Here is a 57,671-nt window from a genome sequence, read left to right as displayed (position 1 = left end):
TTCGGCTTCGTCTTCTCCGCGCTCTCGCTGGTGGGCGTGATCGGGACGGCGGGCCTGTCGCTCTTTCCCTTCGTCATGCCGTCGAGCACCAATCCCGGCTCGAGCCTGACGGTCTGGGACGCGGCTTCCAGCCACCTGACGCTGACGGTCATGTTCTGGGCGGTGGTAATCTTCCTGCCGATCGTTCTGCTCTACACGATCTGGTGCTACTACCAGATGTGGGGAAAGATCTCCGTCAAGCAGATCGAAGACAACCCCTACAACGCCTACTGATCGGGCAACAAGAGGAACGCTATCATGTGGTACTTTGCCTGGGTCCTTGGCGTGACAGCTGCCTTGTGCATCTCCGTGATCAATGTCATGTGGTTCGAATTCCAGGATGATTTCGAACGCAAGAATGGCAATGGCAACGGGTCCGATCAGGGCGCGTAAGACCTGAACCGACGGTCGGGAGAGATCGACATTACTACCGATCGCAAACGTCTGGGCGCCTTCCTGAAAGGCTTCAAGAAGACCGCGAAACGCGATCTTCGCCTGACGCTCACATCCGCGGTGACGACCGGACTGGCCGTCATCGCTCAGAGCTATCTTGTGGCGCGCATTCTGGACGAGTTGATCTTCCAGAAGCGCGCCTTCGCCGCCGTGACGACGGAACTCGTCCTGCTGGCCGCGGTCATCGTGGTCCGGGCCGGGGCCGTGTGGGCGACGGACCGCTTCGCCTTTTCCGCAGCCGCCGCCGTCATGCGGACCTTGCGCGCACATCTCGTGTCCCAGGTCGAGCGGATCGGACCGGTCGCGCTGGCCGATCTGAAGACGGGCGAGACGGTCGCGGCGATTGCCGACGGCGTGCGCGCCATCGAGCCCTACTATTCCCGTTACATTCCAGCCTCCGTCATGGCCGGCCTGCTGCCGCTGGCGATCTTCGCCGTGGTGCTGCCCTTCGACTGGATATCCGCCGTCGTCTTCGTGGTCACGGCGCCGCTCATTCCGGTTTTCATGATCCTGATCGGGGAGGGGGCGGAAAAGCTCAACCAGCGGCAATGGGGGCGGCTGCAGCGCATGTCGGGCCATCTGCTCGACGCGGTACAGGGCCTTGCGACGCTGAAGGCCTTCAATGCCGCGCGGCGGATGACGGAGCAGGTGGCGAAGGTCGCCGACGCCTATCGCCGCGACACAATGGCGGTGCTGAGGATCGCGTTCCTGTCGTCGCTGGTGTTGGAATTCTTCGCAACCGTCTCCATCGCCATCGTTGCCGTGCTGATCGGCTTCCGTCTGCTGTGGAGCGAGATCGGCTATTTCGAGGGGCTGTTCATTCTGCTGCTGGCGCCGGAATTCTATCTGCCGCTTCGCTCCATGGGCACGGCCTATCACGCGCGCATGGAGGCGATCGGCGCGGCGGAAGGCATCGTTGCGCTGGAGGACGTGCCGGCGCTGGCCGAGCCCGGTGGGGCCGAACCGGTGCCGCGGCCGGAGCGGATAGCGCTTTCGTTTGAGGACGTCACGCTGACGTTCGCCGATGGGCGGCGCGCGCTTGACGGAGTGTCGTTCCGTGTCGCGGCCGGCGAGGCGGTCGCGCTTGCGGGACCGTCAGGGGCGGGGAAATCGAGTCTTCTCAATCTGCTGCTGGGTTTCGTTCAACCGACGTCGGGGCGCGTTCTCGTCAACGGCGTGGCGCTCGGTTCGCTCGATATCGCTGAATGGCGCGGGATGATCGGTTATGTGCCGCAGGCCCCGCGCATTTTGTCAGGCACGCTTGCCGCCAACATCGCGCCGGGTGAGGCGTCGCCCGACCGCGCCCGGCTGGAGGAAGCCGTCCGGCAGGCGGATCTTGCCGACGTGATTGCCCGGCTTCCCCATGGTCTCGACAGTTTCGTCGGCGAGGGCGGGGCAGGGCTTTCGGGCGGAGAGGCGCACCGGCTGGCGCTTGCGCGCGCCTTCTACCGCGATGCGCCGGTGATTGTTCTCGATGAGCCGACCGCGCATCTGGATGCTGAGAGCGAGGCGCGGGTGCAGGCGGCGATCAAGCGCCTGCTGCCGGGCCGCACGGCGCTGATGGTGGCCCACCGCAAGGCGACAATCGAACAGGCCGACCGGGTGGTGGGTCTTCGCGCCGGCCGGATCGCGGATGCGCTGCGGATTGAGGAAGAGGAGGTCGCCCCGTGAAGGACTTCCTGCGCGTTCTCAGGCTGATGCGGCCGCAGGCCGGCTGGATGGCGCTTTCCATCGCCCTGTCGGCCATGGCGACGCTCGCCCATGTGGCGCTGATGGCGACGTCGGGCTGGTTCATCACCGCCATGGCGGCGGCGGGGCTTGCCGGCGTTTCCATGAACTATTTCACGCCCGCCGCGATGATCCGCGCCTTCGCCATCGCGCGCACGGGCGGGCGCTACGTGGAACGGCTGGTGGGTCACGAGGCGACGCTGAAATTCGTCGCAAGGCTCCGCCCCTGGCTCTTCGGGAGACTGGAGCCGCTGGCGCCGGCAGCCCTTGAGGATGCGCGCAGCGGCGATCTGATGACCCGGCTTCGCGGCGATATCGACCGGCTGGAATTCGCCTTCCTGCGGATCCTCCAGCCGATGGTTGCGGCTGTCATCGTTGTCGGCGTCGGCATCACATTCGCTGCCTTGCACGATATCGGCATCGCTATTGCGCTGGCCGTGCTGGCGATTGCTGCGGGCGTTGCGTTGCCGCTTGCCGTCGGCCGGCTCAGCGCCGCCCCGTCGCGCCGGGTGACGGCCAATTCCTCCGATCTCAACGCGCTGCTGGTGGAGCATCTGGAGGCACGCGCCGAACTCGATATCTACGATCCGCACCATCGCCACCGCGCGGCGGTGCTCGATACATCCGATGCGCTGATCGCGGACGAGCGCAGGGTGGCGAGCCTCGCCGGGTTCGCTTCCGCTGGCGTCGGTCTTGCCGCCAACCTCGCGCTTGTCGCCGTGATCGCGATCGGCGGGCCTGGACTTGCCACGGGAAGGCTTGCCGGGCCGGATCTCGTCATGCTGGCGCTGATGGGGTTGGCGCTGTTTGAGGCGGTGGGGCCGTTGCCGGTGGCTTTGCAGACGCTGCCGGGGTTCCTCGCCTCCGCACGCCGCATCTTCTCGCTCGCAGACCGCCCCCCACCGGTTGCCGAACCTGATGTGCCCGAAACGGTGCCGGAGACGGGCGAACTCGCCTTCTCACACGTCGGCTTCACCTATCCCGGCGCACTGGCGCCGGCCGTCGGCGACGTGAGCTTCACGCTTCGGCCGGGAAAGCGCATCGCCATTGTCGGGCCGAGCGGGTCGGGCAAGTCGAGCCTGGTTGCACTGGCCCTGCGCTATCGTGCCGCAAGCGAAGGGGAAATCCGGTTCGCAGGGCATCGCGTGGAGGCCTTTGCGGCCGCCGACCTGCGCCGCCGTATCGCCGTTCTGGCGCAGTCGGATCACCTGTTTTCCGCAACGATCGCGGACAATCTCCGTCTCGCGCAACCCGGAGTTTCGCAAGGCCGGATCGAGCAGGCCTGCGCTCTTGCGGGCATTCTGGAGTTCATCGAGGCGCAGCCCGAGGGCTTCGAGACGTATGTGGGCGCGCACGGGGCGAAGGTGTCCGGCGGGGAGGGCCGCCGGCTCGGACTTGCCCGCGCGCTTCTCAAGGATGCGCCCTTCCTCATTCTCGACGAGCCGACGGAAGGGCTGGACCCGGAGACCGAGGAAAGGGTACTTGAGAATGTGCTGGAGGCAACGCGCGAACGCGGGGTGCTTCTCATCACGCACAGTCACGCGTGTCTTGACCTGATGGATGAGGTCATCGTGCTGGAAGCGGGACGAATTGCCGGACGCGGCGCTCCCGACGAGGTCTTCCGGCGACAGTAGCAGGCGATACGCGGGCGGTCAGGCGGAGGGGGTTGCTTGGTGAAACGGGTGGAGGTCGGGGAAGCCTGGACGGGCGTGGCCGATTGCCGGCATTGCGTCGTGCGCAACGCCGTGCTGTTTGCCGGGCTGACGGAGGAGGATTTCTCCCATCTGCACCGGCCCATCGATCAGCTCTCCTATTCGGCCGGCGCGCGCATCTACGATGCGGGCGATCCGGCGCAGACGCTGTTCACGATCCGCAGCGGGCTCGTCAAGCTTACCCAGTATCTGCCGGACGGCACGGCGCGCATTGTCCGCCTTCTGCGCAAAACCGATCTGTTCGGTCTGGAAGCGATGATCGACGAGGAGTATCCGCACACCGCCACGGCGCTGCGCGATACCGAGGTCTGTCGCCTGCCAGTGGATGTGGTTCGCACGCTCTCGCACAACAACAGTCGGCTGTTCAACGAGTTGATGGCGCGCTGGCACAAGGCCGTGGGCACTGCCGATCGCTGGATCACGGAATTCTCCACCGGCTCGGCCCGCGACCGGGTGGCGCGACTGCTGCTGTGGCTGTCGGAAAAGGAAGAGGACGAGCGCTGCGAGCTGTTCAGCCGCGAGGATCTCGGCGCGCTGCTGGGGCTGACGACGGAGACCGCGAGCCGCACGATGGCGGAACTGAAGCGCAAGGGCTTCATTTCGGAGCCGCGTCCGAACCAGTTCCTCTGCGACACGCCGAACCTGCGTCGCCTCGTCGGTCTTTGAGGCACGTGTAACCCGCGTTCTACGCCCGCCCAGATAAAGTTCTCCCGCTCAAGTTGCTTCCCGCTCACCGGCGGAATTGACAATATTCAATGCGCTGTTCTGTCGCGCGTGCTTTGCTTTTCAAAAGTGCCGGGAAACCTTCCTCAAGGGAGGCAACTTCCCGCATGGTCGATCCGGGGAGGATGACACATGACCAGAAAAGCCGAGCATGAGACACGCAGTCCGGTCGATCCTGTAACGGTGTCGCGCGAAGTCGTCGTGCGCCGTACGACGGCGATCGTGCGGACCGAAGGCAACTCGGCCTGTGCCGTGACGAGGGAGCGCGTTGCGAACCTCGGACGGGCAGAGGCGCGTGCGCACGCGCAGGCAGGCCTCGACGAGGCGCTGCGCGAGAGCTTTCCGGCCAGCGATCCCGTTTCCCTTCTGGAGCCCACTCCGGGCGACTAGCCCTGCCTATCAGCGCCGGAACGCATCCCTGCAGAGCTCTGCAGAACGGTTGCGTCTGGCCGTTTTCGCAAGGCCTGCCTGGACATGGACGTGCGCGGTCGGCCTCAGGCCACGCGCCGCGCGCGGACGTCTGGCCGGCCGACAGGACGGTGTGATGCCAATGAACAACAAACTCCCGTTGCCACCGGCGCAGCCGAAACTGCCGAAGGTTCGGACCTGTGCCGCGCCGCAACCGCGAAACGGGACATTCGCGATCCTTGCGGCGGCGCTTGCCTTCACCCTGGCCATTCTGATGGCCGCGGCAGCCGGTGCGCAGGAGCCTTCAGCCGCCAAGCCACCCGTCAAGGCCTCTCAGAGCACGGCCGATCATTCGACCTTCGAGATCCTCAAACAGCCGTTCGCAAGCGGGCGTGAGGTCACGAAAGCCTGCCTGAAATGCCACACGGAAGCCTCCAAACAGGTGATGGGCTCGCTCCACTGGACCTGGGACTACACCCATTCCGGCACCGGCCCGAAGCTCGGCAAGCGCAATGTCATCAACGCGTTCTGCGGCAATGTCGCTGCCAACGAACCGCGCTGCACGAGCTGTCATGCAGGCTACGGCTGGGACAGCATGAAGACGCCGCCGCCCAACGACGAGACGGCGGTCGACTGCCTCGCCTGTCACGCGGACAAGGGCACCTACGCCAAACTCGACAATAAGGCGGGGGAGGCGGCGGTCGCTCCGCTGGAGGCGGGTGCAAAGACGATCACCGGGGCCACGGCGGTTCCGGTCGATCTCGCCGCAGCGGCACAAAGCGTCGGTCTGCCGGGGCGCGAGAATTGCGGCCAGTGCCATTTCTACGGCGGCGGCGGGGATAACGTGAAGCACGGCGATCTCTCCTCCGTGCTGGTCGATCCGGATCACTCCGTCGATGTTCACATGTCGAAGGAGGGGGGCGATTTCACCTGCGCCACCTGCCATGTCACTTACGGCCACCAGACGGCGGGCAGCCGCTACGACGTCGCGGCCAAGGACACCAAGGGTACGGGCGGGCGACCGGGCGCGCCGCGTGATGTGGCGACCTGCGAATCCTGCCACGGCATGGAGCCGCACAAGGGCGCGTCGCTGATCGCGGCGAAGCTCAACGATCACACAGACAGGGTCGCCTGCCAGACCTGCCACATTCCGGAATTCGCGCGCGGCGGCGTCGCCACGAAAACCTTCTGGGACTGGTCGACGGCTGGCAAGCTGAAGGACGGCAAGCCCTATCACGAGGACGCGTTCGTCCAGTCCGACGGCAAGCGGCTGCACACCTATCTGTCGACTAAGGGCGATTTTGCGTGGGGCGAGAATGTCGTGCCCCATTACGCCTGGTTCAATGGCGAGGTGCGCTACACCTCGGCCGCCGACACGATCGATCCGACGAAGACCGTGGAGATCAATTCCATCGCCGGTTCGGCCAGCGACCCGAATGCCCGCATCTGGCCTTTCAAGCGGATGGACGGGCGGCAGGCTTACGACGCGAAGCTCAACCACCTCGTCTACAACCACGTCTACGGGCCGGAGACGACGAGCGCTTTCTGGACGAACTTCGACTGGGCAAAGTCGATCAAGGCGGCGATGGACTATGTCGGTGAGCCATATTCAGGCGAGTTCGGCTTCGTCGACACGCACATGTACTGGCCGATCACGCACATGGTGGCGCCGGCCGACGACGCCGTGAAGTGCGGCGAGTGTCATTCGCCGGGCGGCCGGCTCGCAGGCATCAAGGGCATCTACATTCCCGGCTCGGAACCGATGTCGATGGCCAACAAGATCGGGCTCGCGATCCTGTTCCTCGCCGTCGTCGGCGTGCTTGGGCACATGGGCGTGAGGATGATCCGCTGCGGGAGGAGGACGAACCATGGCTGAGCGGCTGGTCAACATCTACACGCGCTTCGAGCGGTTCTGGCACTGGGCGCAGGCGCTTCTGATCTTCGTGCTGATGTTCACGGGGCTGGGGCTGCACGGGATGCATCACCTCCTCTATTTCGGGCAGGCGGTGACGCTTCACACCATCGCGGCAGTGGCGCTGATGGTGCTTTGGGTCTTCGCGATCTTCTGGCACCTGACGACGGGCACATGGAAGCACTACGTGCCCCGGCGGGACGGCCTTTGGCGGATGGTGCGGTTCTATGCCTGGGGCGTCTTCCGCTGCGAGCCGGCGCCCTATCACAAGGGATACTGGCGCAAGCACAATCCGTTGCAGGTGCTGGCTTACCTTTCGCTGAAGCTGGTGCTGTTCCCGCTCATGTGGGTGAGCGGGCTTGCCTATCTCACCTACAATCTCTGGCAGCCGGGCACGGCGGACGCTTCCTTGAAGCTGGAACTGATCGCCAATGCGCACCTGATTTCCGGCTACCTGATCGCGTCCTTCGTGGTGCTGCACGTGTACCTGCTCACCGTCGGCCACTTCTTCGAGCACCTGCGCCCGATGGTCACGGGCGTGGAGAAGGTGGACCTTTCGCCGGAAGAAGAGGCGTATCTGGAGGCCGACGAGCCGTATCGGCTGAAGGGATAGGGCCGGGGCCCGTTTACGCTGAGACGGCCCAGCGAGCACCAGATTACCTCTCCCGTGGGGAGAGGTCGGCGCGGATGCGCCGGGTGAGGGGTGTCGGAGCATCGTGGATACGGAGGATCCAACACCCCTCACCCTAACCCTCTCCCAAAGGGAGAGGGGACCTTTTCTCGCCGAGTCGTGATCGAAGTGCTTCCTACCGCCGTTTCAGCGCGAGGTCCGGTCGGTCCGTCGTCACCTGGCGCAACGGGCGGGACAGCCAGTCGGCGAGTTCGTCCTCGTCATTGGGCGTCCACACGCCGAGCCGGTCGGCGGGCACAAGCGCGGTGATCGTCGCCCAGTTGTCGGCAAGAAGCGTCTTCTCGATGGCGATGATGTCGGCGAGATCCAGGAGCGTCCTCAGCCCCGGCTCAAGGCCCAGCCGTTCGGCTTCTGGCAGGTGCATGGAGGCAAGGCGGCGCTGGTCGGGGCGCAGTTCCTTCAACTGGGCGAGCACGTCATGGGAAAAGCTCGTCACCACCGTGCGGGACGCGACGCCGTGTCGGTCGATAGCCTCAAGGACGCGCTCCTCGAGCCCGCCGGCATAGGGCAGGTGGTCGGCGTCGGTCTTCAGTTCCAGATGGATCTCATGGTCCGTCGTGGCGAAGATCTCCAGAACCTCGTCGAGGGTCGGGATCGTGTCACCGTCGGAGCCGTGTAAAGTCACCGAGCGATGGGCGCCGGGCGCGAGATCGGCCACGCGGCCGGTGCCGTCGGTGGTGCGCTCCAGCGTCGGGTCGTGGATCACGAGCACCTCGCCGGCCTTCGTCAGATGGACGTCGAACTCGACGCCCTCGACGGGAAACTCAAGCAGATTGCGAAAGCCCGTGAAGCTGTTCTCGGGCCAGAGATTGCGGGCGCCGCGATGGCCGATGATCATCGTCATGCCGCAGCCCCTTCCTTGCGCATTTCATTGCGGACGGCGATCGCGAGATCGGGCCGGTCGGTGGTGAAGACGGCGACCTCAAGCTCGAACATGCGGCGCATGACGGACGGATCGTTGCAGGCCCAGCAGCCGATATGGAAGCCGCGCGCGCGGCCTTTCGAGAGATCTGCTTCGGTGAGCATGTCCTGACGGATGCCAAGCCGGGTGATGCCGCGCGCTTCGGCCAGATCGAGGACGCCGTCGATGCCGCCGATATCGGTCATGACCTTCGGCGCTAGGATCCAAAGGCGATTGTCGCCGAGGCCCGCCCGGCCGAGCTCGATGACGGTGCCGAGCTGGAAGGAGGTGGCGACGGTGCGCTCCGTCATGCCGGTGCGCCGCAGCGTGTCGACCACCCTTTCCGGCAGGCCGGGATAGGGGGTGCCGTCGGCATCGACCTTGAGTTCGAGCCGCAGGTTGATGGCGGTCGGCGCGAAGATCTCGATGACCTCGTCGAGCAGCAGCATGCGTCCGCCGTCCGCGCCCTTGAGAACAAGCTGGCTGAGGTCGGCCCAGTCGTGGTCCGAAACGCGGCCCGAACCGGAGGTGGTGCGCTCGAGGGTGGGGTCGTGGATGACGACGAGCTTGCCGTCGCGGCTCGGGTGGACGTCGAATTCCACCTGCTCGACGTCGAGCTTCGTGGTGTTCTCGAAGGCGATCATGCTGTTTTCCGGCCAGAGCCAGGCGCCGCCGCGATGGGAGACGATTTCCGTCATTTGTTTCTTGCCTTTAGCGAAGGGAGTTCGGGTTGAGAGTCAGGTTGAGGACGGGGCTATGGGGGGCACTCGGCATCCTCCCTGTTGCAGCGTCGGGCCTATTGCAGCGTCGGGTCGAGGCGGTCGCGCAGCCAGTCGCCGATCATCGAGATCGACAGCGTCGTGAGCACGATGACGAGGGCCGGCGAGAGCATGATCCAGGCGGCGCGGGTGATATATTCGCGGCCGTAACCGACCATGTTGCCGAGCGAGGTCATCGGCGGCTGGACGCCCAAGCCCAAAAAAGACAGGCCGCTTTCCATCAGGATCGTTTCCGGAAACGACAGCGTCATGGAGACGATCAGCGTGGAGGCGATGTTGGGCAGGATGTGGTGGCCATAGGTGCGCCAGGGCGAGGCGCCGAGCTGGCGCACGGCCGACGCGTAGCCCTGCTCGTGGGCGGAGATCGTCAGACCGCGGGCGATGCGGGCGTAGCGCTCCCAGCCGTTGAACCCCATCAGAACGATGAAGAGCGGCAGCGAATTGCCGAAGAAGGCCAGCACCGCGAGCGCGATGATGAGGAACGGCATGGAGGCCTGAAAATCGATCAGCATCAGCACCAGCGCCTCGACCTTGCCGCGGAAATGGGCGGCGAGGAAGCCGAGCGAGGTACCGAGCGTCGCCGCGATGAGCGTGCCGAAGAAGGCGATCAACAGGCTCATGCGGATCGACTGGACAAGCCGGGAGAAGACGTCGCGGCCGAGTTCGTCCGTGCCGAGCAGGTGAGACCAGGATCCGCCCATGAAGACCGGTGGCGACAGGCGGGAGGTCAGATCCATTCCGGTGAAAGAATAGGGGGCGATGTGGTCGGCGCCGATGGCGATGACGAGCATCAGCGCCACCCAGCCGAGTGCCAGAAGAACGCTTGGCGGCCAGTTCTCGAAGAAGCGGGCAAGCGGGCTTCGCGCGGTCGGTTCGCCGTGAACATCGGCTTGGGGCAGGGGGGCGGTGGTGTCGGTCATCCGATGGTCCTCAATGGGCGGCGCTGAGGCGGACGCGCGGGTCGATCCAGCCATAAAGAAGATCGACGACGAGGTTGGCGCAGACCATGCAGGCGGCGATGAGCAGCAGGATCGACTGCACGACGGCAAGGTCGCGGTTGGCGACCGCCGATATCAGCAGGTAGCCGATGCCGGGCCACGAAAAGACGCTCTCCACCACCACTGCACCGGCGATCAGCGAACCGATCATGAAGCCGACGATGGTGATGGTGGGAATGGCGGCATTGGGCAGCGCGTGGCCGGTGACGACCTGACGCCAGACGAGACCCTTGGCGGAGGCCGCGCGGATATAGGACTGGCCAAGCACCTCCAGCATGGCGGAGCGGGTGAAGCGGGCGAGGATCGCCGCACCCGCCGTGCCAAGCGTGATGATGGGCAGGATCGCGTGCTTCCAGGTGGCGTTGCCGGTCGACGGCAGCCAGCCAAGGTGAACGGAGAAGATCAGCACAAGGACCAGCGCCAGCACGAAACTCGGCACCGTGAATCCCGCGACCGAGAGCATCATGGTGACCCGGTCGGCGAGCGAATTGCGATGAAGGGCTGCGTAGATACCGGCGGGAATGCCAATCAGGATCTTCAGGGCGAGAGCGGGCAGGGTGATCATCAACGTCGCGCCGACATGGTCGAGCACGATGTCCATCGCAGGGCGGCCTTCGCGCATGCTGTCGCCGAAATTGCCCCGAAGGACGTTGAGGAGATAGTCGAGGAACTGCTGCCAGATCGGCTGATTGAGGCCCCATTCGTTGCGAAACGCCTCGATCGCCTCGGGCGGCGCATCGACGGAGAGGATCTGCATCGCCGGGTCGCCGGAAAGCCTGAGCACGATGAAGGCGAAGGTGACGACCAGAAAAATTGTCACCAGGGCGCGCAGGCCGCGCGAGAGGATGAAGCGGATCATCGAGTGGGGGCCTCTGTTCTGTAAGGGAGGCACTCATGGCGCGGCACGGTGTGAGGGAGCCCCCTCTCCCATGGGGAGAGGGTTGGGGTGAGGGGACGGGATGTCAGAGGGATACGGAAAGTCCGGCACCCCTCACCCGGCGCATTCGCGCCGACCTCTCCCCCCGGGAGAGGTGATTGGGCCTGGCTTCGGAATGCGTCTTGAACGCCTGTATCGTTGAGCCTGCTCATGCCACCGCCTTCACGTCGGGGGCGTGTGCCAGATGGCAGGCGACGGTGCGGCCGTCGGTCGTCGGCGCGAGTTCCGGGCGCACAATGCGGCAGCGGTCGATGGCGTGGGTGCAGCGGGGGTGGAAGGGACAGCCCGACGGCGTGTCGATCGGGTTGGGCGGGTCGCCTGACAGGATGATGCGTTCGCGCGTCGTCGTCCTGATCGTCGGGATCGCGGAGACGAGCGCGCGGGTATAGGGGTGCGCCGGCGCGGTGAAGATCGTTTCCGGATCGCCATGTTCGACGATGCGGCCGAGATACATCACCGCGACCTCGTGGCTGATCTGGCGCACCACCTTCAGGTCATGGCTGATGAAGAGGTAGGCGACGCCAAGGCGTTCCTGAAGTTCCACCAGCAGGTTGATCACCTGCGCCTGGATGGAGACATCGAGAGCGGAGATCGGCTCGTCGAGAACCAGCAGCGAGGGCTCCAGCACGAGGGCGCGGGCGAGCACTGCGCGCTGGCGCTGGCCGCCGGAAAGCTCGTGCGGGTAGCTCGCGGCCTGATGCGGCTTGAGGCCGATCGCCTCCATGATGCGGGCGACCGTCGCGCGTCGTTCGGTCTTGTCGGCCGTGCCGTGGATATGGAGCGGTTCCTCGATCTGGCGGCCGATGGGCAAGCGGCGGTCGAGGGCTGCGAGCGGATCCTGAAAGACGAGCTGCATGTCCCGGCGCAAGCGCTGCCATGCGCGCGTGCCTTCCTTCGGCAAATCCTCGCCCTTGAAGCGCACGGTGCCGCCGGTTGCAGGCGTCAGGCCGAGCACGGCCTTGGCGGTGGTGGACTTGCCACAGCCGCTTTCGCCCACAAGCGCCAGGGTGCGGCCGGGGGCGAGGCTGAAGGAAACGCCGTCGACGGCCTTTAGCGGGACGGTTTTCGTAGGAAAGCCTCCGCCGCGCCGCACGGAGAAATGGCAAGCAAGGTCATTGGCTTGAAGCAGCGGGCTCATGCGTAGCTCCGGGCCGGCTCGGCTTCGGACAGGTCATCGCGCATGCGGCTCAACATATCGTCGGCGCGCAGGCAGGCGGCCAGATGATGCCCGTCGCGCCGGGCAAGTGCCGGCAGTTCGGAATGGCAGACGGAGTGGGCGTGATCGCAGCGCGGCGCGAAGGGGCAGCCGGCGGGATGGTTCCACGGTTCGGGCACGGAGCCGGGAATGGCTGTGAGCGCCTTGCGCGGGCCTTCGATATCCGGCAGCGCGTTGAGCAGGCCGCGGGTGTAGGGATGCAAGGGGCGATCGAACAGGCGCTCGCGGGGAGCCTGCTCGACGATGCGGCCGGCATACATGACGGCGACGCGGTCGGTGTTCTCGGCGACGACGCCGAGGTCGTGCGAGATCAGCACCATCGCCATGTTGCTGTCTTCCCGGATCTCGCGCAGCAGGTCGAGGATCTGGGCCTGGATGGTGGCGTCGAGCGCGGTCGTCGGCTCATCTGCGATGAGCAGATCGGGTTCGCCGGCGAGTGCCATGGCGATCATCACGCGCTGGTTCATGCCGCCGGAAAGCTGGTGAGGGTAGTCGTTCACGCGCTGGCGGGCGGCGGGGATGCCGACGCGGTCGAGAAGCCGCAGGGCCTCGGCTTTGGCGTCAGTGCCGGAGAGCCCGCGATGGAGCTTCAGCGCCTCGGTCAATTGCCGGCCGATGCGGTGGACCGGGTTCAGGCTGGAGGAGGGATCCTGAAAGATCAGCGCGATGCGCTTGCCGCGCACGCGTTCGAGTTCGCTGACGGGTGCGCCGACGAGGTTGCGGCCGTCGAGCCACGCTTCGCCATGAACCTTTGCCCGGCTGCTCAGAAGCCCAAGGATGCCGAGCCATGTGATGGACTTGCCGCAGCCGGACTCGCCCACGAGCCCCACCGCCTCGCCGCGCCCGATGGTGAGATCCACCCCGCGCAGCGCCCGAGACACGCGGCGGCCGAGATCGAAATCAACGGTGAGATTGCGGATAGAGACGAGGGGTTCCATGACGGCGTCCTTGTCTATGAGGTGTTAAGGGGGGATTGGTGTGGAGATCTCGCCTGTGTCCCATCCTTCGAGACGGCCTTGTCAGGCCTCCTCAGGATGACGTTCTCGTGTTGGTGCGCTTGAGAAAACCAACAACGGACACAACGTCATCCTGAGGAGGGCCGTCAGGCCCGTCTCGAAGGATGGGCCACCATCGCAGAACCCGGAAAACTCTCCCCGACACACAGTGCGGGGAGAGGCAGACCGCTTTGCTTTTGCTCAGATCGCGAAGTTGCCCTGCCGAAAATCCATGGCGAAGGACGGGGCCGCCTTCCACTGGATGTCCTTGCGCTTGCCGGTGAAGGTCGCGTTCTGGTGCAGCACGGTGTAGGCCGGGTCCTCGCGCTCGCAGATCTCCAGCATGCGCTTGAACTGCGCCTTGCGCTTGGCCATGTCGGTCTCGACTTCCATCATGCCCGACAGCTTGTTCATCTCCTCGTTGCTCCATTCGCCCGCCTGCTGCTGCTGGCCGTTGGGACCGTGCTGGTTGACGATGGAGGAGATGGGATCGTTGAAGGGGGCGGAGTTCGACCAGTCGCGCACGCCGCGCTGGGTGGACTGGTCGAAAATCTGCTGCCAGTTCTCCTTCATCTGGATCTCGACGTTGAGACCCGCCTGACGCCACATCTCGACGAGGATCTGACCGGTGGCGACCTGGTTGGTGTAGTAGTTGTTGAGCAGGCGGTAGGGGATCGGATCGCCCTTGTAGCCGGCGTCCTTGACGAGCTGGCGGGCCTTTTCGACGTCGTATTCGGGAACCGTCCAGCCCTCGATGAACATCGGGCCGTAGAACTCCCACTGCAGACCGGCGGGAACACGGGTGCGGCCGGACCAGATGCTGTCGACGATCAGCTGGCGGTCGATGGCATGCGTCATGGCCTGACGGATGCGCGGATCGACGAGCTGGGGGTGATGCTTGTCGAAGACGGTCAGGCGGTGGTTCGGGATAAGACCGCCCTGAACCTCGAAGGCGGCGTGGGATTCGATGCCGTCGATCTGGTCGGGCGGCATGTCGCAGATGAAGTCGAACTCGCCGGAATAGAGGCCGTTCACGCGCGAGGCGACTTCCGGAACCACGAGCATGGTGATGGTCTCGACCGGAGGACGGCCGCCCCAGTACTCGTCATGGGCGCGCAGCACCAGCTTCTGGTCGGGGATGAATTCCTCCACCATGTAGGGGCCGGTGCCGACGGGCTTGCGCGACCATTCCAGCCAGCTCTCGGCCTCAGAGAAGCCGCGCTGGGAGACGATCTCGGAACCCATGCGGGCCATGCGGCCTTCCATGGTGACGTCCGGGGTCTTGTTGACGAAGCGGACCTTGTATTTCGAAACGGACTCGACACGCTCGATGGAGGGCCAGTTGCGCTTGGCGACCGCGACGACTTCGGCCGGCAGCTCCTTGCCCTTCACGTTGTCGCGCACCAGCACGTTGGTGAAGAGGGTTGCGTTGGAATCGGCGACGTAACCCCCGCCGAACATGCGTTCCGCGCCGAAGGAGAAGACCACGTCGTCGGCGGTCAGCTCGTCGCCGTTGTGGAACTTCACGCCCTGGCGGAGGTTCAGTTCCACCGTGCGGTGGTCGATGCGCTCCCAGCTTTCCGCAAGGCCCGGCACCGTGTCGAGCGAGCGCGGCAGATCCTGGTTGATCAGCCGGTCGTAGATGGTGGCGAAGATACGGGTGCCGACGTTCGACTGCTCGCGCAAGGGCTCCAGTGAGGCGGAGTTGGAGACCTGCTGGACGGCGATGGTGATGGAGGGGCGCTTCGTCTGGCCGATGGCGAAACGGGGCAGGGCAAGCGCACCGCCCATCGCGGCTCCGCTCTTCAACAGATTGCGGCGGGTGAGAATCATGGTGAAGCAGCTCCTCTTGAGCGGTTCGAGCAACCGGCTCGACGTGACATCGCGCGCCCTCTGCGGAACGGGCGGGCGCGGGGCTTGGGAACGATCGCTTCCGGCAACGGGCCGGGAGCGGAAAAATCCGTGAGGCATCCCTCCCGCGAAGCCGTGTCGAGTGCGTCGACAGGCGGCGCGGAAGGACCGTCCCTGCTGGTAATGGAGCAATATTTCACACGTGTGACAGCGGGTGGAGTTTTATGCCAATCGCGGGATGTACAGTGGAATGCGGGCAGGATGGCGCCGTTGCATGGCAGGGTGATGAACGGGCAAAGGGGAATGCGCCGGAGAGACCGGAAAGGCGGTGCACCCAAAAGAAAAGGCCCCGGGGGTGCCCGGGGCCTCGATTTTTCAGCGTTGATCGGAAGGCGGCAGGCGCCGTCCGGTTGTGATCACACGCCGTCGTAGGCGGAGACCTTCGGGACCTCGCCCGTGTACTTCTCGACCTGCACGATGGCGGTTTCGGCAATCGTCGCCTGGCCGTAAGCGGACGAGAGCGGCAGGTCGCGCGTCAGGATATTGGGCGAACCTTCCTTGTCGAGCGAGCCGGTCTTGCCTGGTTCGGCCGGGTCGTACCATGCCCCCTCGTGCAACAAGATCGAGCCTGCCGAGATGTCGTCGGAGATGACGGCAGCCGCGAGCGTCTGGCCGCGACCGTTGAACACGCGCACCACATCGCCGTCCGCAATGCCGCGATCGGCGGCATCCTTGGAGTTGATCATCATCGGCTCGCGATCATCGATCTTGTACGGCGTGGTGTCGTGGGCGTTGTCCATCTGCGAGTGCAGGCGGTGCGGCGGGTGCGCGGAGACGAGCTGCAGCGGATAGTCGGCCGCTTCCTTGCTCCGGCGCCATTCCACCGGTTCCATCCAGGTCGGATGGGCGGGGCAGTCTGGGATGTTCATTTTCTTCACGTAAGGAGACGTGATCTCGATGAGGCCGGTGGCCGTGCCCATCGGGTTCAGCAGCGGATCCTCGCGGTAGTCGGCGAGCATGGTGAAGTCGCCTTTACCCTCCGGGAACTCGATGATGCCTTCGCCGTTCCAGAACGCGTCGAATTCCGGCATCTCGACCGTCTTGGAGCGGCCGCGAGCGTCCTCGTAGAGTTCCTTGGCCCAGTCGACGTCGGTCTTGCCGCCGTCGGTGTACTTGTCCTCGACGCCGAAGTGGCTGGCGAGCTCGGTGAAGATCTCGTAGTCGGGCCGCGACTTGTGCTGCGGCGCGACGACCTGGCGGCAGGCGAGGATGAGGTTTGCCACCTGACCGACGTCGTTGCGTTCCAGGTCGCTCGCCGCCGGCAGGACGATGTCGGCAAAGCGCGCCGTCGGGGTCCACCACGGATCCTGGACGATGACCGTCTCCAGCTTCCGGTAGGCCTCGATCAGCCGGTTCGTGTCCTGGTGGTGGGTATACTGGTTGCCACCGGAGGTGTAGGACAGCTTGAGTTCAGGGTACTTGAAGGTGCGGTCCTTGTAGGGCAGCTCCTTGCCCGGGTTCAGGAACACGTCCGCGAAGGCGGCGATCGGGAAGGTCACGTCGACCGGGTTCTTGCCCGGCGACATTCCGCCGATGACCGGCATGTCGGGCTTGGGATACCCGCCGTCGGCATAGTGCATGCCGAACGAAACGCCGCCGCCGGGAAGCCCGATCTGGCCGAGCATGCAGGCGAGCGCGATGAGCGCCCAGGGAGCCTGCTCGCCATGGTGCTGGCGCTGGGTCGACCAGCCGCTGGCGATGAAGGTGCGCTTGGAAGCCATCTTGCGGGCGAGATCCTCGATGGTCTCGGCCGGGATGCCGGTGATGTCGGCGGCCCAGGCGGCCGTCTTCTCGGTGCCGTCTTCCTTGCCCTTCAGATAGGCCGCGAAATCATCGAAGCCGTAGGCGTGGCTCTGGACGAATTCCTTGTCGTAGAGGTCTTCGGTGAGCAACGTGTGCATGATGCCCAGCGCGAGCGCGACGTCGGTGTTCGGCGCGATCGGGACCCACTGCGAGCCAAGATATTTCGCGGTGTCGTTGTGCAGCGGGTCGATGACGACGGTCTCGATGTCGGTGCCCTTCAGATCGAGCCAGCCCTTGGTGCTCTTGCGGGCGGACAGGATGCGGGTGGTCACCAGCGGATTGGCGCCCCAGGCGACGACCAGCTCGGCGTTCTCGTGGATGCCCGGCCAGTCGCTGGCGGTCATCGTGCCGCCCCAGGCGATGCCGGTGATGATCTCGTTGACGGCCTGGTTGGAGTAGTTGCCGAAGAACGAGGTGCAACCGCCGATCAGGTTGAAGAAGCGCTGGTTCATCGCTTCTGTTCTGTGCACGTGGGCATGGTTGGAGGCCCAGGAGCTCTTGCCGCGATGAAGACCCTCGTTGCCGTAGGTGTCCTTCACCCGCGTGATTTCTTCGACCACCAGTTTGATCGCGTCGTCCCAGGACACCTCGACGAAATCGCCGGCGCCGCGCAGGGTGCGGTCGCTCTTTTCCCGGTTCTTCAGGAAGTCGGCGCGGACCATCGGCGCCTTGATGCGGCTGCGCGAATAAAGCCGGTCGGGCATGGCCTCGAGCAACGGATCGGGCTGGCCGAGCTGCTTCAGCATTTCGACGCCAACGACCTTGCCGTCCTTCTTGACCAGCCACAACGGGCCCAGGCAGGTGTTGGCGATGACGCGGCCGTCGGTGACCCCTCCGGCGCCGGACGCGGCGCGGGCAAGATGCGGCAGCATCGTCGCGCTGATCGCTCCCGAGGCCATCAGGTTCACGAACTGTCTTCTGTTCAGCATGGCTCGACCTTTCTCGATGCACAGTTTTGTCTTGTCGGTCGGGCGTCATGGTAGAATTGGAGCCGGAAATTCAAATGATCCAAGTCAAAAAAATTATCAATGGACAGGAAAAATCGTGTTCTTCTGGCATGAATTAAAGGAATGTCTTTTTCGAATTGTTCGAGCTATGGAATTTCGAGGCAGAATAATTCTTGATCTAAAAGTTTAAAAGAACAAGTGACCATAAGTTTTGTCTTTAAATAAAGCGATAAGTTATAAGATTATCGTGAGAAGGTGTCGTAAGGGCAGGTTCGGCCGAAGCAATGCCGCAAGGGGGCTGCCCGTTTGAGCAGAGCGGGCGGGGCTTGCGGGCGGCGGCCGATCAACTGGCGCGGAGCTCCTGAATCGCTTCGGCCAGCGCTTCGACGAGGAAGATCTTGGCGATCGAGGCGCCGACCTCTCCGCCGGTGGGCGGCGGGGAGAGAGCTGCGGCATGGAGCACGATGTCGGCCTTGTTGGCGGCGGGGCTGTTGGGGCGCGCGGTCAAAAGGATCGTGAAGGCGCCGGCCGCTCGATGGCCGGCGAGGAAATTCACCGTGTCGCTGGTCAGGCCCGTCTCGCTGACGCCGATGGCGGTGGAGGTGGCATCCACGCCATTGGTGATCTCGTGCGCGAGGGTGGGATCCTGAAAGGCCTGGGCGACGAGGCCGAGCCGCAGCAGACGATAGGCGAGCATCTGCGCGACGATGCCGGAGACGCCTGCGCCGAAGATGTCGATCCGCCGGCTTGCCAGAAGCCGCTCGGCAGCGTGCCGCAGGCTCATGGGATCAAGCAGCTTGCGGGTGGAGGCGATCGAATCCGACAGGCGGGTCTCCAGAACGCCGAGTTCGCTCTGCGGATCGGCGCCGTGGGTGGCGCGGGCATGGTCCCGGTAGGCGATATCGGCGGCGAGCGCGAGCTTCAGATCGCGAAATCCGTCATAGCCCAGATGCCGGCAAAACCGCACCACGCTCGCCTCGCCGCTGGTCGAATGCAGCGCGAGTTCGGCAACGGAGGAGCGCACGGCCTTTTCCGGGTTATCGACGATGTACTTGCCGATGCGCGAAAGGGCCTCGGGCATGGCGTCGATTTCGGCACGCACGCGCAGGATCACATCCTTGCCAAAGGGCATGTGCGCCGTGTCGTCGTGTTGGCGATCCGTCGCGCGCGTGTCTGCCAAGGGCCATTCCTCCCCGGGAATCGCTGGGTTGCGTTTGCCGCGGAAGACTAGAACAAGCCGGCGCTGGGGGGAAAGGCCGATCGGCAGGGGAACGGGGGGAAAGGCGAGGGATGATCCCGATTTTCCCCTCGGTTCGTCCCGGATCGGATTGTGCCGATCCGGGACCTGTCACATGCCAAAGCCTATTCCGCCAGAGCGAACCGATCTGGTCGGTAATCGTCTAGCGACCGGCCATGGCCGGCACCTGTTCCTCCGCCGCCGGGTCGGCCGGGTGTGCGTAGACGCTTTCGCGATAGGGCAGGCCGAAATGATCGCGCAAGGTGGTGCCCTGCGTCTGCATGTCGTGATAGCCGCGCTCGGCCAGGATCGGCAGCACGAGGTCGACGAAATCGTCGAGCCCGCAGCCGAGCACCGGGAAGCCCAGCATGAAGCCGTCGGCGGCGCCTTCGTCGATCCAGCGGATCATCTCGCCGGCGATCCTCTCCGCCGACCCGGTGAAGGTTTCCGACGTGCCGATATGGGCCCGGAGCGTCGCCGTTTCCACCGCCACCTCGCGAAGGGTGAGGCCGCGTTCGCGCGCGATACGGGAAATCTCCTCCGATGTTGAGCGGAAGCCGTCCTTTCCGAGATCGCCGAGATCGGGGAAGGGGTCGTCCAGCGGATAGACCGTGAAGTCGTGCTGCTGGAAGAAGTGGCTGAGATAATTGAGCGCGTCCTCGATCGTGAGAAGCTGGCCGAATTCGCGAAGGCGTTCCTGGGCGGCTTCCTCGGTCGTGCCAATCACCGGGCCGGTGCCGGGGAAGATCTTGATGTGGTCCGGGTTGCGCCCGTGGGCGCGGGCCGCATCCTTCACCTTGCGGTAGAAGGTCTGCGCCTTTTCCAGCGTGCCGCCGTTGGTGAAGACACAGTCGGCGTACTTGGCGGCAAGCTCGATGCCCGCATCCGATGCGCCGGCCTGGAAGATCAGCGGCTGGCCCTGGGGCGAGCGGGCGATGTTGAGCGGACCCTCGACGTCGAAGAACGCACCGTGGTGATCAAGCCGGTGCATCTTCGCCGGATCCATGAAGCGGCCGGTTTCGACGTCGCGGATGAAGGCGTCATCGTCCCAGCTGTCCCACAGCTTCGTCACCACCTCCAGGTATTCGTCGGCGATCTTGTAGCGCAGCGCGTGATCGGGGTGGGCGCGCGAGTAGTTGCGGCCCGATCCCTCCAGCGGCGAGGTGACCGCGTTCCACGCCGCCCGGCCGCCGGAGATCATGTCGATGGATCCGAACTGGCGGGCGAGCGTGAAAGGATCGGAGTAGGAGGTCGACATGGTGCCGACCAGCCCGATCTTCGAGGTCATCGCCGCAAGCGCGGACAGGATCGCCACCGGCTCGAAACGGTTGAGAAAATGCGGAAAGGACTTTTCGTGGATGTAAAGCCCGTCCGCGATGAAGACGAAATCGAGCCCTGCGGCCTCGGCCTTGCGGGCGCGTTCGACGTAGAAATCGAAATTGATGCTGGCGTTGGGCGGCACGCTGGGGTGCCGCCACGCGTTCATGTTGACGCCGGCGCCCTGAAGCATGACGCCGAAGTGGATACGCTTGCTGCTCATAACGGCGCGCCCTCCCTCTCGCTTTCCATCATTTCGCAAATCGCTCGGATCTCCGCCTCGCTCACCGACTTCTGGTTGTCGGCCATGTCCTTGAAGCGGGTGAACGCGCGGTTGAGCTCGCCATCCTCCATCGCGAAGCCCAGCTCCTTCAGTTTGGCACGGAACGCGTTTCGACCGCTGTGCTTGCCGAGCACGAGGCCCGTCTGGTCGAGACCGAGCTCGCTTGCCTCCATGATCTCGTAGGTGGAGCGGTTTTTCAGGATGCCGTCCTGGTGGATGCCGGATTCGTGGGCGAAGGCATTGGCGCCGGTGATCGCCTTGTTCGCCTGAAGCGCCATGCCGGTCAGCGTGGAGACGAGCCGGCTGGTGGGGCCGATCTCGTGCCTGTCGATGCCGGTTTCCAGGCCGTAGAAGGGCTTGCGCGTGTGAAGCGCCATCACGGTTTCCAGGAGGCAGGCATTGCCCGCCCGCTCGCCGATGCCGTTGATGGTTACCTCCACCTGCCGCGCGCCGTTGGCGATCGCCGCCAACGTATTGGCGGTGGCGACGCCGAGATCGTCGTGGCAATGGCCAGAAATGACCACATCGCCGCGCGCGGCATAGCGTTCGCACAGGGCGCGGATCAGGTCGCCGTATTCCGCCGGCATGGCGTAGCCGACCGTGTCGGGGATGTTCAGCGTCCGCGCGCCCGCGTCCACCACCGCATCCAGCACCTCGAACAGGTAGTCGCGGTCGGTACGGGTGGAGTCCTCGGCGGAGAATTCCACGTCGTCGCAAAGCGAGCGGGCGTAGGAGACCATGTCCCGGGCGATCTGCAGAACCTGGCCGCGCGTCTTCTCCAGCTTGTATTTCAGATGAATGTCGCTGGTCGGCAGCACGATGTGGATGCGCGGGTACTTCGCCGCGCGCACGCCTTCCCAGGTCTTGTCGATGTCGTGGCGGTTGGCGCGGGAAAGGCCGGCGATGCCGGGGGGCTCGAGACGTCCGCCGCGCTGCGCATGACCCTGGCCGCGCCCGACAGTCTCCGCGATGCGCTGGACGGCGGCCAGCTCGCCGGCGCTGGAGGCGGGGAAACCGGCCTCGATGACATCGACACCGAGGCGCGCGAGTTGCTGGGCGATCTCCAGCTTCTCCGCGCCGGTCAGGCTCACACCGGGGCTCTGCTCTCCATCGCGAAGGGTTGTGTCCAGTATCGTGACCCGATCAGGTTCTTTCGAGCGGATCTCCCAAAAATCCTTTCCCATTGTCATTGTTCTTCTCCAAATGAATAAGGTGATTTTTTAAAATAATATGCAGCTTCGCGAGCACCTCCTGCTCGCTCTTCAGTAAGAAGAAGTGATTGCCCGAAAAACGGACATAGTTGACCGGCTCGCTCGAATGCACCTGCCAGCCGGCGAGCCCCTCTTTTGAGACGAGCCTGTCGTTGTCTCCGTGAAAAACGAGGATCGGGCAGGTGAAAGGCGGTTTTTCGAAATATTCGTACGTGGCTGAAATGGTGAGGTCGGCTCTGAGCCGCGGCAGCCAGAGTTCGCGCAGCGCCTCCTCGCGCAGCAGTTCCTCCGGCGTGCCATTGTAGTCGCGCACGGCAGTGACGAAATCCTCGTCGGGCAGCGTCTCCATGCCTTTATCGGTCCACATGAATTGCGGCGACGAGCGGCCGGAGGCGATGATCATCGATGGCTGCCGCCGGCCCCGTTCGCGCAAGGTTCGCGCCACGTTGAAGCCCACGAGAATGCCCATGGAGTGGCCGAAGAAGGCATAAGGCCGGTCGAGGTAGGGCTCCAGCGCATCCGCGATGGGCTTCTCCAGCTGTCGCACATTGGTTGCGAGCGGTTCGGAGAACCGGTATTCGCGGCCCGGCAGCTGAACGGCGATCACCTCCACGCCAGCCGGCAGCTGGTCGGGCCAGGAGTGGAACATGGAGGCTGCGGCACCTGCGTGGTGGAAGCAGAAGAGCCGCAGGCGGACCGCCTCGGGCTGCGACTTGCCGTGGAACACGAGCCAGGGCGTTTCCTCCCGGACCACGGCTGGCGTTCTTTCGGGACTGAGGACGTTCATACGGCGCGTCTTTCCTGCACGAGCGGTTCTATGCGAACCGGTTCCAGCCAGCCCCACTTGTCGGGCAGGGCTCCGGTGACGATGCCGAAGAACATCTGCTGGATAGCTCGGGTGACGGGCCCCATGCGGCCTTCACCGACGGTGATGCGGTCGACGGAGCGCACCGGGCAGACCTCCACCGCCGTGCCTGTGAAGAAGATTTCGTCGGCCTTGTAGAGCAGGTCTCTCGGGATGGCCACCTCGCGCACGGTGAGACCGAGGTCGGCGGCGATCGTGCGGATACAGTTTCGGGTGACGCCCTCCAGAATGCTGTCGCCGAGCCCGGGGGTGATCAGTTCCTCGCCGATAACGAGGAAGATGTTCTGGCCGCTGCCCTCTGTGACGTGGCCCATCTGGTCGAGCATGATGCCTTCGGCGAAGCCGTTGTCCTTGGCTTCCGCCAGAACCATCTGCGCCTCGGCGTAATGTCCGCCGATCTTGGCGAGCGCGCTGACGGCGCCTGCGCCGGGCCGGCGCCAGCTGGAGACCTGGGCATCGATCCCCCGCTCCAGCGCGTCCGCACCGAAATAGGTTGCCCACGGCACGGTCGCGACGATGGCCTCGATCGGGCCGCTGCGTCCGTCGAGGCCAAGGGTCTCGCCGAGACCACGGTAGACGAGGGGGCGGATATAGGCGGCGCGATGCTCGTTGGCGCGCAGCGTCGCCGCAGTGGCCTCCATCCATTCGTCCACGTCGAGCGGTGAGGGAGCGCGGGCGACCCGGCAACTGAAGAGCATGCGTTCGAAATGCTCGCGTCCGCGCAGGACGCAGGCATCCTCGCCGATCTCGTAAGCGCGCAAGCCCTCGAAGATGCTGGTGCCGTAATGAAGCGCGTGGGAGAGCACATGCACCTGCGCCTTTTCCCATTCGCAAAGCTCGCCATTCTTCCAGATATAGGGTGCCCACATGGTTCCGGTGCCTTCCTGTTTGGATTGATCTTCACATGACGGCGTATTTCGCGAACGCGTCGACCACGCTTTCGCCCGCCTCGATCGCCGTGCGGACCTTTGCTTCCAGGCGTGCCTTGGCGAGCGCCTTGGGGATGATGTCCCGCTCGCATTCCCTCGGCACGACGATGACGCCGTCGGCATCGCCGAAGACGAGATCGCCGGGCCTGACGAGCACGTGGCCGACCTTGATGGTGCAGCGGTAGTCGACGACGTTGTGCCGGCCCTGCAGGCCGTAGGCGTAGGTGCCGCGGCAGAAGACGGGGACATCAACGGCGCCGATGCCCTGCACGTCGCGCACGTTGCCGTTGATGACGAGCCCGGCGGCCCCCAGCGCATGGGCGCGGGTGATCAGCATGTCGCCGAGACGCGCGGCGTAGGTGGGGCCGCCGGAAGCGATGTAGACCTCGCCGGGCTTCAGGTCCTCAATCGATTCAAAAAGCAGGCCGAAGGGCTTGGAATCGTAGCGTTTCAGACCGCCATGCGGGATGGGAGCCTCGTCGCGTACGGGCATGGCGCGGCCGATCATCACCTTGGGCGAGCCGAGCGGCGCGATCTCGTGCGGCAGCATGGGATAGGCGAACCCCATGAGCTCCATCACGTCGGAGATCGGGCAGGTGGTCAGCTCCGCGCGAATGAGCGCGAAGAGTTCCTCATCGGTGTTCCATTCTACCGCCGTGCTATCCGTGGGCTGAACAAGCTGGTTCATAGAGAAGCCTCCCGAGTTCTTGGTTGATGTGACGGGCGAGCGCTTCCTCCTCCGCGTGCAGGAAGAAATGCCCGCCGGAAAGCGGTGCGTAGTGGTGGAAACCGCCTCTGGTCTCCTTGTGCCAGGCGGCGAGGCCCGGTTGCGTGACGAACCGGTCGTCGGTGCCTTCGAAGATCACGATGCGGGCATCGAGCGGCGGCTGCGGCTCGTAGTCATAGGTCTCGTAGATCGCCCCGTCGGAACGGATGCGCGGCAGAAGGATTTCCAGGAGATCCGGATTTTGCAGCACGGCGTCGGGCGTGCCCTTGCAGTTGCGCAGGATCTCGATGAACTCTGCGTCCGGAAGGGTGTGGCGGATCAGCGGCGGCTTTTCGCGCGGGCCGTCCTGGCCGGACAGGAACAGCAACTCCGGCTGCGGCAGGCCACGCTTGCGCAGCACCCGGGCCAGTTCGAAAGCGATCAGGGCGCCGGTGCTGTGGCCGTAGAAGGCGAAGGGGAGGTCCAGATGGGGGGCCATCTCTTCCGACAGCTCGTCGGTGAGCGGCCCCATCGAGAGCATCAACGGTTCGGCAAGCCGCGTCTCGCGGCCGGGAAGCTGGATGCCGACGGCCTCCACCTCCTCCGGCAGCCAATTCGCCCAGGAGCGGAAGATGGAGGCTCCGCCACCGGCATAGGGAAAGCAGAAGAGGCGGAACCGCGCCGCAACGGCACGCGGTGCGTCCTTATCTCCGCGCGGGGCGTCACTGGGGCTGCGCGGGGTGCCGGGAAACTCGAACCAGGGAGATGCCATGTCGCGACCTGTGCTTGTGTTGCGGAGCTGTCCCAAGCGCCTTGCGAACGACCCGCGGGAGGCCCGTACGGAAGACGCTCCGGCATGCCGGTTGCGCGGAAGGAAATCCGCATCCGGACGCGGCTGCCCGGATGCGGGCGATCCAGGCCGGAGCCTCCACCCGGGATTGGGTGGGAGGTGGAGGCTCCGGCAGTCCGATGCCGCTCGATTGCGGGGCCTTCGAACGGGGGCGATCGAAGGCCGCCTGATCGGCGCGCGCCTTATTCGGCGGGCGCGGCCTCGCGCATCGGCATGCGGACCCTGTTGTGGCCGTAGCGGTCCTCACCGGCGACCAGGACGGTCGAGTAGCGATCGAGCGGCAGGACCTCGCCGAAGTGGTGGAAGGAATCCTGGCCGTCATAGACCTTCACGTGCGTGGGCACGAAACGGGTCGCCCAGGCGAACCGGGTGTCGTCCGTCGTGGTGTTCGGGTTTGACCCGTGCATGCAGCGCGAGGTGAAGATGAAGAACTGGCCCGGCTCGATCTCCATGTGCACGGCCTTGGACTCGTCCGGCACCCAGTCGCGGTCGAGCTTCAGGTCGTCGTAGTCGTAGCCGTAGAAGCCGGACTTCTCGCCGCGCGAGTTGAGCTTGTTGATGTTGTTCGGATCGAACACGACATTGCGCTTCTCGTCGAAGTACCAGGTCCGGTGCGAGCCCGGCATCAGCTTCAGGCAGCCGTTGGCCTTGTTCGTCTTGGTCATCGCGATCCAGGCCGTCAGCTCCCAGGGCTGGCCTTCGACGGCGGCCGTCGGCTCCAGCTTCTCGGTGCCCTCGAACTCCACGAAGCTCTCCGCCTGGTGCCAGTCGGTGCCCTCGTCACCCGGGTATTTGGGGAACCACTCCGTGCGCCAGCTCAGAACGTCGGGGCCGAGGATCGAGGAGATCTTGTCGACGAGCCGCGGGTTGCTGATGATCTGGTTGAGATGGGGGATGTCGAGGTGCCGGTCGTAGTTGAGCCGGCTGTCGGGGAAGGGGGCGTTGCTGGTGTCGAGCAGGTCGAGCCGCACCTCGTTCCAGATCCGCGTCATTTCCTCCGGCTCGAAGAGCGTGAAGGGGCCGGCGAACCCGTTCTCATAAAAGAACTTCTTCTCGTCTTCGGAAAGATAGAAATGCTGAGCCATAATGAAAATCTCCCTTTGAAATAGATTTGTTTGCGCCGAACGCGGTCAGCCCGCGGTTTCGGCAAGCTCGCTCGTGTGAAGCTGGGCGTCGATGGCGGCGCTGATGGCCGCCACGGAAGAGGTCTGCTTGTCGAAGAAGATGCGCGGAGAAGGGGCGACGCCGGTCTTCGCGCGCAGCTGCTTCAGAACCTCGACCAGGTTCAACGAGTTTCCTCCGATGTCCAGGAACCGAGAATCCGCATTCAGATTCTTGGCGCCGACGACGTCTTCCAGGACCCGGATCACGGTTGCTTGCGTAGTAATGGCAGTGTCCTCCAGTCTAGCGTTCAGTCTAGCGTTACGCGTGATTGTGCTTTCCGTAAGCATGAGCACGCACTTCCCTGCTATCGCCGGACAGCGTCCGGAGATTTATTGTGGACTTTTCCTTTTGGTTCCGTTTTGTCCAGAATAATAAATATTAAAAATTATAACGTCATCATCCGCCATCGAGATGGCGGAACAAAATTGCTAAAATCGAAATAACTAAAGCATCATCATGATGCTTTCTGATTTTGATTTCTATGATGTCTTTTTGATGTTCGTTCGGAAACTTTTTGAATAATTCATTCAATACGATTTTCTGGAATTAGATATACATTAATGTCTTTACATAATTCAAAATTCGAAATTGCGCCGACAGTGGCGCGACGCCAAGCCGTCACGATCAAGTCTGGTGCGGGGGCCGGTTCGATTTGAGGCCGACGCGGGCCTGCAACTCTTCCGATCGCCGCAGAGGATCCGGTTTGGATCTGGTTTTCTTGGCCCCCCTCTTCTTGGGCCTCCTCAGGGCGCCAAGCAGACATCCGCCGTCGTCGGACAACGAACCAGAGTTGCCCGCCGTTTCAATCGGCGAACGATACCAGGTTGCATTGGGCTACCATTTTGCGCTCACAAGGCGCAGTCTCTCAAGCCGGGTTCAAGCAGATGGGTCAGCTCGTGTCTAAAAATTCAAAATCTATAATGTATTCCATGAAAGTAGCGGCATTCTTATCCAAAAAACAACGTATGTCAAATCATGAAGTTATTTAATGTATTAAGAAGATGATTCCACTTTGTTTGCTGTCGGTTGCCGGTGGCGCGGTATTGATCGCGGCAAAGGCGCGCATGCCAATTGCAGGCGGATGTTTCCGGCGCTTTGCAGGCGTTCTTGCGACCTCTCCCGGCAGGCCGGGGGTTGTTCTCTGTCAACGCTATCGAGGCATGCGTCTTGAGCATCGGAGGCCGTAAAGTCGCCGGCAGTGTGCGGACGCTCCTCAGTGCGGGGCAGGCGACGGTAGCGAGGCTGGGCAGGACCAGTCGCACACATGGTGCGGCGGCGATGCGGTGTCATCCGGCGTCTTGGGGATCTGGCTTGAGGGTCACGCCTGGAGCGGAGTTCCTTCGTGCACCCCCGCCGACTTTGCGTCATGTAAAATAGAGTGGCCTAATCCAATGAATGCATGATAAATTAAATATACGTATCGTGATGTCGTTGGGGCATTTACCAGAGGCGGCATGCCTGCTATCGTGTTTTCTTGATTTTGAATGTTTGTCTATTTTGATTTGATTGAAACAACGCTAAGTGCCGTAGAAATTCTGGATCCGTTGCGCCTCGCAGTCGGCCCTTTTCGTGATCTGAATGCGGGGCGTGGGCATGTGCGGCGGGAATGAGGCCGGTGTCTGGCTGCGCGGAATTCGGTCTGTGCCCTTCGGTCTTCAGCGATAGGTCGGAAGAAAAAGGTCTGCAGTGATCGGGCTGTCAGCGATCTGGCTCCTCAGGACGCCCCGCTCCGGATAGGGGGCTTTCCGTAGCGCAGCTGGCGCGATCTGTGTGCCGGGGGCGTCTGCCCCGGAACATCGCGAGCGAAGGCGTGGGTCGGGCAGGGGCGGTCACTTTCATGGCGCGGTGGATGGAGAACGCCGGGCATGCAATGGCAGGTCTGCGGCGGGAATTCTCGCAATGCGTTTCGGCAATCGGTGAATTGACCGGCCATTCGGGCCGGGATCGCCGGTTGCCTCCAGGCTCCCCGGTGGGGAGACGTCTCGTCACTCCAGAGAAGATAGAAAGGAGGTGAAAAAGAATGGCAGATGTGAAAGATCGCCGCGCAGCCGTTGCGCTGGCAGCTCAGGACATGTCCGAGGCCGCCAACAAGCCAGCGGAACAAGCCGCGAAGTTGTCGAAGTCGGACCCCGAGCCAGCGAAGATTCCAGCTGACGTTGCCGGTCCAGTCGCCAACTCGACTCCAAAACCAGCTACTGCGCTCGAAAATCCAGCCGCCTGACGGCTGAGATCCGTGTGCCAAGCAGGTCCTTTTGGATGGATGCCCTGACAATGATGCCCTGGAAAGATGCCCTGAAGAGATGCCCTGATGCGAAACGACGGCACTCGCCGGTTCGAGGTGAGTGCCGTTACACGTTCTTTCCTGTCGATAATGTCTGGAGCCGATGAGCGAGGCGGTTCGCTAAGCTGCGCAGCGGTTCGCGCGGGGCGCCCTTGCCTGCGAAGGCGGGGAGACGTTCCGGAAACGGGAATATCGAGCCGGAAACGGGAATATCGAGAAAGTGCGGCGCCTGCATATGCGGACAGGTCACCTTGCCGCCGCCGGGGAGGATATGCGGCAAGCCTTGCAGCGCGCCTTGCGGCGCTTGATTAGCCGAAGGCCTGAAGATCTGAAAAGACCAAATTTCTTTGCGCGAGGGTGGGCGAATTGAAAACGGAAACCTATTCCACGGGGGAGGCCTACAATCCGGCCGAGATGGCCGAGCGCTGGCAGAAGCGCTGGCTGGAGGAGCGCGTGTTCGTCGCTCCGCAGCCCTCGGAAAGGCCGCGCTTCTTCGCCTATGACTACCCGCCCTTTCCGAGCGGTTCGCTGCACATGGGGCATGTGCGCAACTACACGATCGGTGACACGCTGACCCGCTACAAGCGGCTGCGCGGCTACGATGCGCTCTATGTGCAGGCCTTCGATAGTCTCGGCCTGCCGGTCGAGGATGCGGCGGTCGCCAGCGGCAAGACGCCGGCCGCCTGGCTCGATCAGTGCATCGCCGACATGACGCGCGAATTGCTGCGGCTCGGCCTCAGCTACGATCCCACGCGGTTCTTTTCCTATCACGAGCCGTCCTATTACCGCTGGACCCAGTGGATCTTCCTGCAGCTTCACGCGGCGGGTGCGATCTATCAGGCACGAACATGGACCGACTGGTGCCCGAAATGCCGGACCGCACTCGCCCACGAGCAGGTCTATGACGGCTGCTGCTGGCGTTGCGGGGCGGAGGCCACGAAGGAGCAGCAGGCCAACTGGTTCGTCGACGTTCAGGCGATCGCCGGCGATCTGCTGCGCGGGCTCGACAAGTACGATTTTCCCGACAAGGCCAAGGTACTGCAGCGCAACTGGATCGGCCGGAGGTCGGGGCTCTTCGTGTCGGTTCCTGTCGAGGGGCGGGGAAGGGCCCTGGACGTGTTCACCACGCGCGTCGCGGTCATTCACGGCGCGACGTTCCTCGCGCTTGCGCCGGAGCATCCGGCGGTGGAGGAACTGCTGAGTGCGGAGGCGGATGTGGAGGCGAAGCGTAACCTCGTCCGCGAGATGTGCACGCTGCCGCGAGTGGAGCGGATGAAGGCGCCGGAGCGCGCGGGGGTCAGGCTCGCTTGCCATGCGATCCATCCGCTGACCGGGGAGAGGATACCGGTCGCCGTTGCCCCCTACATCCAGATCGACCTGGGCACGGGGGCGGTGCTCGGCTGCCCGGCCCACGACAAGAACGCCCACCGCTTCGCCGCGACGATGGGGCTTCCCGTCGTCGCCGTGGTGGAGCCGGAGGACGGGACGGAGGCCGAGGGAGTGCTGCCCTATACCGGCGAGGGTCGGCTGGTATCGAGCGGGGCTTTCGACGGAATGGAGACGCGGGCGGCCGAAGAGGCGATTGCCGCCGAACTGGTGCGCGCGGGGGCGGCGCGTCATGGCGAGACCTACCACGTGCGCGACTGGTGCATCTCGCGCCCGCGCTACTGGTCGGCGCCCATTCCCGTCATCCATTGCGAGACCTGCGGCGCGGTGCCGGTGCCGGAGGCGGATCTGCCCGTGGTTCTGCCGACCGAAGGCGTCGACATGAGTGTCGGCGGCAATCCGCTCGCCCAGCACGCGCCCTTTGTCGCGGCGTCCTGCCCGTCCTGCGGAGCGCAGGCCCGGCGGGAGACGGACACGCTCGACACGTTCTTCAATTCTGCCTGGTCCTACATGCGTTACTGCAATCCCGGGATCGAGGAGGCGATGTGCGATCGGGAAGCGGTGGCGCGCTGGGTGCCGTGCGACTTCGATATCGGCGGGACGGAGAACATCCTGGTCGCCAATTTCTATTTCCGGATCATCCTCAACTGGCTTCACAGGCTCGGGCTTTCGACGGAATCGGAACCGTTTAGAAGCTCGATCTTTCACGGCATGGTGCTGAAGGACGGGTTGAAGATGTCGAAATCGCTTGGCAATATCGTTCAGCCTGCCCAGCTCATCGAACGTTACGGCGTCGATGCGGTTCGTTTCCAGAGCATGTGGGCGGCGCGGCCGGTGAACGATTACAACTGGTCCGACGACAGGGCCTCCGCCTCCCGGCATTTTCTGGGGGGCGTATGGCACACCTCGCTGGAGATCCTGGAGGCGCTCGGCGGGGCGGCGGCGGATGATTTCGATGCCGCCGGAATGACGAATTTTGAGAAGAAGTTTGAGAGCAATCTGAATTTCGGAATTTCGAAGGTCGAGAAAGCCTACGAAACCCTGGAGCTGCAGGCGGCCTGCAACAATTTGATGTTGCTTTGGGAAAAGATCCGGAAGTTCTGGGATCGGGCGAAGAGCCGTCCGACCGCAGCCAACCGGGCGCTTATCCGACGCGCCGTCCTCGATTTTTTAGTCATGTTGAACCCGATTGCGCCGCATCTCACCGAGGAACTCTGGTCCCGTTTCGGGCAGGGCGCGATGCTGGCGCAGGCGGCCCATTGGACGGATTTGAGCCATGAGCATCACGAGCGATTTTCAGGACGAAACCATTTGCACCAGCCGACATCTTGCTGAGGCGATCGCCCATAACGCCCGGATCATGCCGAGGAAGAAGGCGCTGGCCGACAGTCGGCTGAGCCTCGACTACCGCACCCTTGACCGGTTCTCCACGCGCTTTGCGCTGTGGCTTGGCCAGCAAGGCTGCCGGCCGGGCGACCGGGTGGCGATGGTCGCGCCGCGCCAGGCCATCCTCGTCGCCGCGATCGTGGGAACCTTCAAGGCGGCCTGCGTCCATGTTCCGCTCGATCCCAAGATGCCGGCAGCAAGGCTCGACTACATCCTGAAGGAGATTACCCCGGCCGTCGTCATCACTGACGAGGCACATCGCGCAGAAGTTGCGGACATTCTGGAAGATGCAGGAAGGGCTGCACGGATAATGATGGTCGGCGAGCTGGAAGCGATGCTGAGCGAGGAACTTGCCTGCCCGAGCTGCCCGCTTTCGGCCGAGCTGTTGCCGCGCTTCGATGCCGAGCGGCCCGCCTACTGCATCTACACGTCGGGCTCGACCGGGCACCCGAAGGGCGTCGTCATCGCCCATCGCAGTCTCGCCCCGTTCTTCGAGGGGACGGCTGAGGTCTACGACGTCACGGCCTCGTCAGTCTGCGCGAGCTTCTCGCCGCTCAATTTCGATGTCTATCTCATGGACATGCTGTTTCCGCTGGCTCAAGGGGCGGAACTGCATGTGCATGACGACCTGGTGGTGCCCGATTTCCTGTTCGAGACGATCCGGGAGAACAAGGTCACGCATTTCTCCGCCTGGGGAATGATGCTGGGCCTCATCGCGCAGGCGGAGGATTTCGATGAGGCCCGCCTGCCGCATCTGCAGACCATCCTGACCGGCACCGATGTGCCGGACGTGAAGACGGTGCAGCGCTGGATGACCAAGAACGGCGGGGTGCGGGTCATCAACGCCTACGGTCCGACGGAGGTCACGTGCGCCTCCACCGCGCATGTGATCGACAGGATCGAGCCGGAAAGGACCGAACTCTATCCGATCGGCAAGCCGCTGAAGCATGTCGCGGGGCGGCTCGTCGACGATGATGGCGGCGAGATCACCGAACCGGGCGCGATGGGGGAGCTGCTGGTCGGCGGCGTCCAGGTGATGGACGCCTACTGGAACCGGGAGGAGGAAACCGCCAAACGCATCGCCATCTTCGACGGTATCCGGTTCTACCGAACGGGCGACGTCTGTTCCTATCTTGCCGACGGCGCCATCTACTATCATGGGCGGCGTGACAACGAAGTGAATATCGGCGGCTACCGGGTGCATCTGAACGAGATCCAGCGGGTGATCTGTTCGGTGCCCCATGTACACAGCGCGGAAGTGGTGGTGCTGGAGTCCGGTTACGGCGAGAAGCTGCTGGCGGCCGGGGTGCTGTTCGAGCGCGGCGAATATCCTCGCGCGGAGCGGCACGTGGAGGTGATCCGCCGGCGGTTGGTCGATGAATTACCCGGCTACATGGTGCCGCGACACGTGATCGGCTTTGCGGACTTCCCGCAGCTTTCTTCCGGAAAAGCCGACCGCAAAGCGCTTGCGGAGATTCTGAAAGGCCGGGTTCTGGAGCCGGAAGGCGCCGGCGCGGCCTGACGGAGCGGGCTGGACAGAACTGAGCGAATTGACCTTTGCGCGAGGCGGCTGGCGCTGGGCTGAAGAGGTTCGGCTAGGGCACGGTGCGTCGGCGGCTGAGCATTGCCGAATGCCAATCGGATCAACGGTTTGTGAGCGAGAAATCAAGATCTGATTCATGCGAAAGTGCGAGCATCGCGTTACGGAATGTGGTAGTCTTTTTCAGTGATTTTCGAGATGGCCCCGCGATGGTTTCGGGGCCGTTCACAGTTTGCACCTGTGGCTTAATGGGAGGAGGCGGCCCCGGCAGAAGGTTCAGAAACTCCGGCCGAGAAATCGATGGTTCTCAGGGCATCGCTATTGACGGATCGCTGGAGTGGAGGACTGGAGCCCAGGCGGCCCTAAAGCACCGGCATTGGGGGCCGGAGGATACGGGTTCGAGTCCCGTCGGGTGCGCCACTTTCTCTTTACCAGCGCCGCGGTATCGGAACCAGTTTCGCAGGAAGCGGAAAAAACGCGAAAGCGGGAGCCTATAGTTTCCCCCTACGCAGACATCGGAGCCCTTCGACGACGACATCGCGCAAGAAGCGGTGTGCAGGGGCTTTGTCGCTTGCCGCATGCCACATCAGCATCAGCTTTGCGGGTGCAAGGCCGAGTTCTTCCGGAAGCGGCCTGACGGACAGGTCGAAATGCTCGGCGAAACGTTCCGCCACCTGTGTGTGGACGGTGGCGATCATAGGCGCTTGGGAAACGATAGAAGGCACCGTCAGCAGATGGGGCGTTCGCAAAGCGATATGCGGGCACACATCCAGACGTCCCAACGCGTCGCGAATTGCGTCTCCGTCCGGTCCCTCGACCACTACCATAGGATAACGCCCGAAGTCATCAAGCGTCATCGCTTCACCGATGGCGACCAGGGCGGCATTGAAAACCGTATGATACCCTTCGTGATAGATCACGCGTTGCTTGTGGTAGCTTCTTCCCCCGGCGAAGGTGCCGATTGCGAGATCGAAGACGCCCATCTCCAGACTATCGGCGACATCGACCCCGTCTAAGGGGATCAACTTGAGCGTGACGCCGGGCGCCTTTTCAAGCAACAAGGCTGAGACCGCGGGAATGAGGATTGCTTCGGCGCTGTCGGTTACGCCCAGTCGAAAGGACATTTGCGCTGTTGAAGGGTCAAAAGGCATTTGCTCCTCAAACAGCATGCGTATCTTCCGCATGGTCGCGCGAAGTTCGACTTCGAGACTGATGGCCTTCGCCGTCGGCGCCATGCCGCCTGCGCTTCGTACCAGCAATTCGTCCCCCAGCAAGCGCCGAAGACGCGCCAGATTATGGCTCATGGCGGGCTGACCGAGAGAAAGGCGCCGCGCCGCGCGCGACACATTCTTTTCCTCCAGGAGGGCTTCCATCGAGATCAGCAAGTTGAGATCAATGTTTGAGATATCAGTCACATCGATTTCCATCATTCCCCAGATCGATTTGATCAATGAGGAGCATGGCGTAGTTTCAGGGTCAAGCATCGAATTTTCGCCAAGGAGTTCGCCATGACCCGTACGCTGTCCCGTCGCACGCTTTTAAAAAGCGCCCCAGCTGCAATCGTCGGAACCTCGTCTGCCGCTATCCTGTCCCATTCCGACCCGGCGCAGGCGACGTCCGCCGCCGACCCCACAGCGCATCGCGACGCCTACGGGGACTGGAGCGCTGTCACATACCTATCCCTGGAATGCCAGAAGCAGCGCACTGCCAATGAGCAGGCTGTGGGCGCGACCCCTTATGCGCCCTATCTCGACACGGATCTCTCTGTCCCCTCGGCGTCGGCGAAGGCCGTCCAGTACGGACCGCTCGACCCCGGCGAGGTGCCCACGCCGAGCGCGCAGAACCTCAACCGCCTGATCGACCCGTCCTTCAAGACCAAAGACAACGGCTATGCCGTTCTTGGTGGCCAGATGGCCTATGCGCAAAGCCGCATCGTCATGCCCGGCGTCACCACCGACATGTTCAAGTGGTGGTTCACCTGGCATCCCCTCGAAAAGGAGCGCTACATGCTCTGGTTCCCTCAGGCGCATATCGACACCAGCGTTGCCGACCCTGGTCGCCTGAAAGATACATCGCTTAGCTACGAGAAGCGGTTCTTCAATAATCCCAATCGCATCCAGGAATGGATCGGACCCAGCCGTCTCGACGCCATCATCCATTTCTCCGATCCGGCGACGCTCGGCTTCGACGCCCAGGCCCTGGCGCGAGAAGGCTTCACCGCCAGCGCCAGTGCCGTGTGCTATGCGACGCCGGCGCCCGATATACCCTTCACGCTGATGGTCCATATTGCCCGTGACACAAGTGCCGGCATGGAACTGCTGAGCCGATACTGGATCGGAGCCCATGCGGACATGGCGCGGTTCGCCAATGCGGAAAAGGCTCCGGCTATGCTGCAAAAGATTGGTTTCAACGAGCAGGTTGCAGAATCGACGGCCTATGAAATGTCGGTTCACGACATGACCGAGTTCAACCATCTCGCGCGGATTCTGCCCGGCATTCATCACGCATTCGGGTAATGAGGGGCGATAGCCAACCTCGGCCATCAGCGCCCGGATCAAAGGAGGGCTGTAGCGTAGATAGAGTTCTCATCATCACCCGTCGGGTGCGCCACCTTCCCATCGACCGGTCCGGTTTGCTTGGTTGATGGAAATCACACCAAAACAATATCGTGCGTGTGGGCCGGTTGGAAAGCCGGGCGGCGGGGCCGTCCGGGCAAGCGGGTCGCTTCCGTCGATCCATAGCCATTCGGTTGGTGCGGCGGTGGTGCCGTGCTTCCGGGACTTGGCCGGGACGAATTACATCAGATCATAAATTGATATGTTTTCGATGTCGCGGGTGAGCGGTCGCTGCGGCTTGTTCAGCGCGGCGCTCGCCCGGCGTCTTTCTCCGAAAATTGATGAATACTTTGAATTTACTCCTGCATGTCAGGTGAAGAACGGATTGTTTTCGTGTTTAGACGCGAAGAAGATATTCCGAGCGTATTAAGTGATTTTTTAATGGAGGATTTGACATGAATAGCGGGTTTTCTCGCCGTGAATTCTTGCGCGGTCTTTCGGTCATTGGGGGCGGGGTGGCTGCGCCCTCCCTGTTTTCGGGACTGAAGCCGGCGCATGCCGCCTACCAGACATCGCGACCCGATCTGCCGCCGGGCTTCGGCGCGGGGCGGTCCGTGGCCATCCTGGGAGCGGGTGTCGCCGGTCTGACCACGGCCTACGTGCTTGCCAATGCCGGCTTCAAGGTTGCCGTGTTCGAGGCCGATAGCCGGTACGGCGGCCGCAGTCTCACCGCACGGCCGGCGGACGACCGCTATCGAGACTGGTGGTTCGACAAATACAACCCCGATCGCCTGTTTCCTGCCATGTATGCCGACCGCTACCGGGAACGCGACGACAGTCCGGTGCCGGAAGAGCAGGTCTGCCGCTTCATGGACGATGCCTGGCAGGCGGGGAGCTACGACGGCGAGCCGGTGGAACTTTTCCTCAACGCCGGCCCCGGCCGCATTCCCTCCAACCATGTCAACCTGATAGCGCTTTGTCAGGAAATCGATGTGGCGCTGGAGCCCTATTTCTTCCAGTCCATGTCGAACCTGATGCAGAGCGACAGGTTCAATGGCGGGAAGCCTGTCGCGATGGGGCAGGTGACCTACAGCCTGTTTTCCGAGATGGCGGAGATGGCCGCGCGCATCAACATGGAAGCCTGCAAGCTCGGTGGCAACACGGCCAGGCAACTGGCCGAACTGCAGCAGGTTTTCGGTGATCTGAAGCGGCTGGACCCTGCCGATCCGTGCGTCCTGCGGATCGACGCGACCTCCTCGCGCATCGGTTACAGCGACATTCCCGGCGGCTGGCGCGATGCCGGAGCGTTGCGCGATCGCATCGGGATGCAGTCGATCCTCGATTCAGGGTTCATCGGCGATCCGGCGGCCAATCCGGAGCTGTCGCCCGGGTCGTTCCTCTTCAACGGCTACAATATCGACTGGCAACCCTCGCTGATGCAGCCGGTCGGCGGAATGGATCGGATCTGGCAGCAGCTTTTGTTGCAGGACATCGCAAGCGACGCGTTCATGTTCGATGTGCCCGATATCGGCGCCCGTGCGGCGAAGGTGGGCGACCTCGTCTACCTCAACACCACGGTCAAGGGCGTGGCCGCGAAGCCCGGGCAGGTCGCCGTGACGCTCGCGGGCGGGGGGCGGGGCATGAGCTGGAGCGATGACGCGGTTTCCTTTGACTTCTGTGTTTCGACCATGGCGCCGTCTCTCCTCAAGGAAGTTCTCGACCCCGCCAATCTGCCGAAGCCGTTTCTGGACGGGCTGGAGGCGTTCTCCGTCACCGGCCACTGGAAGAACGATCCGACCCCGGATCTGTGGACCCCGGCGATCAAGGTTGGCTGGCAGGGGAAGACCCGCTTCTGGGAGACGGAGGACGAAATCTACGGCGGAATCTCGTGGACCGACGATATCATCGGCCAGATCTGGTATCCCTCGGAAGACTTCACGGCGCATACGGGCGTGCTGACCGGGGCCTACAATCGCGGCGAGGGGGCTGTCACCTTCGCGGCTTTCGATCAGGCCAAGCGGCTCGGCACAGCCATCACCGGGCTCGGGCGTCTCCATCCCGGCCACGAGAAAGACATTTACGTCGATCGCGGCATGTCGATCGCGTGGCAGTACATGCCGCACCAGGTGGGCGGCTGGGCATCCGACACGGCGAAGGAGACGCCGGACGTCTACGAGCAGATCACCACCTTTTCGCTCGATCTGCCGTTTTTCTGTGCGGGCGATACCTGGAGCTATTGGCCCGGCTGGCAGGAGGGATCGGTGGCATCGGCCTACTGCGCCATCGCGGCCATCGCGCTGAGCATCGATCCGGGCAACGCATCCTTCCGGGCGAAGGCCTGCCATATCGGCGGGTAATCCGTTTCCGGCGGTGCCGCATCGATCACGTCACGATATCGCCGGGGGCGGAATTGCCGCCTCCGGCGCTTTCACATGCGGCAAACGGCGGGCTCTTGCCTCGGACTTCTGCTGCCAAACATGTGATGAATAATGCGTCAGTTGCATCTGGCAGCTCATCGCGAACGCGCTGTCCGTTCCGGCATGTGCCTAATTCCGCGACGGCAGTTTTTCGGCTGAAAGCGCTTTCCCAGGGTTTTCAAGCGCCACTGCAAATCCCCATTTGAGCACATTAAAATTAGATATTACAATCAGTTGTAATGGCAACTCCGTGCGAGTCTTTGGTCGGCATCTGCCCCATGGTCAGCCCAATGATAAGTCACGCTGACCAAATAGTAAGCAGGCTTAACTCTTCGTCCAAATCGCCTTGACACTCCCTAATATGTCTATACACAAAGTGGAGGCAGTATCTCAAGCTGTCCAATCCAGACCCGTGCAGAGGGAAGAGTTTCATGAAATCTGGAGTTCGCCTCATTGCCGGAGCCGCCGCTCTGGCAGTCGCGACGCTCAGCTCCGCAGCCTTCGCGGACGAGCCTGCAGAAACCGTCGGTTCCGGCATTCCGGCCCTCAAGGCAGACAAGACCCTCAATGCGCTCCTGCCGGAGAAGATCCAGAAGGCCGGCAAGATCGTCATCGTCACCGACGCGCACTATCCGCCGTGCCAGTACTTCGCCGCCGACAACGAGACCATCGTCGGCTACGAGCCGGACCTGTGGAAGGCGATGACCGAAAAGCTCGGTATCACCTATGACGTGAAATCGATCGATTTCGCGGGCCTCATCCCCGGCGTGGAAAGCGGCCGTTACGACATGGCGGCGGAGTGCATTTCCGACAATGCGGAGCGTCAGGAACGCGTCACCTTCATCGATGACGCCTATGCCTCGGGCGCGGTCTTCACGCTTGAGACGAACAAGACGATCACCTCCGATCCCGACAGCCTGTGCGGCCTGACGGTGGCGATCCAGCAAGGCTTCGACTTCGTGAACGTCGTCAACGACGTGATGACGCCGCACTGCACCTCCAAGGGGCTGAAGCCGATCACGGTCAACCAGTATCCCTCCGGCGACGCGACGCTGCTGGCGCTTTATTCCCATCGTGTTGACTTCGTGCTGAACGACATCGCCGCGTCCGAGGAAATCCGCAAGCGCGCACCGGAGCCGATCCGCATCGTCGAGAACCCCTACATGCCGAAGTACTACAACGGCATGGTCGTCAAGAAGGACAACGAGGCGCTGGCCAATGCTCTTCTTGCCGCGCTGAAGGCGGTTCACGAGGAAGGCGTCTACGACAAGATCATGGCCAAGTGGGACATTTCCCTCCTCGCGCTGAAGGAGCCGGGCATCAATCTGGCGACCAAGAAGCCGATCGAGGAGCCGAAGCCCTGACGCCTGCGACCCATCCTGCCTGAGCATGCGTTTCCGGGATCGCGGACAGCCGCGGTCCCGGAGATCTGCACCCGCCGGGACCGTCCCGTACGGTTCCGCCTGCAGCCATAATCAGAGACCCCACAGTGCAGACAGATCCCGCCAAAGACGTCGAGGGCCGGTCTGGCGCGTCCCCGGGAGTTCCCGCGGATGCGCCTTCCACCGCAGAGCATCTGGAGGTGGTGCCGCGCCGATCCGCATGGCGCTTCCTGCCGCCGCTGATCGTCATCCTGATCGCTCTGCAGATTCTGGAGAGCATCGTCTTCAACCCGCGCTTCGAGTGGGCCTTGGTTGGCAGTTACCTGTTTTCGCCCGTCATCCTGTCCGGCCTTGCGATGACGCTTGGCCTGACCGTGCTGTGCATGGTCACCGGCGTGGTGCTTGGCGTCGTCCTTGCCGTGATGCTGCGTTCGAACCTCTGGATCGTCTCCGGTTTCGCCAAGATCTACATCTGGTTCTTCCGGGGAACGCCGATCCTGGTGCAGCTCATCTTCTGGTACAATCTGGCAGCCCTTTTCCCCGATCTTTCCGTCGGCATCCCGTTCGGTCCGCGCTTCTTCGGCATCGATACGAACGTGCTCGTGACGCCCTTCGTGGCCGCCTTCCTCGGGCTCTCTCTCAACGAGGGGGCCTACATGGCCGAGATCGTGCGCGCGGGCATCTCCTCCGTCGACAGCGGCCAGGAGGAGGCGGCCCGCTCCATCGGCATGACGCACCTGCGCGCCATGCTCCGCATCGTGCTGCCTCAGGCCATGCCCTTCATCATTCCGCCGACCGGTAACGAAACCATCGGCATGCTGAAGATGACGTCGCTCGTCTCCGTCATTGCCCTGTCGGATCTGCTCTATTCGGCCCAGGCGATCTATTCGCGCAACTTCCAGGTCATCCCGCTGCTGCTGGTGTGCTGCTGCTGGTACTTGTTCATGACCAGCGTTCTCACCGTCATCCAGGGCCGCATCGAGCGCCACTATTCGCGGGGGCGCCACGGTGGCGGTCCGGTCGGGGGAGGTCACTGATGAGCGTTCACATGGTCGAGGCGCGCGGCGTCGAGAAGCGCATTCGCCAGCTCGATATCCTCAAGGGCATCGATTTTCACGTCGATCGCGGCGAGGTGGTCAGCCTGATCGGGCCTTCGGGCTCGGGCAAGTCGACGTTCCTGCGCTGCATAAACCACCTGACCAAGATCAGCGCCGGCTATCTCGCCGTGGACGGGGAGGCGGTCGGCTACCGGCGCGAGGGCAATAAGCTCTACGAACTGTCGGACGCGGAAATCGCCATCAACCGCGCCTCCATCGGCATGGTCTTTCAGCGGTTCAACCTGTTCGGTCACATGACCGCCCTGCAGAACATCATCGAGGGGCCCGTGCAGGTGAAGCGCGAGCCGGCGGCGCAGGCCAGGGAACGGGCGCGGCAGTTGCTCGATCGCGTCGGGCTTGCCGAAAAGGAAGGGGCCTATCCGTCGGAGCTTTCCGGCGGCCAGCAGCAGCGCGTGGCGATTGCCCGGGCGCTGGCGATGCAGCCCAAGCTGATGCTGTTCGACGAGCCGACATCGGCGCTCGATCCCGAGCTCGTCGGCGAGGTGCTGGACGTGATGAAGGGCTTGGCTGCCGACGGCATGACGATGATCGTCGTTACCCACGAGATGGGGTTCGCTCGGGAGATCTGCGACCGCGTCGCCTTCATGGACGATGGCCGCATGGTCGAGGTGGGGCCGCCGGCGGAAGTGTTCGGCAACCCGCAAAGCGAGCGGGCGCGCGCCTTCTTCGCGCGCATTCTGTGAGGGGAAAACGCGGCCGCTCGACAGGGATTTGACGCTGTCGCCGGCGTCTGGCGTCCCTCTCCTCTTTGTCGGGGAGCGCAAGCCAATTCAGGTTCTGCCGGGGGCGCACCCCGGTTTCGGTTTTGCTCCGGGGCGGCGGGAATTCTTCCGGCCCGCGCCCTCCGGGCAAGGGCGGTGCCGCCCCCGGTCAGGCCGGGCAGCCCGCATGTGTTTGGTTGAGAAAGGACATCTCATGACCGTTGATGAAGCTATCAAGGCGCTTGAAGCCGAGCGCGAGAAGATCTGGCTCGAACAGCCGGAAGAAATCCGCTTGCTGAGCGAGGGGTACGTTCCGCGCAATTCCGGCTCGCGCGGTCAGTATCTGTCGACGATGATCTTCGCCGAGGGCGAGGCCCGCACCTTCGCCGACGAATTCCTGTGGGGCATGATCCGCGTTCTGGAAGACGGTACGCCGGACCTGAAGACGCTTCAGGCCTACATCACCGAAGTCATCGGCTACAAGGCGTCGTTCTTCGACTTCGTCGGCCTGCCGCACGCCTGCGAGATGACGCGCATATATGTGGACGCGGCCAACGCCTGCACCACCAACGACGAGCTCCTGGCCCTTTCCAAGGCGGCGCTGAGCTACGCCAACCGACTGCACATGTGGTGCGACTTCATCCTGCCCTGGGGGCTGGGTGGCGGTTTCCGCAAGAAGCCGGTCAAGGCCGACTGAGCGCCCAGAGAAGAACAGGAGAAACGACATGCGTCTGGCAATGGAAGTTGAAGGCAAGGAAATCTGCAAGATCGAGGTCTTCGAGGACAAGTGCCCGATCATCGCGAAGGAGCTGCGCGAGAAGCTGCCGCTGAAGACGATGCTTCAGCACGGCAAGCTCAATGGCGATCTGATCTTCTTCACCCTGCCGATCGTCGCGCCGTGGGAGAACAAATACATCACCGGCGACCTCGGCAAGGAACGCATCAAGGAAAAGGGGACGGCGGCCGGCACGGTCTGTTTCTATGGTCCCCGCCAGCAGTTCTGCATCGTCTATGGCGACGACACCTCTGACGAGCCGCTCCCGATCTCCTATATCGGCGAGGTTGTGGAAGGCGAGATGCAGCTTCGCGTGACGGGCATGGAAACCTGGTTCGACCAGGGCCGCGTTCTGGAGCTGAAGGTCATCGACTGAAACGGGCGGCCGTTTCGTGAAATGGGAAAGGGCCGCCCTGCGGGTGGCCCTTTTTGCATGCGGGAACCGGCTTTGCGGTCCCCGGTCGGCCTCAGTGGCCGGGCGCGAAGCGGGCGGAGAGGTGGTAGACGTCGCCGCGGAAGATCTGACGCACGAAGGTGACCGTCAGACCGTTACGCCAGGTGCGGCGCTCCAGGCACAGGCAGGCCATCGAACGGGGGATCTCGAGCTCCTGCGCAACCTGTCGTGTGGGCGTGATGGCGTAGATGTTGTGCTCTGCTTCCGTCCAGGGAACGTTGTCGAGAAGCCAGGAACCCGGTGGTGTGGCCTCGAAACTTGTATCAGCGGCCGCCGGCACGGCGGCGACGTTGATGATGCGGGTTTCGCTGACGAAGGGAAGTTCGTCGGCGAAGTGTCGGGACCTTATCTCCACGATCTGCGATCCGGCATCGAGCTGGAAGGTCTTCGCGTCCGCCGCATCCGCCGTGCGCCCGGTGCGCGAGCGAAGCTCGTAGCGGTATTTCTTTCCGCGCTTCCTGATTTCCTCCGGCAGGTTCGGAATGGCCAGCACCGCCGATTCCATTCCCGGCTGGGCGACGAATGTGCCCGCGCGGCGTCGCCGCTCCACAAGCCCCGACTGCACCAGCGCCGAAATCGCGCGGTTCACGGTCATGCGCGCACAGCCGTACTGGGCCATGAGTTCGTGCTCGTAGGGAATACGGTGGCCCGGGGGCCAGTCGCCGGAGAGAATACGTTCTTCCAGATCGTTCCGTATGCGCTTGTGCAACGCAATGTCGCCGGAGGCAGAACTGGTTTGTCCGTTGGAATAAGTCACTGAAGTACCCGGTTTAAAAAAATCCTTGTAGCGCTCTTCGGCTGCGTCTCGCAAATGATGCCGGCCCTTTTTCACCAGCTTGACGCCGCGTCGCCGGGTGCAGCCCACCATTGTCGAATTTGCCGAGAAGATCCAGACGTCAATGAGCGCGCTCGCGTGACCGGGTAGTTGGTGCCGGATGGCCCGTGGCGAGACTGACGATATCGGCTGGCGCACCGAACGGGATGCCGGTAACGGCAACGCCGAGCGCCGGCGCACCGCCGCGATGGGCGCCTTCGAAGAGCGCGCGGCCGGTTGATCCACCTTTGCCTGATGCCAGAACGTTGCGCGCATGTTCGGCAAGGCGTTGCAAATATTTGAGCTGGCACAGCTCGCCTGCGACCGTCACCTCGATCTCGCCCCCAGATGTATCCACACGCACCTTTTCCGCCCGGCTGCCTGGCGGGAATGCTCGCTCGAACCAGAGGCTGTGCATGGTTTTTTCTCTCTTTAGAAAAGCACGCTGGACAATCGGATCTGAAATATGTCTATACATAGTACATGGAAAATGCCAGCTTGAATTCCGACCTTTCTCCGCCTGATGCGCCGCGTGAGCGCGTGTGGACGAATGCCCGTATCGCCACGATGGTACCCGGCACGGGCGGCAATGATGCTCTTGGTCGCATCGAGGATGCGGTCGTGGCCGTTCGGGGCGGACGCATCGTTCATGTCGGGCCGCGCGCCGACGCGCCGGACCTTTCCGGCTTCGAACCCGTCGATTGCGAGGGGCGCTGGATCACCCCGGGCCTGATCGACTGCCACACGCATCTGGTTCATGCGGGCAACCGCGCGAAGGAGTTCGCGATGCGGCTCGCCGGTGCGTCCTACGAGGAAATCGCGCGGGCCGGCGGCGGTATCGCATCGACGGTGCGCGACACGCGGGCGGCGGACGGGAACCGCCTGCTTGCGGAGAGCCTGCCGCGACTCGATGCGCTGCTGGCGGAGGGGGTGACCACGATCGAGGTGAAGTCGGGTTACGGCCTCAACCTTGAGGATGAATTGAAGACGCTGAAGGCAGCTCGCCGGCTCGGCGAGCTGCGGCCCGTGTCGGTCGCGAGGACGTTCCTTGGCGCCCACGCCATTCCGCCGGAATTTGCGGACGATCGTGACGGGTACCTGCGGCTGGTGATCGAGGAGATCCTTCCCGCCGTGGCGAAGGCCGGACTTGCTGATGCGGTCGATGCCTTCTGCGAGGGGATCGCGTTCTCGCCGGAAGAGGTCGCGCGGCTGTTTGCGGCGGCCAAGGCGCTCGGCCTACCGGTGAAGCTTCACGCCGACCAGCTTACCAACGGCCACGGCGGCGCGCTTGCCGCCCGTTTCAATGCCCTTTCGGCCGATCACATGGAATACGCCGACGAGGCGGCAGCGGTCGCCATGAGCGGGGCGGGGACGGTGGCGGTGCTGCTGCCCGGCGCGTTCTATTTCCTGCGCGAGACGCAGAAGCCGCCGGTCGACCTGTTTCGCAAGCACGGCGTGGCGATGGCGCTTGCCACCGACTGCAATCCCGGCACTTCGCCGCTGACCTCGCTTCTCCTCACCATGAACCTGGCCGCCACGCTCTTCCGCATGCCGGTCGACGAATGTCTGGCAGGCGTCACCCGCCATGCGGCGAGGGCGCTGGGGCGGCAGAACGAGGTGGGCACGCTGGAGGCGGGCAAGTGGGCCGATCTGGCGATCTGGGAGGTCGAGGACCTGGCCGAGCTCGTCTATCGGCTGGGCTTCAATCCCTTGGCCCGCCGCGTATGGCACGGACGGTAAGAACATCCTGACGTTGTGATGGGCCGCAGGAGCTTCGTCCGGAGGGGAGGGAGCAAGAGGGTCCCTTTTGTGAAAGAGGCAAATGGCGATGGTTCTGACATTGGAGCCGGGACACGTATCCCTGGCCACTCTTGCGGAGATCTATTTCTCGGGCACACCTGCGGTGCTGGGCGAAAGCGCCTTCCCGGGGCTGAAAAGGGCTGCGGAGCATGTTGCCGGCCTCGCCAATTCGGACGAGCCGACCTACGGCATCAACACCGGTTTCGGAAAGCTCGCGAGCGTGCGTGTTTCGCCGGCGGACCTGGCGACGCTGCAGCGCAATCTGGTGTTGTCGCACTGTTGTGGAATGGGTGATCCGTTGCCTGAGGCGATCGTGCGGCTGATGATGTCGCTGAAGCTGATCTCGGTCGGTTGCGGCGCCTCGGGTGTGCGGGTGGAACTGGTACGCCTCATCGAGGCGATGCTTGCGCGCGGTGTCATCCCGGTGATCCCTGAAAAGGGCTCCGTCGGCGCTTCGGGCGACCTCGCCCCGCTTGCGCATTTCGCGGCCGTACTGATGGGCGAGGGCGAGGCCTTTGTCGACGGCGACCGTTTGCCCGGCCGTGCCGCGCTGGAGCGGGTGGGACTTGAGCCCGTGCCGCTGGCCGCCAAGGAGGGCCTTGCGCTCATCAACGGCACGCAGACCTCGACCGCGCTGGCGCTGGCCGGCCTCTTCCGCGCTCACCGGGCGCTTCAGGCCGCCATCGTCTCTGGCGCGCTGTCCACCGATGCGGCGATGGGCTCGTCCGCGCCGTTCATCGAAGAAATCCATACGCTGCGTGGCCATCAGGGCCAGATCGACGCGGCCGCTTCGCTGCGCGCGTTGCTCGATGGTTCCGCGATCCGCGAAAGCCACCTGACCGGCGACAGCCGCGTGCAGGATCCCTATTGCATCCGCTGTCAGCCGCAGGTGATCGGCGCCTGCCTCGACCTGTTGCGCCAGGCTGGCCGTACGCTTGAGATAGAGGCGAATGCCGCAACGGACAATCCGCTGATCCTGGAAGACGGCACGGCGGTTTCCGGCGGCAACTTCCACGCCGAGCCGGTGGCCTTCGCCGCCGACCAGATCGCGATCGCGGTCTCCGAGATCGGGGCGATCACCCAGCGCCGCATCGCGCTGCTGGTCGACCCGGCGCTGAGCTTCGGTCTGCCGGCATTCCTGGCGGCCAATCCGGGGCTGAATTCCGGCTTCATGATCGCGGAAGTCACCTCTGCCGCGCTGATGTCCGAAAACAAGCAGATGACGCATCCGGCTTCGGTCGATTCCACGCCGACCTCGGCGAACCAGGAAGATCACGTCTCCATGGCCTGCCACGGCGCGCGTCGGTTGCTCGCCATGACGGAGAACCTTTTCTCCATCGTCGCCATCGAGGCGTTGGCGGGAACCGCGGGCATCGAGTTCCGCGCTCCAGTGGAGACGAGCGCGCAACTTGCCGGCGTAATCCACGGGGTCCGGGGCATCGTGACGAGGCTGGAGGAGGACCGCTACATGGCGAACGATTTGGCGTCCGCGTACGGGTTCGTCGCCTCCGGTGCCTTTGTCGAGCCGGTTGCGAACCTTCTGCCGACGCTGGAGGAAAAATGATGTCCTTTATCGTTGAACACGGCACTCCCTGTCATGAGGTCATCGAAGGCGAGATCGTGCGGGTGAAGGCGACACACGGCATCGCGGTCCTGTTTGACTGCCATTCCATCCGCTCACGTATTCCGTTCCTCCGCAAGGGCATGTTGACGGACGTCAACATCGGTACGAACGAGGGTGCCACATGTGCGCCGGAGATCGAGGCGGCACCCGCCGAAACTGCTGCTGATGTAGAGGGTTACGCCCATGTCCTGAATGGTCGATTCAAGGGCGGCTGGAAGACGCGCCACTACGGTCAGCCGCGCGACGGCGTTGATGCGATCCAGCTTGAACTCACCCAGTCGGCCTGTCTCGCCACAGAGATCCTTCCCTTCGACCACGACGCGGACAAGGCGGAACGCCTGCGCGTCCATCTGAAAAATGCCCTCCGGCGCATCGAGGCGTTCGCCTCGGAAGCTGCGGCAGCAGGAAAGACGAAATGAGCAATCCCCGTCACAACACCCGCGAAGTCCGCGCTCTGCGCGGCGCCGAGCTGAATGCCAAGTCGTGGCTGACCGAAGCTCCGATGCGCATGCTGATGAACAACCTCGATCCGGATGTCGCCGAGCGCCCGAACGAGTTGGTCGTCTATGGTGGCATCGGTCGCGCCGCGCGCACGTGGAACGACTTCGACAAGATCGTCGAGACGCTGAAGACGCTCGAGAACGACGAGACGCTGCTGGTGCAGTCCGGCAAGCCGGTGGGCGTCTTCAAAACCCACGCCGATGCGCCGCGCGTTCTCATCGCCAATTCCAATCTGGTGCCGCGCTGGGCGAACTGGGAGCACTTCAACGAGCTCGATCGCAAGGGCCTGATGATGTACGGCCAGATGACGGCGGGCTCGTGGATCTATATTGGCGCGCAGGGCATCGTGCAGGGAACTTACGAGACCTTCGCGGAGGCCGGCCGCCAGCACTATAGCGGGGATCTCAAGGGCCGCTGGATCCTGACCGGCGGGCTTGGCGGTATGGGCGGCGCGCAGCCGCTCGCCGCCGTCATGGCCGGCGCCTGCTGCCTGGCGGTCGAATGTGACGAAAGCCGCGTCGATTTCCGCATGCGCACCCGCTACGTCGATGAAAAGACGCACAGCCTCGACGAGGCGCTCGCCATGATCGAGCGCTGGACCGCCGCAGGCGAGGCGAAGTCAGTGGCGCTGATCGGCAACGCGGCGGAAATCTTCCCGACGCTGCATCGTCGTGGCGTGAAGCCGGATATCGTCACCGACCAGACCTCCTCGCACGATCCGATCCACGGCTACCTTCCGCTCGGCTGGTCGGTCGCGGAATGGCGCGAGCGTCAGGAAACCGAGCCCAACGCCGTCAACAAGGCGGCGCGTGCATCCATCAGGAAGCATGTCGAGGCGATGGTGGCCTTCGCCAAGGACGGCATCCCGACTGTCGACTACGGCAACAACATCCGCCAGATCGCCTTCGACGAGGGCCTGAAGGACGCGTTCATCTTCCCGGGCTTCGTGCCGGCCTACATCCGCCCGCAGTTCTGTAAAGGAATCGGTCCGTTCCGCTGGGCGGCGCTGTCGGGCGATCCGGAAGACATTTACCGCACCGACGAGAAGGTGAAGGAGCTGCTGCCGAACGACACGCATCTCCACAATTGGCTCGACATGGCGCGCGAGCGCATCGCCTTCCAGGGGCTGCCGTCGCGCATCTGCTGGGTCGGCCTCGGCGATCGTCACCGTCTCGGTCTCGCCTTCAACGAGCTCGTCGCGAAGGGCGAGGTCAAGGCGCCGATCGTCATCGGCCGGGACCACCTCGATTCCGGTTCCGTTGCCTCGCCCAACCGCGAGACCGAATCCATGCGTGACGGGTCCGACGCCGTGTCCGACTGGCCGCTGCTGAACGCCATGCTGAACGTCGCTTCTGGCGCCACGTGGGTGTCGATCCACCACGGCGGCGGCGTCGGGATGGGCTTCTCGCAGCATGCGGGCATGGTCATCTGCTGCGACGGCTCGGAAGATGCCGCCCGCCGCATCGGCCGCGTGCTGTGGAACGATCCGGCCACCGGCGTCATGCGACATGCGGATGCGGGCTACGAAAGCGCCCTCGAATGTGCGAAGGAGCATCAACTTCGGCTCCCCGGCATACTGGGTAATTGAGATGCGTCATTTGAAGGCAACTGGTCACTTCCGCATGCCCTGGAAGAACGGCAAGGGGGAGACGGCGGAAATCGCCGTCTTTCCGGAAGGCGCCGGGCTCAATGACTTCAGCTGGCGGCTCTCAATGGCGACGGTCGCGGAACCAGGACCGTTTTCGTCGTTTCCCGGTGTCGACCGGGTACTGGCGGTTGTCGAGGGCGAGGGGCTGCGGCTCTACATCGAAGGCGATATGGAGACCGTTACCCCGATCAGCGATGCGGTCTCCTTTCCGGGCGATGCCGCGGTCGCGTCAGACCTGCTTGGCGGGCCGGTTACCGATCTCAACCTGATGACCAGGCGCGGCATTTGCCATGGTCGGATCGACCGCGTGCGCGGCCCGCAGCACATGGAGATCGAGGCGGATGGACTGGCGACGCTTGTCGTCGCGCTTTCTCAGTGCGTCTTGACGGGGAGCCGGGTGAGGGATGACGCAGCGGATGGTGAGCTGCTCGAACTGGGCAGGCTCGATGCTGTTGCGCTGGAAACGGGAGACAGGGCAATGCTCAGCAGTGTGTCTGGCGGGCTGGATCTTCTGACGGTCCGGATCTTCGGCGAGGCGCCGCATTCGCGCTGAGACGGCACGGGTTTCTTGCGGCCGGGACGGACGGTGTCACCGTCGTCCCCGGCCGATCGGGCTGGCTGGACGCTATGCATCGGCAAAAATCGGCAGACGTCCCATCTTGAAATATTCAGCATGACGCAGGGGGAGGGTATAGCCGTGTCGGCGCTATTGACGGAGATAATGGGCTGAGATAAGGTTTAATTCGTTTTTATATTAGTATTTTCGGTTTTTATATATGCTTTTGGATTCTGTTAGGCAGCTAACGCCCCACATGCGTGCGTATTCGGAGGAATTCGCAGATAGCGGCAACATAAACTGGTTGCCCTATACCATGTACTTCCATCCCTACGGCTACCGCTCCGAGGTCGTGAACACCGACGATATCGGCTTTCGCTATTCGCAGAGCCGCGGCCGGGATTATTCCGTTGCCGACCATGACGGTATCGACGCGGTACGGGTGATCGCCGGGAGTTCGACGGTCTTCGGGATCGGGGCGAGCGGCGACCGGCATACGCTGGCCTCGCGGCTCAGCGAGATCGATCCGCGCGGCTTGCCTTGGATTAATTTCGGTGGGCGCAGCTTCAACTCCACGCAGGAGATGATCCTGTTCGCCCTCAACCGCCATCATCTGCCCAAGGTGAAGGAAATCGTGCTCTTCTCGGGTTTCAACGACCTGGGCCTTGCGCGGCTGCCGAAGCGGCTGCGTCAGGAGCATGGTGCGTTTTTCATGTGCAACGACTTTTTCGACGCCATGGGCGCGCGAAAGCAGTCGCGCTTCTCGTCTTGGTTCCAGAACGCGCGCAAGGCGGCCGCTGCGGCGGACGAAGTGCCGACGCTGGAGGAGCAGATCGACCAAGCCGCCCGGCTGGTGCTTCGCAATCTCGCGAACTGGCGGGCTATGGCGCGAGATGTTGGGGCGGAGCTGACTTTCGTCCTGCAACCTCTCGCCAACTGGGTGCGCAAGACGGGCACCCGCGAAGAAGAGGCCCTCTTCACCGAGCTGGAGAGGAAGGGCCGGTTCGCCGAAACATACGGTGACATTCTGGAGGAAGACGCCTACCGCGATTATCGGGACCGGCTTGCCAGCGGGGCAAAAGACCTCGGCGTGCCGTTCATCGATATCGTGCCGTTCATTCGGGAAAGCTTGCCGGACGACTTCTGGCTTTTCGTCGACCGGATTCATTTTACCGACCGGGGCCATGACTGGATGGCCAATCTTTTGCTGAAAAAGCTTTTGCACGAGAAGGGATAATGTCGATGTCACGTTTCATCCGGTTCATCAGGGCGCTTTTTGGTTTCAAGTCCGCACAGCAGGCCAAGAAGAAAGACGCCACCATCTATCCCATGTTCTGAGCAAGCCGGCGGACCGGAGCTGGAGAGCCCGCTGGCCGCAACCGACCGGGTGCGCCTTCCGGACGAGGTCTTGGGCCGCTTGTCCAGGTCGGTGCGCGGTTGCGTGCGCCGTCACCGGGAGGCGTGCGTTTTTGCTTGTTTTGATTGAGGTATTTCATGTGGCGTCGTGTCTTTGCGTATGCGGTGAACCCTGAGGTCTATCTCGACGCGGACAATATCCGATCGCTGCTACCGAAGGTGGCGGTGAGCGACGGGCTGCTTTCCGAGCGGCTGGCGCGCCTGCGCAGCCGTGCCGACGAGCTGGCCGCGCGGTGGAGCGATCTCGTCGAGACGGTGGGCGGCGGTCGCGGCAAGGGCTGCGGCAAGGGCTGCGATGGTGAAGCCGAGCTAGCCATCTTGCAGCAGAGCGCGCCGCTAGCGTCCGCTTTTGGAGCCGCGTTGCAAGGCCTGAGCGCTCCCTGTGTCTTTGAGGATCCGGTCAACCTGCGAGTGATGGCGCTGCTTGCCGATGATGTGGGCGCAGGCGCACCGGAGCGGGGGCGTTTCGACCGTTTTCGCGAAATGTGCCGCGCCTGCGAATTGCCGTGGGTGGCGGGCGGCGTTGCGGAACTGGCCGATCGGCGCGAAATTCGCGACGGAATGTTCCGGCTGCCAGCGACGATCTACGCGATGAGCCGGCGATCCGACGAGTTCGATTGCGAGCTGATCGGGCTCGATCTGGCGTGGCGTCATGTCGGCTTGCTGCCCGCCTGGCGGGCCCTGCTGCTCGATGCGAAGCGGCGGCGTGCGCTGGACGTGTCGACGGCGGCGACTATCGATCTTCCGGAAGGGGCGAGCCCAAAGGCGCATGCGCTGGCGATTGCCGGAGAAATCGCGCGCGATCCGGGCCGCGCGGCGCGGCTTTGTCACGGCGTCGCGCTCTTTGCGGCGCTGCTCGACGAGATGGACGCGCTGCTGCACGCGATCGTGCGTTCGCTCGCCGATCCCCGGCTTGCCATGGCCATTCTGGTACAAGACCGGGCGCGGGAGGCGCGCATCTATCACGGCGATTTCAGGCTGGAGGGGCGACCGCTCGGCGACTGGTTCGCGCAGGCCCAGAGTGATCCGATTCCGCTGGTCGATGCGCTCGGCCGCAGCCGGCTGGTCCGGCCGGGCGAACCGGAACGAAGCCGGCTGATCTCCGGGCTGATCCGCGAGGATGGGGCGATGTTCCGCATCTTCTCCGCAGCCGACATCGAAATCATCCGGCGCTGGATCGTCTGGCTGGGGACCGCGGCTGCTGCGCCGGGACGCGTCGGCGAAGCAAAGCTGTGGGGAGAACAGGCGACCATCCTGCCGCGCGCGGTCTTTCTCAGTCACGACCATCGTCCGATTTCGGGCGGAAATCTTGCGATCGGCGCTTGGCCGGGCGACATCCGGGCCGCCTATTTTCTGCTCCAGGGGCGGGCGCTCGCTCCACGTACACGGGAATTCGCTGGGGCTTATTGCGCGTTCTGGCTCGATCTGGCCCGCCGGTCCATTGATCGCAGCGATCGTTCGCTTCCGCCGGAGTGGCAGCCGGGGGAGTTGCGCGAATGGCTGCTCGCCTCCCACGATGCCCACGACCGGGCCTTCCTGGAAGGACGGAACCGGGAGATGCCCGGTCGGGAGGAGGTGGTTGACCAGACGGTGCAGCTTGCGCCGCTGACGCTCATCGACGGGGCATGGCTTCAGGGCTTCACCGAGGCTTCGCTTGCGTCCAGCCGGGTCGGCGCACCGCTTTTCGAGACCTATTGGGACGAGCTCGGAAACGGGGTGTGGGCGATCAACCATCCCAAGATCTACCGCGACGTGCTGGCCGCGATGGACGTGGTGCTGCCGCCGACGGGATCGCGTGCCTTCGCGCAGGATCCGCGGATCAAAGACGCCTCGTTCCGGCTGCCGGTCTATTGGCTTTCCATTGGCAAGTTTCCGGTCAGCTACCGGCCCGAGATCCTGGGTCTCAATCTGGCGATGGAGCTTTCCGGCGTCGGCGGCAGCTACCGCAATGCCCGCGAGTTCCTGAAGCACTACGGTTTCCCGACGATCTTCGTGGACCTCCACAACACGATCGACAACGTGTCGACCGGCCATTCCGCCTGGGCGGCGGATGCGATCGACGCCTATGTGCAGGCGACCAGAGACACGGTGCCGGCTTCGGAAAGCTGGGCGCGGATCCGTGCCGGATACGAGTCGCTCGCCCCGATTGCAGACGATGCCGCTGAGCTCGATTTCTTCGCGCTCAAGGAGACAAGAGCGTCGGGGCAGGCGGGCACTCCGCTCGGCACGATCGGGCCGTTCCTGCATCACTCGCTCCACGAGACGGAGATTGCAGCATGACGTTGTATCACCTTGGAATTTCCGCCTTCTATCACGACAGTGCCGCGGCTCTGGTCGCGGATTCCAGGATCGTCGCAGCGGCGCAGCAGGAGCGGTTCAGCCGCATCCGCCACGACAACGGCTTTCCCGAGGACGCGATCCGCTACTGTCTGGCGAGCGCGGGTATCCGGCTCTCCGATCTTGCCTCGGTGAGCTACTACGAGGATCCGAAGCTGAAGTTCCGCCGCACGCTGTCCTCATTCGCGAGCGCAGGGCCCGGCGGCCTGCCGGCCTTCCGGCACATCCTGCCGGAATGGATCCGCTGGAAGGGCAAGGCCGCGCAGGTGGTGGAGAACCGGCTGGCGGCGATGAACAACGGCGTGCCGGTGAAGGTGGAAACCGGCGAGCATCACCGCTCGCACGCGGCCTCCGCCTTCTATCCCTCTCCCTTCGAGAGTGCCGCGGTGCTGTGCGTGGACGGGGTGGGGGAGTGGCACACGACGACAGTGTGGCACGGCCGGGGGCGCCGGCTGAGGCTCGCCAACTCGATCTCCTATCCGCACTCGCTGGGGCTTCTCTATTCGGCCTTCACCTACTTCTGCGGCTTCAAGGTCGATTCCGGCGAATACAAGCTGATGGGGCTCGCGCCCTACGGTCGGCCGATCTATGCCGACAGGATCCGCGACCATCTGATCGAGATCCGGAAGGACGGTTCGTTCTCGCTCAACATGGCGTATTTCTCGTTCCTGCAAGGTCAGCGGATGGTGGGCGAGGAATTCGCGAGGCTTTTCGGTCGCCCACGGCGCGAAGCCGAAAGCGAGCTGACGCAGGACGAATGCGACCTCGCGGCCTCCGTCCAGCAGGTCACGACGGAGGCGGTCATCGGCCTTGCACGCGCGGCCAAGGCGATGACCGGCGAGGCGCGGCTCTGCCTTGCCGGCGGCGTGGCGCTCAACTGCGTCGCCAACGGGGAGCTTTCGCGCTCAGGGTTGTTTTCGGAAATCTGGATCCAGCCGGCGGCAGGTGACGCCGGTTGCGCGCTCGGGGTGGCGCTCGATCAGGACGTGCGGCGTACCGGGCGGCGACCGCAGGTCAAGTCGGGCCAACAAGACGCCATGCAGGGATCGTTGCTCGGGCCGTCATACGATGACGATGACATCGCCAGCTTTCTGGAAGGTCGAGGCGCGCCTTATCACCGCTACGATGAGAAGCGGATGCTGGAAGCGACCGCCGAGCATCTCGCCAGGGGGCGGGTCGTCGGCTGGTTCCAGGGGCGGATGGAATTCGGCCCTCGTGCGCTCGGCGCGCGCTCGATCCTCGGCGATCCGCGCAATGTCGAGATGCAGAAGACGATGAATCTCAAGATCAAGTTCCGCGAGTCCTTCCGCCCCTTCGCGCCGGCCGTTCCGGCGGAGGCGGCGGACGACTATTTCGATGTGCGCCAGGACAGCCCGTATATGCTGATCGTCTCGCCGGTTCTGGAGAAATGGCGGCGCGAGAGCGGGGAGCGCGGTCTCGGATCCATCAACGAAGTGCGTTCGGACTTGCCGGCGATCACTCATGTCGACAACTCGGCACGGGTTCAGACGGTCCACGAGGAGACGAACCCGCAATTCCACCGGCTGCTCCGCCACTTTGCGGACAAGACCGGTTGTCCGGTGCTTGTGAACACCTCCTTCAACGTGCGCGGCGAGCCGATCGTCTGCACCCCAGAGGAGGCCTACACCTGCTTCATGCGGACGAACATGGATGTCCTCGTTCTGGGAAATTGCGTGCTGATCAAGAACGACCAGCCGCCGCTTGAAAACGATGTCGACTGGCGCAGCGAAATCGCGCTCGACTGATATTGTGCTGCCGAACAGGAGCGTATTATGCTCTCTTTTCTAAGTTCAATTGTTTACGTTCTTTTCTTTCTCCCGATTTGGGCTGTTCGCCGGATTTTCGGCCTGAGCCGTTTCGAGCGCCGCTTTCATGCGCGCAGGAGCACCTGGGACAGTTCTGTTTCGTCCCAAGAATGACCCCGCCGCGACCGATTTGACGAAGTGCGATTTGATGACAAGTGATTTGGATGACGTGAAAAAATGTCGGCAACCATCTACAAGAAGCTGAGCGATATGCCGCTGCGCCTGACGGGCGGGGAGGGCGTCTGGCTGCACGCAGAAGGGCGTGCGCCGATCCTGGACACATGCGGCGGGGTGGTGGTTTCAAGCCTCGGCCATCGGCATCCGCGCATTCGGGCCGCCATGGCGCGGGCGGCGGACGATGTCGCCTGGGCGCATGCGGGCAGTTTCACCTGCGACGCGGCCGAAGAGCTGGCGGAGCTTTTGATCGACGAGGCCGGGCCGGGGCTTTCCCATGTCCAGTTCCTCTCCGGCGGGTCGGAAGCGATGGAACTGGCGGTAAAAGTCGCCTACCAGTACCACTGCGAGCGTGGCGAGCCCGCCCGCAAGCGCTTCATCTCGCGTCGCCAGAGCTATCATGGCAGCACGCTCGGCACGCTGGCGCTGTCGCACAATCCCGCCCGCCGCGGCGTTTTCGAGCCGCTTTTGGCCAAGGCCTCTTTCGTTTCCGCCTGTAACGCCTATCGCGGCCGCAAGTCCCGAGAAAGCGATGCGGACTATGTGGCCAGGCTTGCGCGTGAACTCGATGCCCGAATTTCGGCGCTTGGGGCCGAGACTGTTGCCGCCTTCGTCGCGGAGCCAGTCGTGGGGTCCACCAACGGGGCGGTGCCCGCGGTTCCGGGCTATTTCCGGGCGATACGCGAGGTCTGCGACCGTCACGGCCTGCTGCTCATTCTCGATGATGTGATGTCGGGGATGGGGCGCACAGGGCATCTCTATTCGCATATCGAGGATGACGTGGCCCCTGACATCGTCGCCATCGGCAAGGGGCTGGCGGCAGGCTACCAGCCGATTTCGGGCTACGTCGTGGCCCCTCACGTCTACGAGGCACTGCGCGCCGGCTCCGGCATCCTTCAGAACGGTCAGACCCATGTGAACCACCCGTTCGCCTGCGCGGTGGCGCTTGAGGTGCAGAAGACCATCCGTGACGAGGGGCTCATCAATGCGGTGCGCCGGCAGGGCGGGCGGCTTCGCTCCGGGCTGGAGGCGCTCGCGCGGGACCATCCCTTCATCGGCGACGTGCGTGGGCGCGGGCTCTTCCTCGGGATCGAGTTCGTCGCCGACAAGGAGACGCGAGAACCTTTGCCGGAAGGGGCAGCCATCGCGGCGAAGCTGAAGAGGACGGGTTTCGACAATGGGCTGCTGCTCTATCCCGGCTCCGGCACGGCGGACGGTCGGGAGGGGGCTCACATCCTGTTTGGCCCGCCTTTCATCGCAAGGGATGACGAGATCGATGAACTCCTAGCCCGTCTGGAGCGTGTGCTCTGGACCGTCCTGCCGGACATGCAACGGGTTGCAGGCCATGCACGGTCCGTGGCGGATCCGGTTGGTTAGGGTGCGGTCCGACAAATGAGACGGGATCATTTTTTACGGCAAGCGATTGACTATCGAGGGAAAATTTCATGGTTATACCGAATTCCGCACCGGCGCCCACCCCTTTGAAGAACACCGACAAGGTGTTGCTCTCCGTCGTGGATATGGACTGGTGCGATCTGGGCGTCACCTATGCACGCCAAGTTTTTACCAATCTGGAGGTGCTGTGCTGGGACACGGGCGATCCCGAGCCCGAGCACATCAGGAATTGGGAGGGTGACTGGATCATCTCCTATCGCGGCGATTACATCTTCCCGCCGGAAATCTTCCAGCGTGCGCGCAAGGGGGCGATCAACTTCCACCCCGCGCCGCCGAAATATCGCGGGCTGGGCAGCCAGCACTATGCCATCTACCAGGGCGACGAGACCTACGGCTCCACCTGCCACCATCTGGCGGCCTCCGTCGACACTGGCGACATCGTCGACGTGCAGCGTTTCCGTATTTCGCCGGGCGAGACGGCGTCCTCATTGCGATACCAGGTCGGCGTGCATTGCCTGTCGCAGTTCGTGAGGCTCCTGTCCGACTACATCCTGCCAGGCAATCCGCTGCCGCGTTCGCCGGAGCGCTGGGGCGATCGTCTCTACCGCCAGCGGGAGATCGACGCCTGGCTCGCCAAGACCAAAGCGGACATGCCCGAACACCGGAGCGTCGTATGATGGGCGAGGGCCTTGCCATTTTCCTGCCCAACCTGGCGATGGCCTACGGCACCTATGTCGTGGGCACCTCGAGCCCCGGCCCGGCGAACATGGCGATCATGCGCAATGCCCTGTCGCACGGCCGGGCCGGAGGCCTCGCGACGGCCTTTGGTGTCATTTCCGGTTCGCTGATCTGGGGCATCCTGTGTGCCGT

Annotated in this window: 48 protein-coding genes and 1 pseudogene (2 of these 49 running past the window's edge); 29 read left to right on the top strand and 20 right to left on the bottom strand. The window is 63.7% G+C overall.

Annotation, left to right across the window (positions count from 1 at the left end; translation table 11 throughout):
• From cydB to V2L18_RS20575, 8 genes are all read left to right on the top strand, one after another.
• Positions 1 to 273, top strand: partial view of a cytochrome d ubiquinol oxidase subunit II gene (cydB, locus tag V2L18_RS20610; protein ID WP_336180220.1) — the end only. The gene continues 882 nt to the left of window position 1, outside the view; the window shows 273 of its 1,155 coding nt (coding positions 883-1,155); the start codon falls outside the window, past its left edge; the stop codon is at positions 271 to 273.
• A gap of 24 nt (positions 274 to 297) precedes the next feature.
• The gene (gene cydX / locus V2L18_RS20605) at positions 298 to 432 is read left to right on the top strand and encodes a cytochrome bd-I oxidase subunit CydX (RefSeq protein ID WP_336180219.1); all 135 of its coding nucleotides are present in this window, start codon (positions 298 to 300) and stop codon (positions 430 to 432) included.
• A 3-nt stretch (positions 433 to 435) separates the two neighbouring features.
• Positions 436 to 2,163: a thiol reductant ABC exporter subunit CydD gene (cydD, locus tag V2L18_RS20600; protein ID WP_336180249.1), complete on the top strand. Its 1,728-nt coding sequence runs from the start codon at positions 436 to 438 to the stop codon at positions 2,161 to 2,163.
• Positions 2,160 to 3,854: a thiol reductant ABC exporter subunit CydC gene (cydC, locus tag V2L18_RS20595; protein ID WP_336180218.1), complete on the top strand. Its 1,695-nt coding sequence runs from the start codon at positions 2,160 to 2,162 to the stop codon at positions 3,852 to 3,854. Before cydD ends, cydC begins: the two co-directional genes overlap by 4 nt.
• Before the next feature lie 39 nt (positions 3,855 to 3,893).
• Positions 3,894 to 4,598 carry a Crp/Fnr family transcriptional regulator gene (locus V2L18_RS20590; RefSeq protein ID WP_336180217.1) on the top strand — a complete coding sequence of 235 codons (705 nt, stop codon included), beginning with the start codon at positions 3,894 to 3,896 and terminating at the stop codon, positions 4,596 to 4,598.
• Between the two features lie 189 nt (positions 4,599 to 4,787).
• Positions 4,788 to 5,045: a hypothetical protein gene (locus V2L18_RS20585; protein ID WP_336180216.1), complete on the top strand. Its 258-nt coding sequence runs from the start codon at positions 4,788 to 4,790 to the stop codon at positions 5,043 to 5,045.
• 160 nt (positions 5,046 to 5,205) lie between these two features.
• Positions 5,206 to 6,939, top strand: coding sequence for a tetrathionate reductase family octaheme c-type cytochrome (locus V2L18_RS20580; protein WP_336180215.1), 1,734 nt, complete (start codon positions 5,206 to 5,208; stop codon positions 6,937 to 6,939).
• Positions 6,932 to 7,588, top strand: a complete 657-nt coding sequence (locus V2L18_RS20575) for a cytochrome b/b6 domain-containing protein (RefSeq protein WP_336180214.1) — start codon at positions 6,932 to 6,934, stop codon at positions 7,586 to 7,588. The genes V2L18_RS20580 and V2L18_RS20575 overlap by 8 nt, the downstream gene beginning before the upstream one ends.
• A gap of 193 nt (positions 7,589 to 7,781) precedes the next feature.
• Here the strand turns inward: V2L18_RS20575 and V2L18_RS20570 are convergent, their stop codons facing one another.
• From V2L18_RS20570 to V2L18_RS20490, 17 genes are all read right to left on the bottom strand, one after another.
• Positions 7,782 to 8,510, bottom strand: a complete 729-nt coding sequence (locus V2L18_RS20570; RefSeq protein ID WP_336180213.1) for a glycerophosphodiester phosphodiesterase family protein — start codon at positions 8,508 to 8,510, stop codon at positions 7,782 to 7,784.
• Positions 8,507 to 9,265, bottom strand: coding sequence for a glycerophosphodiester phosphodiesterase family protein (locus tag V2L18_RS20565; protein WP_336180212.1), 759 nt, complete (start codon positions 9,263 to 9,265; stop codon positions 8,507 to 8,509). The genes V2L18_RS20570 and V2L18_RS20565 overlap by 4 nt, the downstream gene beginning before the upstream one ends.
• Before the next feature lie 98 nt (positions 9,266 to 9,363).
• Entirely contained in the window at positions 9,364 to 10,266 is a 903-nt protein-coding gene (locus tag V2L18_RS20560; protein WP_336180211.1) for an ABC transporter permease, read from the bottom strand.
• Between the two features lie 10 nt (positions 10,267 to 10,276).
• Positions 10,277 to 11,203, bottom strand: a complete 927-nt coding sequence (locus V2L18_RS20555) for an ABC transporter permease (RefSeq protein ID WP_336180210.1) — start codon at positions 11,201 to 11,203, stop codon at positions 10,277 to 10,279.
• A 226-nt stretch (positions 11,204 to 11,429) separates the two neighbouring features.
• A complete protein-coding gene (locus V2L18_RS20550) occupies positions 11,430 to 12,419 on the bottom strand; it encodes an oligopeptide/dipeptide ABC transporter ATP-binding protein (RefSeq protein ID WP_336180209.1) in 990 nt (329 codons plus the stop codon).
• Positions 12,416 to 13,435 (bottom strand): ABC transporter ATP-binding protein, encoded by a 1,020-nt coding sequence (locus tag V2L18_RS20545; protein WP_336180208.1) that lies wholly within the window; start codon positions 13,433 to 13,435, stop codon positions 12,416 to 12,418. The genes V2L18_RS20550 and V2L18_RS20545 overlap by 4 nt, the downstream gene beginning before the upstream one ends.
• A gap of 258 nt (positions 13,436 to 13,693) precedes the next feature.
• A complete protein-coding gene (locus V2L18_RS20540; protein ID WP_336180207.1) occupies positions 13,694 to 15,325 on the bottom strand; it encodes an ABC transporter substrate-binding protein in 1,632 nt (543 codons plus the stop codon).
• A gap of 434 nt (positions 15,326 to 15,759) precedes the next feature.
• Positions 15,760 to 18,135, bottom strand: a complete 2,376-nt coding sequence (locus V2L18_RS20535; RefSeq protein ID WP_336180206.1) for a molybdopterin-dependent oxidoreductase — start codon at positions 18,133 to 18,135, stop codon at positions 15,760 to 15,762.
• Positions 18,136 to 18,496: 361 nt separating this feature from the next.
• Entirely contained in the window at positions 18,497 to 19,333 is an 837-nt protein-coding gene (locus V2L18_RS20530; RefSeq protein WP_336180205.1) for a MurR/RpiR family transcriptional regulator, read from the bottom strand.
• Positions 19,334 to 19,553: 220 nt separating this feature from the next.
• Positions 19,554 to 20,930: an LLM class flavin-dependent oxidoreductase gene (locus tag V2L18_RS20525; protein WP_336180204.1), complete on the bottom strand. Its 1,377-nt coding sequence runs from the start codon at positions 20,928 to 20,930 to the stop codon at positions 19,554 to 19,556.
• A complete protein-coding gene (locus tag V2L18_RS20520) occupies positions 20,927 to 22,174 on the bottom strand; it encodes a 2-isopropylmalate synthase (RefSeq protein WP_336180203.1) in 1,248 nt (415 codons plus the stop codon). The genes V2L18_RS20525 and V2L18_RS20520 overlap by 4 nt, the downstream gene beginning before the upstream one ends.
• A complete protein-coding gene (locus V2L18_RS20515; RefSeq protein WP_336180202.1) occupies positions 22,134 to 22,928 on the bottom strand; it encodes an alpha/beta fold hydrolase in 795 nt (264 codons plus the stop codon). The genes V2L18_RS20520 and V2L18_RS20515 overlap by 41 nt, the downstream gene beginning before the upstream one ends.
• 56 nt (positions 22,929 to 22,984) lie before the next feature.
• On the bottom strand, positions 22,985 to 23,935 hold the full coding sequence (locus tag V2L18_RS20510; RefSeq protein WP_336180201.1) for a branched-chain amino acid transaminase: 951 nt from the start codon (positions 23,933 to 23,935) through the stop codon (positions 22,985 to 22,987).
• Positions 23,936 to 23,966: 31 nt separating this feature from the next.
• Entirely contained in the window at positions 23,967 to 24,683 is a 717-nt protein-coding gene (locus V2L18_RS20505) for an RraA family protein (protein WP_336180200.1), read from the bottom strand.
• Positions 24,655 to 25,473, bottom strand: a complete 819-nt coding sequence (locus V2L18_RS20500) for a thioesterase domain-containing protein (protein WP_336180199.1) — start codon at positions 25,471 to 25,473, stop codon at positions 24,655 to 24,657. Before V2L18_RS20500 ends, V2L18_RS20505 begins: the two co-directional genes overlap by 29 nt.
• Positions 25,474 to 25,733: 260 nt before the next feature.
• Positions 25,734 to 26,636 carry a chlorinating enzyme gene (locus V2L18_RS20495; RefSeq protein WP_336180198.1) on the bottom strand — a complete coding sequence of 301 codons (903 nt, stop codon included), beginning with the start codon at positions 26,634 to 26,636 and terminating at the stop codon, positions 25,734 to 25,736.
• 45 nt (positions 26,637 to 26,681) lie between these two features.
• Positions 26,682 to 27,002 carry an acyl carrier protein gene (locus tag V2L18_RS20490; RefSeq protein ID WP_336180197.1) on the bottom strand — a complete coding sequence of 107 codons (321 nt, stop codon included), beginning with the start codon at positions 27,000 to 27,002 and terminating at the stop codon, positions 26,682 to 26,684.
• A 1,733-nt stretch (positions 27,003 to 28,735) separates the two neighbouring features.
• Between V2L18_RS20490 and V2L18_RS20485 the strand changes: the two genes are divergently transcribed.
• The 3 genes from V2L18_RS20485 (at position 28,736) to V2L18_RS20475 (ending at position 33,290) form a co-directional block, all read left to right on the top strand.
• Positions 28,736 to 28,936: a hypothetical protein gene (locus tag V2L18_RS20485; protein WP_336180196.1), complete on the top strand. Its 201-nt coding sequence runs from the start codon at positions 28,736 to 28,738 to the stop codon at positions 28,934 to 28,936.
• Positions 28,937 to 29,362: 426 nt separating this feature from the next.
• Positions 29,363 to 31,717, top strand: coding sequence for a leucine--tRNA ligase (leuS, locus tag V2L18_RS20480; RefSeq protein WP_336180195.1), 2,355 nt, complete (start codon positions 29,363 to 29,365; stop codon positions 31,715 to 31,717).
• On the top strand, positions 31,659 to 33,290 hold the full coding sequence (locus V2L18_RS20475) for an amino acid adenylation domain-containing protein (RefSeq protein WP_336180194.1): 1,632 nt from the start codon (positions 31,659 to 31,661) through the stop codon (positions 33,288 to 33,290). The genes leuS and V2L18_RS20475 overlap by 59 nt, the downstream gene beginning before the upstream one ends.
• A gap of 509 nt (positions 33,291 to 33,799) precedes the next feature.
• On the opposite strand, the gene V2L18_RS20470 is transcribed toward V2L18_RS20475, so the two are convergent.
• Entirely contained in the window at positions 33,800 to 34,738 is a 939-nt protein-coding gene (locus V2L18_RS20470; RefSeq protein ID WP_336180193.1) for a LysR family transcriptional regulator, read from the bottom strand.
• A 78-nt stretch (positions 34,739 to 34,816) separates the two neighbouring features.
• Between V2L18_RS20470 and V2L18_RS20465 the strand changes: the two genes are divergently transcribed.
• The 7 genes from V2L18_RS20465 to V2L18_RS20435 all read left to right on the top strand — a co-directional run bounded on the left by V2L18_RS20465 (position 34,817) and on the right by V2L18_RS20435 (position 42,632).
• Complete coding sequence (locus V2L18_RS20465) at positions 34,817 to 35,824, top strand: 2,4-diacetylphloroglucinol hydrolase (RefSeq protein WP_336180192.1); 1,008 nt, start codon at positions 34,817 to 34,819, stop codon at positions 35,822 to 35,824.
• 554 nt (positions 35,825 to 36,378) lie between these two features.
• Positions 36,379 to 38,220, top strand: coding sequence for an FAD-dependent oxidoreductase (locus V2L18_RS20460; protein WP_336180191.1), 1,842 nt, complete (start codon positions 36,379 to 36,381; stop codon positions 38,218 to 38,220).
• 491 nt (positions 38,221 to 38,711) lie between these two features.
• Complete coding sequence (locus V2L18_RS20455; protein WP_336180190.1) at positions 38,712 to 39,644, top strand: ABC transporter substrate-binding protein; 933 nt, start codon at positions 38,712 to 38,714, stop codon at positions 39,642 to 39,644.
• A gap of 125 nt (positions 39,645 to 39,769) precedes the next feature.
• Positions 39,770 to 40,699 (top strand): amino acid ABC transporter permease, encoded by a 930-nt coding sequence (locus tag V2L18_RS20450; RefSeq protein ID WP_336180189.1) that lies wholly within the window; start codon positions 39,770 to 39,772, stop codon positions 40,697 to 40,699.
• Positions 40,699 to 41,463, top strand: coding sequence for an amino acid ABC transporter ATP-binding protein (locus V2L18_RS20445; protein WP_336180188.1), 765 nt, complete (start codon positions 40,699 to 40,701; stop codon positions 41,461 to 41,463). The genes V2L18_RS20450 and V2L18_RS20445 overlap by 1 nt, the downstream gene beginning before the upstream one ends.
• 232 nt (positions 41,464 to 41,695) lie before the next feature.
• A complete protein-coding gene (locus tag V2L18_RS20440; RefSeq protein WP_336180187.1) occupies positions 41,696 to 42,178 on the top strand; it encodes a hypothetical protein in 483 nt (160 codons plus the stop codon).
• 28 nt (positions 42,179 to 42,206) lie between these two features.
• Positions 42,207 to 42,632 (top strand): hypothetical protein, encoded by a 426-nt coding sequence (locus V2L18_RS20435; RefSeq protein ID WP_336180186.1) that lies wholly within the window; start codon positions 42,207 to 42,209, stop codon positions 42,630 to 42,632.
• A gap of 91 nt (positions 42,633 to 42,723) precedes the next feature.
• On the opposite strand, the gene hutC is transcribed toward V2L18_RS20435, so the two are convergent.
• Positions 42,724 to 43,467: a histidine utilization repressor gene (gene hutC, locus V2L18_RS20430; RefSeq protein WP_336180185.1), complete on the bottom strand. Its 744-nt coding sequence runs from the start codon at positions 43,465 to 43,467 to the stop codon at positions 42,724 to 42,726.
• Positions 43,468 to 43,606: 139 nt separating this feature from the next.
• Complete coding sequence (locus V2L18_RS20425) at positions 43,607 to 44,002, bottom strand: hypothetical protein (protein ID WP_336180184.1); 396 nt, start codon at positions 44,000 to 44,002, stop codon at positions 43,607 to 43,609.
• A gap of 89 nt (positions 44,003 to 44,091) precedes the next feature.
• Here V2L18_RS20425 and hutI point away from each other — a divergent pair, with 89 nt between their 5' ends.
• From hutI to V2L18_RS20370, 11 genes and pseudogenes are all read left to right on the top strand, one after another.
• On the top strand, positions 44,092 to 45,264 hold the full coding sequence (gene hutI, locus V2L18_RS20420) for an imidazolonepropionase (RefSeq protein ID WP_336180248.1): 1,173 nt from the start codon (positions 44,092 to 44,094) through the stop codon (positions 45,262 to 45,264).
• Positions 45,265 to 45,352: 88 nt separating this feature from the next.
• The gene (gene hutH / locus V2L18_RS20415) at positions 45,353 to 46,888 is read left to right on the top strand and encodes a histidine ammonia-lyase (protein WP_336180183.1); all 1,536 of its coding nucleotides are present in this window, start codon (positions 45,353 to 45,355) and stop codon (positions 46,886 to 46,888) included.
• A gap of 26 nt (positions 46,889 to 46,914) precedes the next feature.
• Positions 46,915 to 47,367 (top strand): annotated as a pseudogene (locus V2L18_RS20410) (N-formylglutamate amidohydrolase); the annotation flags it as partial.
• Positions 47,364 to 49,037, top strand: a complete 1,674-nt coding sequence (gene hutU / locus V2L18_RS20405) for a urocanate hydratase (protein ID WP_336180182.1) — start codon at positions 47,364 to 47,366, stop codon at positions 49,035 to 49,037. The pseudogene V2L18_RS20410 and the gene hutU, both read left to right, overlap by 4 nt.
• Position 49,038: 1 nt before the next feature.
• Positions 49,039 to 49,650, top strand: a complete 612-nt coding sequence (locus V2L18_RS20400) for a HutD family protein (RefSeq protein ID WP_336180181.1) — start codon at positions 49,039 to 49,041, stop codon at positions 49,648 to 49,650.
• 259 nt (positions 49,651 to 49,909) lie between these two features.
• Positions 49,910 to 50,890, top strand: coding sequence for an SGNH/GDSL hydrolase family protein (locus V2L18_RS20395; RefSeq protein ID WP_336180180.1), 981 nt, complete (start codon positions 49,910 to 49,912; stop codon positions 50,888 to 50,890).
• 257 nt (positions 50,891 to 51,147) lie between these two features.
• Positions 51,148 to 53,349 carry an iron-containing redox enzyme family protein gene (locus V2L18_RS20390; protein WP_336180179.1) on the top strand — a complete coding sequence of 734 codons (2,202 nt, stop codon included), beginning with the start codon at positions 51,148 to 51,150 and terminating at the stop codon, positions 53,347 to 53,349.
• A 2-nt stretch (positions 53,350 to 53,351) separates the two neighbouring features.
• Positions 53,352 to 55,172 (top strand): carbamoyltransferase, encoded by a 1,821-nt coding sequence (locus V2L18_RS20385; RefSeq protein WP_336180247.1) that lies wholly within the window; start codon positions 53,352 to 53,354, stop codon positions 55,170 to 55,172.
• A gap of 237 nt (positions 55,173 to 55,409) precedes the next feature.
• On the top strand, positions 55,410 to 56,783 hold the full coding sequence (locus V2L18_RS20380; RefSeq protein ID WP_336180178.1) for an aspartate aminotransferase family protein: 1,374 nt from the start codon (positions 55,410 to 55,412) through the stop codon (positions 56,781 to 56,783).
• A 68-nt stretch (positions 56,784 to 56,851) separates the two neighbouring features.
• Positions 56,852 to 57,478 carry a formyltransferase family protein gene (locus V2L18_RS20375; protein WP_336180177.1) on the top strand — a complete coding sequence of 209 codons (627 nt, stop codon included), beginning with the start codon at positions 56,852 to 56,854 and terminating at the stop codon, positions 57,476 to 57,478.
• On the top strand, positions 57,478 to 57,671 hold the 5' end (the start) of the coding sequence (locus V2L18_RS20370; RefSeq protein WP_336180176.1) for a LysE family translocator. It continues 493 nt past the right edge of the window; 194 of the gene's 687 nt are visible here — the first part of the coding sequence; the start codon lies at positions 57,478 to 57,480; its stop codon lies off the right edge, out of view. Before V2L18_RS20375 ends, V2L18_RS20370 begins: the two co-directional genes overlap by 1 nt.

Origin of the sequence: Breoghania sp. JC706 (genome assembly GCF_037026715.1) — a bacterium.
GTDB lineage: Bacteria > Pseudomonadota > Alphaproteobacteria > Rhizobiales > Stappiaceae > Breoghania.
Note: the sequence above shows the minus strand (reverse complement) of the source record. Positions and strands in the feature narration are given on the sequence as shown.

Coding starts and splice junctions, on each gene's coding strand:
- cydX (WP_336180219.1), top strand. CDS start 298: ATGTGGTACTTTGCCTGGGTCCTTGGCGTGACAGCTGCCTTGTGCATC.
- V2L18_RS20585 (WP_336180216.1), top strand. CDS start 4,788: ATGACCAGAAAAGCCGAGCATGAGACACGCAGTCCGGTCGATCCTGTA.
- V2L18_RS20580 (WP_336180215.1), top strand. CDS start 5,206: ATGAACAACAAACTCCCGTTGCCACCGGCGCAGCCGAAACTGCCGAAG.
- V2L18_RS20575 (WP_336180214.1), top strand. CDS start 6,932: ATGGCTGAGCGGCTGGTCAACATCTACACGCGCTTCGAGCGGTTCTGG.
- V2L18_RS20570 (WP_336180213.1), bottom strand. CDS start 8,510: ATGACGATGATCATCGGCCATCGCGGCGCCCGCAATCTCTGGCCCGAG.
- V2L18_RS20565 (WP_336180212.1), bottom strand. CDS start 9,265: ATGACGGAAATCGTCTCCCATCGCGGCGGCGCCTGGCTCTGGCCGGAA.
- V2L18_RS20560 (WP_336180211.1), bottom strand. CDS start 10,266: ATGACCGACACCACCGCCCCCCTGCCCCAAGCCGATGTTCACGGCGAA.
- V2L18_RS20555 (WP_336180210.1), bottom strand. CDS start 11,203: ATGATCCGCTTCATCCTCTCGCGCGGCCTGCGCGCCCTGGTGACAATT.
- V2L18_RS20550 (WP_336180209.1), bottom strand. CDS start 12,419: ATGAGCCCGCTGCTTCAAGCCAATGACCTTGCTTGCCATTTCTCCGTG.
- V2L18_RS20545 (WP_336180208.1), bottom strand. CDS start 13,435: ATGGAACCCCTCGTCTCTATCCGCAATCTCACCGTTGATTTCGATCTC.
- V2L18_RS20540 (WP_336180207.1), bottom strand. CDS start 15,325: ATGATTCTCACCCGCCGCAATCTGTTGAAGAGCGGAGCCGCGATGGGC.
- V2L18_RS20535 (WP_336180206.1), bottom strand. CDS start 18,135: ATGCTGAACAGAAGACAGTTCGTGAACCTGATGGCCTCGGGAGCGATC.
- V2L18_RS20525 (WP_336180204.1), bottom strand. CDS start 20,930: ATGAGCAGCAAGCGTATCCACTTCGGCGTCATGCTTCAGGGCGCCGGC.
- V2L18_RS20520 (WP_336180203.1), bottom strand. CDS start 22,174: ATGGGAAAGGATTTTTGGGAGATCCGCTCGAAAGAACCTGATCGGGTC.
- V2L18_RS20510 (WP_336180201.1), bottom strand. CDS start 23,935: ATGTGGGCACCCTATATCTGGAAGAATGGCGAGCTTTGCGAATGGGAA.
- V2L18_RS20505 (WP_336180200.1), bottom strand. CDS start 24,683: ATGAACCAGCTTGTTCAGCCCACGGATAGCACGGCGGTAGAATGGAAC.
- V2L18_RS20500 (WP_336180199.1), bottom strand. CDS start 25,473: ATGGCATCTCCCTGGTTCGAGTTTCCCGGCACCCCGCGCAGCCCCAGT.
- V2L18_RS20495 (WP_336180198.1), bottom strand. CDS start 26,636: ATGGCTCAGCATTTCTATCTTTCCGAAGACGAGAAGAAGTTCTTTTAT.
- V2L18_RS20490 (WP_336180197.1), bottom strand. CDS start 27,002: ATGCTTACGGAAAGCACAATCACGCGTAACGCTAGACTGAACGCTAGA.
- V2L18_RS20485 (WP_336180196.1), top strand. CDS start 28,736: ATGGCAGATGTGAAAGATCGCCGCGCAGCCGTTGCGCTGGCAGCTCAG.
- V2L18_RS20475 (WP_336180194.1), top strand. CDS start 31,659: ATGAGCATCACGAGCGATTTTCAGGACGAAACCATTTGCACCAGCCGA.
- V2L18_RS20470 (WP_336180193.1), bottom strand. CDS start 34,738: ATGATGGAAATCGATGTGACTGATATCTCAAACATTGATCTCAACTTG.
- V2L18_RS20465 (WP_336180192.1), top strand. CDS start 34,817: ATGACCCGTACGCTGTCCCGTCGCACGCTTTTAAAAAGCGCCCCAGCT.
- V2L18_RS20455 (WP_336180190.1), top strand. CDS start 38,712: ATGAAATCTGGAGTTCGCCTCATTGCCGGAGCCGCCGCTCTGGCAGTC.
- V2L18_RS20445 (WP_336180188.1), top strand. CDS start 40,699: ATGAGCGTTCACATGGTCGAGGCGCGCGGCGTCGAGAAGCGCATTCGC.
- V2L18_RS20440 (WP_336180187.1), top strand. CDS start 41,696: ATGACCGTTGATGAAGCTATCAAGGCGCTTGAAGCCGAGCGCGAGAAG.
- V2L18_RS20435 (WP_336180186.1), top strand. CDS start 42,207: ATGCGTCTGGCAATGGAAGTTGAAGGCAAGGAAATCTGCAAGATCGAG.
- V2L18_RS20425 (WP_336180184.1), bottom strand. CDS start 44,002: ATGTATAGACATATTTCAGATCCGATTGTCCAGCGTGCTTTTCTAAAG.
- hutI (WP_336180248.1), top strand. CDS start 44,092: ATGGTACCCGGCACGGGCGGCAATGATGCTCTTGGTCGCATCGAGGAT.
- hutH (WP_336180183.1), top strand. CDS start 45,353: ATGGTTCTGACATTGGAGCCGGGACACGTATCCCTGGCCACTCTTGCG.
- hutU (WP_336180182.1), top strand. CDS start 47,364: ATGAGCAATCCCCGTCACAACACCCGCGAAGTCCGCGCTCTGCGCGGC.
- V2L18_RS20400 (WP_336180181.1), top strand. CDS start 49,039: ATGCGTCATTTGAAGGCAACTGGTCACTTCCGCATGCCCTGGAAGAAC.
- V2L18_RS20395 (WP_336180180.1), top strand. CDS start 49,910: ATGCGTGCGTATTCGGAGGAATTCGCAGATAGCGGCAACATAAACTGG.
- V2L18_RS20390 (WP_336180179.1), top strand. CDS start 51,148: ATGTGGCGTCGTGTCTTTGCGTATGCGGTGAACCCTGAGGTCTATCTC.
- V2L18_RS20380 (WP_336180178.1), top strand. CDS start 55,410: ATGTCGGCAACCATCTACAAGAAGCTGAGCGATATGCCGCTGCGCCTG.
- V2L18_RS20375 (WP_336180177.1), top strand. CDS start 56,852: ATGGTTATACCGAATTCCGCACCGGCGCCCACCCCTTTGAAGAACACC.